This window comes from Rhodococcus sp. NPDC006774 (genome assembly GCF_040636045.1).
Lineage (GTDB): Bacteria > Actinomycetota > Actinomycetes > Mycobacteriales > Mycobacteriaceae > Rhodococcoides.
Genome location: NZ_JBEYIW010000023.1, coordinates 1 through 54733, shown reverse-complemented (window position 1 = coordinate 54733; position 54733 = coordinate 1). Strand labels below are relative to the sequence as shown.

Genomic DNA, 54733 nt, shown 5'->3' with positions numbered 1-54733 from the left:
GCGCGGGCGCGACGATGCTGGCCCCGCACAGCATCGGGACTCAATCCCAGAGCGGCTCCGATTTCCGGAAAAGTGTGCCCCTCGATTTCCCGTAACACCCATGATGCACGCTGACGCAGAGGAAGCTCGGCGAGTGCGGCTTCGAGTGCCTCGACGAACTGCGCGTTGGAGGCGAATTCGAACGGGTCGACCGCCCGGGGATCGGCGAGGGGCTGGAGCAGTTTGTCGTCGACAGGTTGGGCATGTTTGACGCGGGTGGAATCGATCACCTTGCGCGAGCAGATGGCGAACAACCAGGTCCGCACCGCGGAGTCGCCTCGGAAGCTGGACAGTTGTCGCCATGCCGCGACGAACGTGTCCTGTACGACCTCGTGGACCGCGCCCTCGTCGCGCAGCATGCGCCGCGCATATCGATGCAGCACAGGGCCGTGCCGCAGAACCAGGGTCTCGAACGCGGTGCGGTCGCCGGCCACCGCTGCGTCGACCAACACACGGTCACTGACCTCGGAGGAGAGAGATAGCGACGGCAGAGAAGAGCGTGGTGTCATCGCGGCACTCCTGTCCCATCGACGCCGTCGTGGGTATGAGGCAAGTGCGGCGCGCCGAGGTCGGCTGGCCCGTCCACAGAGATCTACACCCGCGACCCCGACCTCAAACGTGATATAGATCACATCAAGGCGGTGTCCGGTCCGGCAGGTTCGATCCGTCCTCCCTGATGTACGCCCACTTGCCTCCCCTCGGAAGGACCATTTTCGATGACCAGCACCACGCCCACCGCACCCGCAGTCACCACGGACGAAGCAGGCTCATCGCGTAGTTCGGCTCTGGTGAGCAGTCAGGGCAAGACATCGATTGCCGACACGGTGGTGTCCAAGATCGCCGGGCTTGCCACCCGCGAGGTACACGGGGTCTACGACCTCGGCGGGGGCGCATCCCGCGTCGTCGGTGTCCTGCGTGACCGCATTCCAGGTGCGTCGGTCAACCACTCGCAGGGTGTCTCGGTCGAGGTCGGAGAAAAGCAGGCCGCCGTCGACATCGACATCGTCGCCGAGTACGGAGTAGCCATTGCCGACCTCGCCGCCGGTATTCGTCGTAACGTCATCGCAGCACTCGAGCGGATGACCGGCCTCGAGGTCACCGAAGTCAACATCGCTGTCCACGACGTACACCTCGACAACGAGTCGGATGACAAGGACAGTGACGAGTCCACGATCACCCGGGTGCAGTGACTTCGGCGAAGCAACCCGCGGGCGCTGACGAGGTCGACCTGCTCGCTGCAGCGGTGCGCGCGGTCCCTGGCGTCGCAGCCCTGCATCCCGGAATGTTCGGGGAGGTCGGAACCTACCTACCCGGTCGCCGAGTGCCGGGGATCCGCACCGTCGGTGATGTCACCGAAGTGCACGTGAGCATCGTCTTCGACGCCTCGGTCCGCGACACCGCCGTCCGTGTCCGCAGCGTCGTGTCCGCTCTGACCGGCGGCACGGTCGACGTCACGGTCGAGGACGTCGTACCGGGGTCGACAGCCGAACCCGTCGACAGCGGACCTGCACGCGAGCGGCCGTGACGGAGCCGGCGTGCTCCCTACCGTCCCCGGACAGTGACGCCGGTGATGTGGGGAGATGGCTGACCCACGGCGACCGATGCACCGCCCGACGTAGTGCAGCGCAGGCACTGCACCCCGACGTCGGGGGATCGGCGACGGCGCTCGCTCGCGCGTTCGCCGAGATCGATGCCGCGTACGGAGGTGGTGTCTACTGCGCCGGTGTCGTCACCACCACCGCGGTGCACCGCACCAGTTGCGGCCCGATCCGCGCCATCGTCAGGGTGCGACAACTACGTATACGCCGCATCGACAGCCCCTGACACCAGCCCTTGACAAGGCGCTTGCTGCAGGCCTCCGGCTCGAATCATCACCTGCCCATCAGGCCCGAATGTCCATCCACGCTGCTTCACTCGACGAAGGATCACCATCATGACTACTTCCACAGTCGGCCTGCTCGCCGGCCTGCTTCTGGCGATCGCCGCTGCGGCCGGCGGATTCGTCGGGTTCGTCCTCGCCCTACTGCTCGGCGCAGCCGGTTATGCACTCGGTGCCCACCGCGACGGTGAACTGGACCTCGGTGCACTCCTACGAGGCCGCGGCCGTGGCTGACGTGGCCCATCCCTCGAGCCCTCTCGCGTCGGAGGGGTCGCGAGAGGGACAGGGGCGTCAGATGGCAGCGCCATCGAACCGCGGCACGTTGACCGTCAAGGACAAGGTCGCGCAGCATCTCGCCGTCCGCGCCGCCCTCGACACCGCAGGAGTGCGCACTCACGCCGGCGGACTCGACAAGCTCACCGGCCGCGAACTGCCGCGGGTCGACGTGAGCGTGTCCGGTGACCACGTGCGTGCCACCGTCGACATCGCGGTGCAGTGGCCGCAGCCGCTCACTACTGTGACCGCGGCAGTACGCGCGAACGTCACCCACGCGCTGTCGACCTGGGCAGGTCTGACCGTCGACGGCGTCGATGTCAGCGTCGCCGTCGTGGTCACCGAACCAACGGTGAACGGCGATATCAGAGTGGAAAGAGTGACATGAGCCCCCGGCACAACCTCATCGACCCTGACCCTGACCCCGACCCCGGCGCCGGCGCCGCGCGGCGCACCGCTGCTCTCCCCGCGTCGACCGACAGATCCGACAGCGAAGCCGACCCCCAAGCGGGCACGCACCTCGACAACGTCGCGGTGTTCGATCCGGCGCCGGGGCGCACCCCCCGCGCCGTACCCACTGCCGCCTACACCGGCGCCCTGATCGCAGTACTGCTGATCGGCGTCGGTGCCGTGGGAATCCATGACGGCGTAGTCGCCGCCGGCTGGATCTCCGGCCGGTCCTGGACCGGCGCGGCCATCGACTCGATCGATGGTCTGAGCCCCGCAGGCGCGATGATTCCCGCCGGCATCGTGGCCGCGCTGATCGGATTGTGGCTGGTGCTGACCTCACTGTCTCCCAGGCGCAAGAAGGCAGTCGACATCGATTCGGCCACAGCACTGTTCATCGAACCGTCCGATATTGCCCGGATTTCCTCGATCACCGCCGAATCGGTCTCCGGGGTGTTGTCCGCGCGCACGAGTGCAACCCGCACGAAAGTCACCATCCAGGTCGAGACCACCGGCGACGCAGCGACACCCGGCGCTGTCGCCGATGCGGTACGCACCGCACTGACATCGCTGACGCCGGTACCGAAAGTATCTGTCCGCACCCGCACCGGAGGAACCCGATGACGCGCACATCGATCGCACTGGACCGCCTCGCGACCTTTCTGCTCGGGCTGGTCTTGATCGCGGTGGGTGCCGGAGCAGCAGTGTGGGCAGCAGCGTCGGTATGGAACATCGAAACGCTGCGCGGGTTGCCGGAGCTGGTCACCGCGCCGCAGATGGTGAATGCATCGCAGGCCCCCTGGTGGCCCTGGGCGGCAACAGCGATCGGGGCTGTTCTGGTTCTGTCGGGTCTGCGTTGGCTCACCCTGCATACTGCCGCGCCGAAGGCGAAGACACTTCAGTTGGAGGGAAGCGGACCGGAGGGTCGACTCTGCGCCGACCTCGGTCAGGTTGCAGCCGGTGCGGCGCGTGTGCTCGCGCAACGCGCCGACATCCACTCTGCACAAGGTACAGCGATCATCGACCGCGGAGTCCGGACATTCGACTTCGAGGTCACCGCAGATTCTCCCGACGACTTGGCAGCCGTCGCGGCTGCAGTCGATGCGGTGTGCCGCGACGCAGTGTCGATGGTCGGGGACCCTTCGCTCGCCACGCGCACCCACATACGTATAGCCAAGACCGCACACAATGGTCGCCGCGTCAGCTGAGAGCGCGCTTCGCCCGCGATCGGAGCAGCTCAGGAATGATTTGCGGCAACCTACGTCGGCGGCGCGCCGTTGACTGTGGCAGTAACGGTGCCTGTCGGCAGGCAGACGTCGTGGTGGACGTCCATGGCCGCATGCGCGGCTTCAGGGTCCGTCGCAGACTGTTCTGTTTCCTCCCGACTTCTTGGCCCGGTACATCGCCTGGTCGGCGCGCGTGATCAAGTCGTCGATGTCGGACGCGCCCGGCACGGTCCTGCTGGGTGCGGCCGAGGCCAGCCCGACGCTGGCGGTGACCGTGCCCGACCGATCGATGCTCTGCCGTATCCGTTCGGCCAGATCGGTGGCCGTGGCTACCGGCAGGCTGGTGGCCACCACGAATTCTTCACCCCCCATCCTGGCGACCAGCTCCGAGTCCGAACATGCCTCGGTGACGATGCGAGCGATCCGGCGTAGCACTCGATCACCGTGATCGTGCCCGTGGGTGTCGTTGACAGATTTGAATCGATCGAGATCGATCATGAGCACCGCCTGAATACCTACTCTCGCTGCGGTCGGACAAGCCGGCCGCATGCGGTCGCCGACGGCTGCGCGGAAGCCGCGACGATTGAGCAATCCCGTCAATGGATCGTGATGGGAATTGTGCGCACCTCGGCGCAGCGCACCCTCCGCGATCTGGGTGAAGATCGGAGCTGCGCCGATCACACTGAGTTGCACCACCAGCCGGGAGATGTAGAACCAGAGGTCGATGTCGGTGGTCCACAGCGACAACGCGAACAGCACCACCGTGACAGCCGCAGCCCAGCACAGGTGCACGATCAACAACCGCGCGCCGTGAAAGAACGCGACGTAGACACCGATGAAGGCGAACCATCCCGTGCCCGGCGACGCTGCGGCAGGTTCGGTGAAAGTGAACAGTGATGCAGCGATGATCAGATCCGCCCCGGCGACGAAAACGATCGATACCCGCTCCGACGGCCATGGCCGGGCGATCCAGCATCCCGCCGCAACGAAAGTGCTCGACGCTGCCGCCGCGAGGACGAACACGGCGACCGGTGAGACCGGGCACAGGGAGCTGGCCATCATGAACACAGCCCACACGCCGAACGCGATGCAGCCACTTGCTGCGCCGAGCTGCGCCGGTCGTTGCTGTGATCGGGATCGTAGAAACAGTACGATCCAGGAATAATCCGAGGCCCTGAAGGGTCGCGCGGAAGGCGGCGACCCGGTCACCGCCGGATCCCTGCCATGGGGTTATCGCACGAACGAGCGCTCATCGCCCAAGATTCTTGCAGGTGATCCGGTCGTAGACAGCGCGAACGACGTCCCGACCAGGCACGGGAACTCGGAAAACGACACATCCGGGGCTGACTCGAGCCGCACGGGGCGAGACGCTGCGGGCGGTGTGGGTGCCTCAAGTCAGGGTGAGCGCAGAGGCAACGGCTTCCGGGTCGGCGACCACAGCGACGGATTCGGACATACTGGACAGGGCGACCTCGGGGTCTTTGAGCCCGTTACCGGTGACCGAGCACACGACCAGCGATCCCGGTTCGATCCACCCGTTCTGCACTGCTTGCACAAGCCCTGCGATCGACGCGGCCGAGGATGGCTCGACGAAGATGCCCTCGGCTCGGGCGACCAGACGATACGCGTCGAGAATCTCGGCATCGGTGGCAGCGCAGAACATTCCGTTCGATTCGCTCTGCACGCGACGCGCGGCCTGCCACGACGCCGGCGAACCGATCCGGATGGCGGTGGCGATGGTGTCCGGGTTCTCGACCACCGATCCTGTGACCAGGGGCGCGGCACCTGCGGCTTGGACCCCGAGCATGCGTGGCCGTGAGTCGATGATCCCTGCGGCGAGATAGTCGCTGTATCCGAGCCAGTGGGCGTGGATGTTGCCGGCGTTGCCGACAGGCAGAATGTGGACCTGCGGCGATTGCGAGAGGGTGTCGCAAATTTCGTAGGCGGCGCTTTTCTGGCCGGCGATGCGGTCCGGGTTGATCGAGTTGACCAGGCCCACGGTCGGAAATGTCTCCGCCAGTGACCGAGCAACGGTGAGGCAGTCGTCGAAGTTGCCGTCGATCTGCACGATGCGGGCACCGAGGATGTGCGCTTGGGCAAGCTTTCCCGACGCGATACGCCCTTGGGGGATCAGCACCGCACAGTCCAAGCCGGCCTGTGCGGCATACGCTGCCGCCGAGGCCGCCGTATTACCGGTCGAAGCGCACAGTAGCAGCCGGTCGCCGCGCGATCTGGCCGCGGTGACCGCTGTGGTCATCCCCCGATCCTTGAACGATCCGGTCGGATTGGCCCCTTCGACCTTGAGGTACACCGTGCATCCGGTGATATCCGACAGATACCGTGCATGCAGCAGCGGGGTCGAGCCCTCACCGAGGCTGACCACCTCCCCTGCATCGGCGTGGGAGACCAGATCACCGAACCGGGCGATCACCCCGCAAGGCCGGACAGGATGCGGCGGCGAACCCGAAGGCGATACGGCTGCGGCAGACTCACGATGATTGTTGGTCACGTCGATACCGACGAGCGGACCAGCCGAAACCGAACGGAGAACCACGAACTTTCCGCGACGCCGAGTACCGACCTGTATCGAACCGGCAAACCTCGGACATCGCGCAGGAAGCAGCCCGGCCAGGGCGCATCGGCGGACATCGTTCGCGGGCGAGGCGGGCCTCACCTCGACGAACTGTGTCCTATATCACTGCCTCGGGAGGTTCGGTCCTCGACGTCGCGGGCGTCCTACCGTGTACAGAAGAATTTCGAGGAAAGAGGACCCCGATGCCGGATCGAGAACGCGATGACGACCACGTCGCCCAGCGGGCAGCCGAGCAGTCGGCGGGACCGGCAACCGGCGACGGAGCACGCGCAGCGAGCGGTGTCCGGCGTCCCCGATCAGGGGAAGGCAGGCATGCTCTTGCCGACCCCACCGAACCTATCGAACCCACAGCTGATGGCCGCCGGACGATCAGCGGCACCGCCGGTGAGGCCGGATACGGAGTCGGTTCGACTGCACACCACGCGGCCCGGACCGGTGACGTTGTCGGTGATGCGCAGTCCACTGCCGAAGCGCAGCTCGACGATGTCAGCACCGATGACACCTCCGACGCCGCGCGGTCACAGCAGGTGAGGCTACTGATCGGGATCGTCGCCGCGGGCATGATCACCGGACTGGCACTACTGCACCGGAGTCGCCGACACCCACGTACACGTGTAGATGCACGCAGTCGGACGTTGTCAGGGTCATTCCTCATCGGACGATGACCAACTGTCGTCGGACGCGGCGACGCCCGTCCAGGGAAGAAAATTCGAACAGGCGAAGTAGTCGAGGAAGGGCCTCATAATCTGATGTATCCGGTATTGATCGGCATTGTTGCGGTGTCCCTGATCATGCTCTTCGGCGCGCTGTTCGTTCTCGTTGTCGGAGAAGCAATTCAGGTGACCCGGTCGGTACGGGCGTCCAGACGACAGGCCCGAGCGAGAACAGAAGCGAACCCATGACCAGCGCCGGAGCGTGGTGTGGGGTGCCCGATAAAAACGGGTGTCGGAGAGCGCGGCTGCACATCACACCACGGACCCGCAGCGCACCGACCCAGTCATCCGGGTCAGGAAACCCGGGCGTTGAATTGCTCTCGAGCACTGCACACACTTGCGCGCACCGGTTCCGGTGCGAATCCCACTGCGCCGCGGTCGTGCGGCTAATCCGCAGCTCACAGATCGGGTCCATGGATAGGATGTGCCCGGGTGCAGCTACTTCGGGGTGAGCCGGGTCGAAAGGTGTTGAGTGTGTCATGAAGAACGACGCGGTCGGTTCCGGCCCTCTCGGCATCGCAGTCGAACGAGTCGGAACTGCAACCGTTCTGTCCGTACGCGGTGACCTGGACCTGCGCACCACCCCAGACCTGATCGTGTCGATCGATGCCGCAGTCGCCGAGGCCACACCATCGGCCCTGATCATCGACCTCACGAAGGTGGCCTTCCTCGCCGCGGTTTCCATGACAGTTCTCATCGACGCGCACCGGCGAGTCCAGGGGGTCTCGAAGTTCGCTGTCGTGGCCAACGGTCCCACTACGAGTCGGCCGCTGATACTGATGGGGCTGAACGAGACCTTCGCTCTGCACGCCGACCTCGCGGACGCCCTGACATCGCTGACGCCGTGACGAAAAGTGCCAGGTCACCAGACGAAGTACGTGCCATGACCGCAGGACCATATCGATGATCATGACCGTTCACTCACACCACAGGTCCGACCCCGTGTGGCAAGACGGCCCGGTACGGTGACCGACGCGAACTCCGGTTGCAGCACAGACCGCACGCCCTCGCTACGAGGCCTGACCGCGCTGCTCGGTTCCCACCGACGATCCCAAATACTGGATGTCGGGCTCGTCCTCGGGAACATCGCGCCGGACCGGTTGCTCGGCGAGCACACTTCACTGTCGATCGCGGCACACGAATGTCCGAGCACCACCGCAACGCATCCGTCAGCTGTGATCGGTCGCGGCGAGGCTGCCCGACTACTGCTGGATCTGTTCGAAGACGTCGCGGATTATTTGCTCGAACATGTCGATCACCGCGGCCGCGAACACCGACCCGTCCGCGGTGACGATCGACTGCGATGTGATCTGTTCCTCGTCGCTGCGGACCGCACCCTGTTCGGGGACAACCTCACCGTGCGGTGCATCCTGACCGACGACATCGGCGCAATGGTCTCGACCACCGAAGAACGATTCGTCGGCCGACCGAATCATCGCGGTACGGCGACAGGCGCTCACGAGAAACCAGAACAGCCCCACCGCTGACCTTGCATGATGCGGTAGGGCTGTCTGTGTGCCCGGCAACCTCTTCCAGGCACCGGGCACAACGACTGCCGGGCCACCTCTCGGACCGGCAATCCACACGTGCTGCAGAACCTGCGAACAGTCGCAGGCAACAACGCACGTGTCCTGTACATCGCAGGGCAGGCCGGGCCGTGTTACTCCACTTCACCGCCTTTCCGTATCGGAACGAGCCCATCCCCGCTATTTGGAATCAATGGCTTCCACTCCTGGTTTGCGCACGCTTGCTCACTTGTCGATGTCTCGGGCCACGTTGGTTCGAAACCGAGAACTACGGGGCTTTGCCAACGCGGTGCCGGGTGCGCGGCCCCGTGGATCGCCGGGATCTACCTACCGCCGGGGTGGGCTGTCAGCGTCGGAAGCCGCGATCGGGCCTGCGGGACTCGATGTCGACGAACGGGGTGAACCATTCCGCGGGAACGAGATTGACTGCACCAGGATGCGGTTTGGTGTCATTGTCGAACAACGTCAGCACATCGTGGTCCTGGAACAGATAGTCCAGCGGACCTTCCCAGTCGTTGTCGTTGTCGTGCGCGGCGATGTCGCCGACCAAATCCATACGGCGATCGGACTCGTCGGTGGCCATTGCCCGTGCTCGACCGAGAATCAAGTGCAGCGCCATCTCCTCCCCGGTGCAGACCGGATCCGGGTCGATACCGGCCTGAGCCTCGAGTGCGAGATCGTCGAAGCAGCGGGCCTGCTCACGCCACCATGCCGCCGGCCGCGTCCACGTCACCGGTGGGAAGTCGCTCAGAATCGACGAGCTGTGCGATGCCGACCCGGGGCGTCGGTGTAGCTCCTCGATCGCATCGTAGACATCATCGGCCAACGTCCACGCTGCTACTTCGACGAACCGGCGTTGTCGCGCAGTCAGTTCGATCACCGAATCCTCGAACACCACGTCGTCGACAGATGACGACAGATCCGGTTCCACACTGGGGAAGCGGTCACCGCCGCGCCCGGAACTCCCGGCTCCGAAGTCCGCCGGAATGACCACACCGTCACCGCGGTCGTCGCCGCCGAAAGGAGCCTCTCCTGTAGCACCGCTGATGTTGTCAGGCTCGCTTGCGCGCTGCTGTTCGTCACCTGTATTCCGCGAGTCCATGGTCGAACTGTAAGGCGCTCGCCGGTGCCCTGCGGGGGCAGCCACGCCGGATCGATACACCGGGACAACACAGGGTGACGCACCGACGCGTTGAATCGTCCTTCGGCCGCTCAGCCGGTCTTGATAAAACTGATACCTGCTGCGTCGGCATCCGGGGTGAACCTCATTTCGCGTGTCGAGGTCGAACCGATCGCGGTGGGCGCGTGCGCGCAGACTCGCCCACCTCCATGCCCGGGCGGGTTGTTCGCTCATCCTGTTCTGCTGATGACGGCTACGAGTGCCAGGAATACGGCGGTCCCGGTGGCGCCGAGAATCGCGGCGCTGAGGAACCCGCGTTCGGGGTCGAGTGCCCACGCCGCGCAGGTGATCAGCACGAGCGCTACGCCGCTCCAGAACAGATAGGTGCGGCGGGGGACAGATCGAGGGTGTTTCGTCACGGCGTGCCGGCGGTGCTGTCAGCTGCGGGACTGTTGGCTGCGGTGTTGGTGGGTGGGGAAGCAGGTAGTGCGGTGACGTCCTGGTCGTCGGCGAAGACGAGGGCCCCGGCGTCCAGGGCGATCGCCCAGCGGTGTGGGGGCGCCCAGGTGCGACCGAGGGTGTCTGCGGGCAGGAGGTAGTCCCCGAAGTCCTCGACGAGTGTCCCTGCAGAGGTGGTCCCGTCGGGGCGGTGCACTTCGACGATGTCACCAACCGAGAGGGCTCCGGTGGTGGTTTGTTTGGGATCGGTCATAGTTCAGCATTGAAGCAGGCCGGTCAGCAGCCGATTCGCGGTGGTCTCGACGCCTCGCCTGCGGACAACGCCGATAACGTCGTGGGTATGGGGCCGTGTACAACAACGGAAGAGTGATGGTGATCTGTCACCGCCACCGGGCGAAAACCGTCCCCGTTCTATTTCCGATGAAACCCTGTTCGGTTGACGGGTTGTTCACTCATCGAGAGACAGACCGCGCCGGTGGTAGCGGTGCTCTGCGTACCAAGCTCGGTCCATTTTGCGGCGCAAGACCAGACTGTTACTGCGTTATCTGTGCCGACGATTCATCTGCTGCTGACTCTCGGGCAATGTTTTCATCGGTGTGCTGCGGGTACTAGCGTCAGGTGAGTGAGAACGATGATGTCCCGTCCGCACCGGTGGATGCCGACCCGGATGATCCGCGCAAGGCCGACTCGCCGACGGAGCTGACGAAAACGTCGTGGCTGTTCGTGCTTCGCAAGACTGCGCGTGAGTTCTCGCGTGATCAGTGCACCGATCTCGCGGCAGCGTTGACGTACTACGCAGTGTTGTCGCTGTTTCCCGCTGTGTTGGCGATCGTGTCGCTGCTCGGTGTGTTCGGGCAAGGACAAGCCACCGTCGATGGTGTGTTGCAGATCGTGTCCGATCTGGGACCCTCCTCGGCGGTGGAGACGCTGCGGGAGCCGATCACGCAGTTGGTGTCCGCTCCGGCCGCAGGGTTCGCTCTGGTTACTGGTGTTGCGGGTGCGTTGTGGTCGGCGTCGGGGTATGTGGGGGCGTTCGGGCGGGCGATGAACCGAATGTACGAGGTCGAGGAAGGGCGTCCGGTCTGGAAATTGCGGCCGGTGCTGTTGCTGGTGACGGTGGCGGCGCTGGTGCTGATTGCTCTCGCGGCGGTGATGCTCGCGGTCAGCGGACCGGTAGCAGCCGCGGTGGGGGATGCGGTCGGTCTCGGCGATACCGCGTTGACGGTGTGGAACATCGCACGGTGGCCGGTCGTGCTGGGCATCGTCGTTCTCGCGGTCGCGTTGTTGTATTACGCGACTCCGAATATTCAGCAGCCGAAGTTTCGGTGGATCAGCAGCGGAGCAGTGGTGGCGATCGTGGTGTGGGTCGCCGCGACGATCCTGTTCGGGTTCTACGTCGCCAATTTCGGCAGCTACAACAAGACCTACGGATCGTTGGCCGGGGCGATCGTGTTCCTGCTGTGGTTGTGGATCACCAACCTTGCGTTGCTGTTCGGTGCCGAACTCGATTCCGAACTCGAACGTGGCCGACAACTGCAGGCAGGGATGGTCGCCGAGGAACGTTTGCAGCTCCCACCCCGAGATACTCGGGTGTCGGAGAAGAACGAGGAGAAAGATGCCGCCGCCGTCGACGACGGACGACGGCTTCGGCTTCGCCACCAACATGCCACGGCACATTCCAGCGGTGCTGGGCAGCGCGATGACAGACACAATCGCACGACACACGGCGACGAAGAGCCGTTGCCTGTACCTGTTTCCGGCTCCAGCACTGGCGGAGACATCACTTCGAATCAACATATGCAGGGAGAAACAATGAACGCTCATTCCGGGCCACCGTCGGAGGAAGCCCGCACTTCGGCTGCGGATCTGTCGACAGTGCAGCTCGTCGAACGTTTGACCGATCAGGTGTCGACGCTGGTGCGCAGCGAGATCCGCTCAGGCCTCGAGGAAGTGAAAAGCAAAGGCACCCGGCTCGGCATCGGTATCGGTATCACCGGTGCGGGCGCACTGCTGCTGTTCTTCGGTCTCGCCACTCTGATAGCAACTGCAGTGCTGGGGTTGGCGACAGTGCTGTCGGCGTGGCTGGCAGCGCTGATCGTCGCCGCCGCAGTCCTGGTGGTGGGAGGGGTTTTGGCTGCGGTGGGGACCTCACGCGCGAAGAATGCGGTACCTCCGGTACCGGCAGAGACCGTCGCCAGTGTCAACGACGACATCACCGCCATCAAGAAGGGAATCCGATGACCGAGAACAAGCACGTTGCACGCGGTAACGAGACAGGCGAGGAGGCGCACGTGACAGACCCGCCAGTAGCGCCGGTGCCGGATATCGAACAGCAGCGCGCCGAACTCGCCGAGACGGTGGCGGCGCTCGCCGACAAAGTCGATGTGCCTGCGCGGGTGCGCAGTGAAGCAACCGTTCAGGCGGAGAAGGCCAAGACGTTGGCTCAGGACAATCCGCAGGTCGCCGCGGCCGCTGTCGGGACCCTGGTCGCGGCGGTAGTGCTGGTGGTGTTCTCGCGTCGTCGCCGTGCGCGGCGGTTGCTGCGATGAGTGCGGTGTCGAAAGCGGTGTACAAACCGCTGTCGCTGGCTACCCGCGTGCTCGGCGGGGTACTTGCCGGGGTGGTGTTCAAGCAGGTGTGGAAACGTATCGGCGACAACGACACCTCGACTCCCGACCCGAAAGACCTGAGCCGCACCGTCCAAGAGGTGCTGATCGCGGCCGCCATTCATGGCGCGGTGTTCGGGGTCGTCAAAGCCGCCGTCGACCGTGCCGGAGCGAAAGGCTACCGCGCTCTCGCCCACGAAGACCCCAGCTGATCACGAGAGCCTTACACAGGCGTCCGCACTCGATCGGCGGTCTGGTGCGGCTTCCCGTTCGACGATGCCGAAACGTCGATAGAAAACGACTACGAGTTGTCGGAACGGCGATGCACTCAGGGATGGGGCCAGGTCGGCCCGCTCGGCTCCGGTGTGATTCGGTAGCCACGGGAGAGGTTGACCGGCAAACGTGAAACGCTGCTGTCAGTTTCAGAAGTAGGCTGCACGATTTGCTGGGGTTTTACCCGTGATTGCAGTCGTCTTCTGACATTCTGAGTGCAGAAGTGAACTGCACAATCGGCACCACAGGTCGGGGTGTTCAAGGCTGTGGTGGGGGTGGGCGGCCGATGTGCGGACGGGTCGATACGTCGACCAGAATCATCGGTATGATGGAAGAGCGGTCGGCAGAGACTTTTGTGGGGTTCGCGGTGCGCTGGGAACCCTATGGAGGTGCCGATGACGAAGACATCTTCGTGGCGTTCGGGATTTCGGGTGCGGAGTATCGGCGCCGGTTGTGGTGGGCCTTGAATCTGCCCAGTGGCCCAGACCTGGACGACGATGTCCGTGATCGACTCCGTGAGTACGCCATGCGTACCACGCGCCTACGCCGTCGTCGGGGCGGTAGCGAAGTTCGCGATGCACTCAGTGGCGTGTGGAAATGGGGTGATTCCTACGGTGATCGCGACGTGAATCGACTTCCCACCAGCGAGGGCGATCAACGCGAGGATCAGTAGTGTCGATGACGTTTGTCAGTGTCAGAAGTTGGCTGCACTTCGTGCTGACGCCGGTGTTGGCCTGGGGAACCTTTGGTGCGGTTTCGCAGCGCCCGCGTGATGTCGATGATCGTCATGGCCAGCAGGACTGGTTTGGCAATGCTTAGTACGGCCGCGGACCCGATGACCGAGGCAACCAGAATTGAGTAGATGTCCACCGGTCAGGTCTTGTCGCTGATGTCGTTCGATGTTGTCGGTGCTGTCGTCGACGGTTCGGATTTGTGGTGCTCGATGATGTCGGCGTCGTCGGCGAAGATCAGCGTTCCGTCTTCCGACGCGATGGCCCATCGATGGGGCATGGCCCAGTCTCGGCCGGCGGCGGGGACGGTCAGCAAGTAGTCGGCGAAGTCCTCGACTACGGTCCCGGTAGCGGTGCCGCCCTCTAGGCGTCGCACTTGGAGTGTGTCACCAATGGTGGGTGGTGTCGTTGTGATCTCTACCGGTTCGGTCATGACGGAATTGAAGCAGACGAATTCTCGTGGCTGATCATGCGTCCATCGATTTTCAAAGTCGTCGATGTGCCCGAGACCCCCACGGTGGCAGCTTCGGAAGTTGACTCGCATCGGCCCGGCGGGCCATGTGCGAGAAACGGCGATTGGCGGTGGGCTATTTCAAGTGCCGGTACAGCGTCGATCGCGACACTCCGAGCACTTCTCGGATGTCGGTGAGTGACATTCCGCCGGTGCGCATTCGCTTCGCTTGTTTGATTTGCGTCCCGGACATCGCCGGTGGTCGGCCACCGAGTCGCCCTTGGGCGCGTGCCACTGCCAGTCCGAGGTTGGTGCGTTCGCGGATGAGGTTGCGTTCGAATTCCGCCAATGCTCCGAAGATGGAGTAGATCAGCTTTCCGCCGGAGGTGGTGGTGTCGATCGCTTCGGTCAGCGAGCGGAATCCGACGCCATCGACGTCGAGCTGCTCGACCGTTTCGAGGAGATGGGGGAGTGATCGCCCGAGACGGTCGAGTCGCCACACGACCAACGTGTCGCCGCGCCGCAGATGCGAGAACAGATCCGACAGCTGCGGCCGAGACGTCGTCGCACCCGACGCAGTTTCCGTCCACACTCTCGAACACCCGGCAGCGCTCAAGGCTTCGCTCTGCGCGTCGGCGCTCTGATCGGTCGTCGACACCCTCGCGTAGCTGTCAGTTTCAGAAGTGGGCTGCACTGCGTGCTGGCGTTTTACCGTCCAGTGCAGTCGTCTTGTGAAATTTCTGCGTCAGAAGTGTGGTGCACAAATATGTTGGTAGGTCAGCGGGCGCTTCCATCGGTATTTGGTCCGAACAGGGCGGCCTGTCCACTCTTCTGGAGCATTGCCTTAGTCGAGAAAGTAGGCGAGGACTTTCTCGTCGGAATCCAAGACCTCGTCAGCGGCCACACCGAGCTCGAGTGCGAGCTCGACGGATCCGAGGAGAGCGACCTCCACATCGGGGGAGAAGGCCCGTTCGAGCACCCCTAGGTAGTCGGACATGCTCGCATCGAGCTGGTTGATCAGCTCCTGGTACTCGGCGGCGAGTTGCTCATCGAGGATGCGCTGCTCGCCGAGATAGCGCTCGATCAGCGATGCCTCTCGCTTTGAGAGTGAAGACGACACAGCCTTATACATGACAACGCCGACAGTATTGCCGATCACGGCACCGAGAACTGGCACCGGAATGATGGCCTGGCCGACGAAGGATGACAGGGCGCTGACGGCAGTCTCGAGACAGACCAGCTCCGAGTTCTCGATGAACGCCAACTCATCGATCTCACCGCGACGAAGTTTGTTCGCCTGCTCCGCGACGCCGAAAGCAGCGGTGACGATCGAGCTGGCAACGGCGGCGGGGGTGGCGGAGAAGTTCGTGAGCCAGTAGATGCTGAGTCCTCGGACACCGCCTTGGGTGGCACCGAGACCTCCTTCGCCTGCGATGTCGGTCCAGTCCTCGCGTGTGAAGTCTTTGAGCTGCTTGCCTGCACGGCGTTTCGCGATCACGGCCAGCGCGAGTGCGGTCCCGCCTTCGATGGCGGCGGCCGCAAGTGTGGCCTTCGTGCCCTCCCGTAGCGTCGGCTTGCTTGCTTGGTAGGCGTCGTCACGCAGGGACTGATCGGTGGAGCGGAGGGAATCCGTCTCTGACTCGAGAGTTGCGCCGTAGGCACCCATTTGGACCTCGGAGTACTTCAGGTGCGAGGGCTCGAGTGACTCGACGCCGAGAGAACCCCCTTCGAAGAAGGACTGCACTCGCGTCCAGTCTCCGTAAGATGGGCCGTCGCCGGTGCGAGTCAAGAGTTTGCCGGCCTCCTCGCGTGGCATGGCGTGCAACTTCTGGATTACCTCGAAGTGATCGCGGGGAATCTGATACTTCCCGCCGTTCTCGACGAAGTCGGGATACTTCTGGAGGTGGTCCGCGATCGCGCCGAGGCCGAAGCGGTTGCCAGCCGCGAAGAACTTCTGCTGGATTGCTACGCCGCTGCGCATGAGGTCGACGGGGCCGTTGTCGTTCACCCACTGGTAAAGCGGGTTTTCGCCCGAGACCTGGCGTCGAGCGTTGCCGACGCCCACTTCTGCGACCTCGGCGATGAAGCCGTGCATGCCTTTCACTCCGCCGCGGTTGGTTGTGACCACCTCGAGGTCGATCTTGCGAACCGCCGCGGTAACGCTGGCGAGCGCATCCGCCAGATTCATGTCCTGCTGGTCGAGGGTGCTCAGGAGGCTATCGAGCCGGAGTTGATTGAGGTAGTTCACCCAGGCTGCGACAGCCTGTTCCTGGTTGCTCTTGCCGAGCTCAACTGCCTCACTCATCATCGGTGCCTTGCTCGATGCGCTTCGTCAGCAGGGCTGCGCATGCCTTCGTGTTGTTCACCAGCGCCACGAGCTGGAACTGCTGAGGTACGGGCAATGTGAGGAAATCAGCGCCGAAGCACGTGAGTGCTGCGCTGTAGCTTCGCAGGAGTTTGTCCCGGAGGGCCGCTGTACGCCGGAGGAGATCATCGATCTGGGCGTCTATGCCTTCTATCTGCGCGGTGTTCTTCTTCACCGAGGTCAGCGCTGCGTGCTTTGCCTCGCGGTTGTCGAACTTGTTCTTGGTGAACACGGCTATCGATGCGAGCAGTGTGGCACCGGCGACCGTCCAGCCGATGGGGCCGGCGAGGGCGAGCAAGGCTCCGCCGGCTGCGGTGCCTCCGCCGCCGGCTGCAACAGCTCCTCCGCCGAGCCATGCGAGTGCGGCGTTGCTTGCTGCCGCGCCGGAGAGTGCGGAGATCGCGGTGCCGGTCGATGCGGTGCCGAAGGTGGTGGCAACCCATAGTGCCGCAGTCGGTGCCATGCTCGCGACCGCAGCGCCTGCGGAGAACCCGGCGGTGGCACCTGCCGCCGACTGTCGTGCGGCTTCGAGATCCTTCCGCGCGAACTCCTCCGCTCCCAAGAACTGGGCTTTGTTGATGTCGATCTTGGCGATGTCGGTCTCGAAGGACTTCGGGGTGTTGACGACGCTGTTCACCAGCTGTTCGACGAGCTCGATCAGATCTGTCGAGCGTTCTCGCAGGAGTAAGAGAGAAAGGCCTTTGTCGCTCATCGAGGTGAACGCGCCGTTGTACTCGGCTATCCCCTCCTGATATGGGTCAGGCTTCTTCGCTGTCAGTTTCCCGAAGGTATCTGACGCGGCGACCTTGAGGTCGCTGGTCTGTTCACCCAGCTGTTTCGAGCTATCCCGCGCGAACTTGGTGAAGTCGCCGACCCTCTTCAGGTTGACCTTGTCCGCCCTCTTCAGGTTGACCTTGTCCACCCTGACCGGTTCAACCATCGAGATCTCCGAGCTCCGTGTGATGTGTGTTCTAGCGACCAAAGAGTATCGGCTACCAGTGACATCGTGTACACGTCCATTGGCGCGAACGCCGTGAACGATAATCAGCACCCGATCAAATGCTCTGATCACTTGCTCGACATTCACCAGAGGACATCACATGCACCGCATCACCAAACTCTCGCTCGCCAGCTTGACCGTCAGCATCGCGGCCATCGCGCTCGTCGGCTGCAATTCGGCAGAACCGACTGCCGAACCGACACCGGGATCGACAGTCGCCATCGACGCGCCCGCTGCGGCACCTCCCGAGGCGTCGTTCATGAACAACGTCCTTACGACGGAGGACGTCGTCATCAAAATCACCGACGTGCAGACAATTCAGGTCGGCGAGGAAGGCAACAAGTACGGCAAGAAGCCCGTCATTGCATTCTGGTATGACACGACGAATGTCTCCGGCAAGGAAACGGATCCGGGAACGGCGTGGATATTCCGATTCGAGGCATACCAGGACAACGATCCCAACGCGGAGAACAAGCTTGGTGTCGGTTCGCTGCCGGACGCTGCGTTCCTCGACTCACAGATGAACAAGATCAAGGAGGGCGGGACTGTCCCCAACGCGATCGCGTACGAGCTGTCCGACACGACAACCCCTGTGGAGCTGATCGCTTCGACGAATCTGGGCCAGAACGAGATTGGCTCGATGACCTTCGAGCTTACGTAGACGCCCAGAGGCCCGCATGACGAGAGCCGCCAGCATGGTTTGCCTGGCGGCTCTTCTGCGAGCTCCGGTGGGACGTCGTGCCGCGCAGCGGAAATCCCCTGGCGGGCACGCTGAGCATGCGCTCAACCCGAGGTTCAAGCCGCCGTTGGAGATCGTAGAGTGCAGTTCGTATGCATCAGCGACGGCGTATCATCCGCCTATCGCTTTGTAGAGCCCCGAAACGTCCGTCGCCGGCTTCATGGTCCAGAAAGACCCGTCTGCATGTCGAAGGCATCATGCAGACGGTCGCCAGGTACCCATTCCAGAGCTTGTGAACTGTCCGTCGCCGGATGCAATCGTGACGGTTACTTGCTGGGCAGACGAAACGAAATTGTTGTCGATGATGTCACCAGATGCGGAAGTGCGCTCCCAGTAGGCATCCTTGATCAGCGCGCCGTTCGGCTTCGCGGACACGTACGTGCCGGGTGGTATCTGGTTTGGGCCATTGCCGACAACGTATGTTCCGTTACCGAACCACTTCTCGATGTCCCCGGACAAAACGCGTTGATAAGTGTCCTTGATCTGTGCATCGCCGAGGGTTTTGATTCCTTCGGTCAACATGTGAACATTCCAATCGGTCATCCAGTCTGCGAAAATCTGCGTCGGAGAACTCGACGTTGCGCCCCGAATGCCCCAGCCGTTGACCTGGTCAATGAAGCTTTGCATTGCAATCGCAGGAAGCCGGACTGGATCGATTCCGGGTGACTTGAAACTTGAAGGAACAGGCCAACGTCGTTCGGATGCCAGCTTGTTGAACTGATCCGCAGGAGTCTCGTCGAACGTGGGCAGGGACCGCCGCACCAGTTCGGTCGGCTGGAAAGGGCTCGTGCTCGTCTCCATCTGAGACAGCGTAAAAGTGAAATCATCACCAGACCGGCTGTTCAGTTCGTCGCTGGAACCGTCGTACCGAGGTCCGGACGTCTGTGGGAGGAGACCGAAGGATTGAGACTCCACCCGGTCGCTGCTGCCCGTTACGACCTTCTCGTTCTTCGTAGAGCCAGAATCGTCATACGAAAAGTACACATCGATAGGCTCGCCATTCTGCGACACTTCAACGTGTGCTCGAAAATTTACGGATGGCCCAGGCGGATCCGGCACCAACTCGACATGCACGACAGGTCTGTTGCCCACCTTCGCAGAAGTTACCGAGTAGTAGAACGATGCCTTAACGCCATCAGCGAGGTCGACTTCCGCGGGGGCCTCCGCAGTGATCGCTGAATCGACCACTAGAACCACGTCCTTCGGATCGATCTTTTCGGGCGTACTCGAGCACCCCGCCACGACCACTCCGAAAACCGCCAGCGCAGCAACCGATCTGAAATGTTTGTTGAGCTGGCCGTCCGCGGGTCTAAATCGGTTCGTAATCCAAGAAGCTCGTTGCAACAGCCAGGTCATTTCGCCCTCAACATCCGGATCTTTGCTCAAGCTTTACTGTTGAGCGTCCAAGTATGAATACCAAAAGAACGGTTCGGTTTGTATGTCGGGGGCTAGTTCTGGCCCAGAAAACGCACAGGGAGTTGCTTTCAACAGCTGATGAACTCTTAACGCGTTCTGCCCTGGATCAGATACGCGCTGGGCGGCGTTCTCCGGGCTCGAGCGCGCGTTTTGGCCATCGACAAAGTGCACTGTCAAATTCGAAATTGGATGTAGTGACCGGCGTCTTTCCGGATCGCGTTGGGGAGTCGCCGGTCGTGCGTCTAAGCCCCGTGTGCGGTGCCGCCCACGGCCTCGGCAATCATCGGGGCGATCTCTGCTGAGTCAGCGATGCCCTCTGAACTGTTCAATGACAGCACGGCATACTCATCGGGCAGAACGACGTGAATCCCGCCGAAGGAATCGCTGGCCTCCTGCCACGTCGCGAGCGCCTCCTCGTCCTGAAAGATATTGATCCCGGCGTCATAGCCGTTCACTGACATATCGAACACCATCTGAGCCCCCGACAATCCGACCTCTGTACGTTCTGGCTCGCCATGCTCGATTCCCAGGTCAGCGAGAGCCGTGGTGAACTCCTGTACAACAGCATCGGACTTCGAGACCGGCTTGGCCGAGGTCTCTACCTGCTGCTCCTGGGAGGACGGCGAAACGACGTTGGTTTCAACCTTGGCGTCGTCGTCGTTGCCGCACGCGGCGAGGAACAGGCCTGCCGCCAGGACAGTTGCGGCAGCGAGGGGTGTACGTCTCATGTGGTGGTGGTCTTTCCGATGTGGTCGAGCTGAGTGCTCTCCGAAGCGTTGGTAAGAGGGACAGTACCTGGACGTCCACATTCCCCGGCCGGCTGAGTAATGCGATTCAGGTGAAGTCCCGGGAAATCGCCTGAGTCGCTTCCTGCGGGTTTGGGTGTGCGTTTTGACCATCGTCATACCGGACGAGTGCGGACGGGCTACTGAGAGTGATTGACCATGACGTTCTCTCAGCCGAACCGTCCGCTGGAAGTGTCCACTTGATTGGTCCAGCTTCCCGTAGTCTCTACTGGACAGATCGAGTCCAGCAGGCCGGAGGGGCATGAAAATCGGGTACGCGCGTTGCAGCACCGCTAGACAGGACACCTCCGTCCAAATTGGACTGCTCGCCAAGATCGGTGTCGAACGCGACCGGGTCTATATCGACCACGCTGTCAGCGGCCGTCAAGCAAAACGCCCCGGACTCGAAAACGCCATCAACGCCAGCCGCGAAGGCGACGAATTCTGCGTCACCAAACTCGACAGACTCTCCCGATCGGCCGGAGACCTCCACGAAACCGTGAACCGCCTCGCCGCCAGGGGAGTGGCACTGTTGATCGACGGCAAGGTCTACGACCCAGCCGATCCCATGGGCAAAATGTTCATCGGGATGCTGGGCCTCATGGCGGAATTCGAGTCCGACCTGATCCGAGCCCGCACCCGCGACGCGATCGCGGCCGCAGCAGCGGCTGGCAAGATGAAAGGCCGGCCGCACACCCTGACCCCTGAAGAGCGGGCATACCTACTCCAGGTATACGAAACACGGCAGTTCAAGATCGAAACACTCTGCAAGAACACCGGATTGAAACGATCCGCCCTCTACAGCAACCTCACCCTCGCGCGGGAAGAGCGAGACGCTCTAGCGGTCGCGAGAGGTGATTAGCGCAGTCCACTTTCTGAAACAGTGCAGTCGCCGTCAACCTCATCGAAACCAAAGGCGCATCACTCCGCAGCATCACCGAAGGAATCGACACCTCCACAATTGGAGGACGTATGACGTACAACATCTTTGGTTCCCACTCGCCGAATTCGAACGAGACCTCGTCAAAGAACGCACCATGGCAGGCCTCGCCGCCGCATGCTCGCCGACGGAATGCCGGAGACGGAATTCGCCTCCGTCCTCGGAATCGGCCGCGCCACGCTCTATCGTCACCTCACTTCCACAGCCTCTCGTCAGGAACAAGGATGAGTCGAGTCTCCGACCGGCTTCGTGACGAGTAGGGCTGGCCAGGTGGCTGGCGCGTCCAGGCCCCGTCGCCGTGCCGATCGACAGGCGAGGCCACATGCCGATACCAGTGGATTCGATGTCCCCGGCGGGGGGTTGAATGGGTCATCGATGCCCACCGCGCCGGGCAGCCGCCGCTACACGACCCCCGACGTCACAGCGTTTTACTAAGGGGTTGTCCCGCCGGCGGGACCTCGCTTCTTGATCGAGCGCATGCGATCGACTGTTTCGATGTCCGCGTTGATGGTTCGGCGAAGTTTTCTCAGCGTCAGTGCCGACAGCGGCAGGCTTGCTGCGAGTGCGATGAGAAGAACCAACACGAAGGAAATGTCGAGACTGGTCAGCGCGTCGACGGCCAAAAGCACTCCTGCGGCGACGCACACGAGGAGCAGGCGCACGACATTGTAAGCCAGCACATGTAGGGCAAGCCGTCCTCGAGCAGTTGAGGGTGTGCGGATCAGTGGCATCTGCTGTCCTGTCGTGCGTCGTGGCTCATCGTGCTTTCCATTCAGGCCGCTAAGAGTGTCTGGCGTCATCGTCCGGTGCGGGACCGGGTTTCGGTGCCGATCTGTTTGAGGAAGTCGTTGTAAGCGTTCAGTTCGCTGTATCCGTCCTCTTCGGCTTGGCGATCCGCGACGGCCGATTCCTCTTTTTCGTCCCGGTTCCATTGAATGCAGAAGATGAGCACGACCAGTAGGGCGACCGGTTCGCCGTAGGACCACGCCAACGCTCCGGCGAGCTTTTGATCGGATACCGGATCGATGCCCCATTCCGGGGGTGGGAAGGCGAAGGTCGCCAGCATGGGGGTGCTCGACATCATCAAGATGACACCGAAGAACACGTGCAGCGGCATCTCGACGAACAGGTCGAACAACCGGCCCAGATTGCTCTGCCGAACGGGGAGGGGGCCGACGGCGAGCACAGGGATGATGAACAGCAGCCCGCTGGCGAAGAAGAAGATCTCCATCGATACGTGCCCGATGACTGTGATGGCGAGAACATCGAAGATCGACGACAGATACAGCCCGTAATAGCTGAAAAGGAACAACGGGATCGTCAGCCCGGGATGGAGAGCGATGCGTCCGGCGCGGCTACGCAACCCCGTCAGCGCCGCGATCAGTACCCACCTACCGGCTCCGTGATGCGCGGTGGCTCGCAGGAGAAGTCGTCCGGGCGAACCCACCACCAACAACGGTGGGATGGTCATCGACAACGTCAGATGCTGGAACATGAAGACGCTGAACAGGCTGTAGCCGTAGCGTTCGATCTGCAGTCCGGTCACCAGGACCAGCGCCGCGCAACCGAGCAGAAAACTCGCACTCCGCCACCGCGACCATGCGATACCTCGACCGCGGACCCGGTAGAGCCCCCAGCAGTACAGCCCGGCCATGACGACACCGGCGATCGGCAGGATCGGTAGGGGAGGAAGATCCCAGCTCAACAACGCTGCCAGCGTCGGCGGCCCTTCCGGGGGAGCAACGGCAGCGATGATCATCGGCACCCTGTCATTGCTTGTTCTTGCCTCGGATCACCAGGGTCAGGGCGATGGCACCGAGACCGAGCACAGCCAGGCCCACGATCGAGAGCAGCATCATGGTGTTCTGTTTCGGTGGCCGGTCTTCGCTGGCGGACGGATTGTTGGGATCGTAGGGCTGCGTTGCCGTGGTAGCAGGAGTCGGCGAGGTCGAGGTCGCACCGCTCTGCGATTGCTGTGCAGCGGCGTCCTGAGGGGTGGCGGTCGCCGCAACGTCGACGGAGAAACCGTACGACCCGGTGATCGGGTGCCCGTCCGCGGAGGTGACACGGTAGCCGACGGTGTACTCCCCGTTGGGGAGTCCGTCCTGGAGCAGGACCGATACGTCGGGGCCCTCGACCGTGGCCGTTCCTTGTGCCCACTGAATGTCGCCAGGACCCACGACGCTGATGGTCGCGAACGATTCGTTGATGTCCTGGTTGAACACCAGACCGACACCGATCGGCGCGAACTCCAGGGTGGCATCGGCGGGCGGGTCGGAGCTGACCAGCTCACTGTGCGCCGACGCCGGTGCTGCAGCGAACAATGCTGTCCCGCAGATCATCACAGCGATCAGCATCAGACGTTTCACGTGGGGTACTCCTCTGTATCGAGCCCGACCCAACAACTACGGGACATAGTAGTAGGGAGGGCGGTTTAGCGGTGGGTCACTTCTGCGGCGATAGTTATTTCACCGGGTCCGGCGGATCGGATCGTTCACGGCCGGCGATGGCTTCGGTGATCACTTCCGAGGGCGCGATCGAATCCGAGTGCGGGCCACCGACGTGCTGCTCGGCGCGGATGCGTTCGACCATGTGCGGATAGTGAAGCTCGAATGCCGGCCGCTCGGAGCGGATTCGGGGCATCTCGGTGAAGTTGTGCCGCGGTGGTGGGCAACTGGTCGCCCACTCGAGGGAGTTACCGAACCCCCAGGGGTCGTCGACGGTGACCACTTCGCCGTAGCGGTAGCTCTTGAAGACGTTCCAGATGAACGGCAGCGTCGAGGCTCCGAGAACGAACGATCCCACGGTCGAGACCTGGTTGAGGGTGGTGAACCCGTCGGACGGGAGATAGTCGGCGTAGCGGCGCGGCATTCCTTGCGCTCCGAGCCAGTGCTGAACGAGGAAGGTGGCGTGGAATCCGAGGAACGTCATCCAGAAGTGCCACTTGCCCAGTCGTTCGTCGAGCATGCGGCCGGTCATCTTCGGGAACCAGAAGTAGATGCCCGCATAGGTCGCGAACACGACCGTTCCGAACACGACGTAGTGGAAGTGCGCGACGACGAAATAGGTGTCGGTGACGTTGAAGTCGATGGGCGGGCTCGCCAGGAGCACTCCGGACAGCCCGCCGAAGACGAACGTGACGAGGAATCCGATGGAGAAGAGCATGGGGGACTCGAGGGTGACCTGGCCGCGCCACATGGTGCCGATCCAGTTGAAGATCTTCACTCCGGTCGGCACGGCGATGAGGAAGGTCATGAACGAGAAGAACGGCAGCAGCACGGCGCCGGTGGCATACATGTGGTGCGCCCACACCGCGATGGACAGAGCTGCGATGCCGACGGTGGCGTAGATCAGACCCTTGTACCCGAAGATGGGTTTGCGGGAGAAGACCGGGAAGATCTCCGAGACGATTCCGAAGAACGGTAGCGCGATGATGTAGACCTCGGGGTGACCGAAGAACCAGAACAGGTGCTGCCAGAGCAACGCCCCGCCGTTGGCGGGATCGAAGATGTGGGTGCCGAGTTTACGGTCGGCGAGCAGGCCCATCAGCGCCGCGGTCAGCAGTGGGAACGCCAGCAGGATCAGGATCGAGGTCACCAGGATGTTCCAGGTGAAGATCGGCATGCGGAACATCGTCATTCCCGGTGCGCGCAGGCACACCACGGTGGTGACCATGTTGACCCCGCCCAGGATGGTGCCCAGGCCTGCGATGAGCAGGCCCACGATCCACAGGTCGGATCCGATACCGGGGGAGTAGACGGCGCTGCTCAACGGGGTGTACGCGGTCCAGCCGAAGTCGGCGGCACCGCCGGGGCTGATGAACCCGGCGGTGGTGACCAGTGCGCCGAACAGGTAAAGCCAGTAGGAGAAGGCATTGAGCCTGGGGAAGGCGACATCGGGTGCGCCGATCTGCAGCGGCAGGATGTAGTTGCCGAAGCCGAAGACGATCGGGGTGGCGTAGAGCAGCAGCATGATCGTGCCGTGCATGGTGAAGAGCTGGTTGTACTGCTCGTTGGAGAGGAACTGCATTCCCGGGACGGCGAGTTCGGAGCGCATGATCAAGGCCATGAGGCCGCCGACGAGGAAGAATCCGAACGAGGTCACCAGGTACATCAGTCCGATGACCTTCGGATCGGTGGTGGTGACCATCGTGTGCAGGAACGACCCCTTGCGTGCCCCGCGGGGTGGATAGGGGCGAACCACCGGCGCAGCCGGAGGAGATGTCAGCGCCGTCATGGAACCACCTTCGAATCGCACGCGAATTACAGGACGCGTCCGACAGCCTAGCTCAAATACTATGTTGCATAGTATTTGGGTGGGTCAGGTCAGGACGGCCGCACATGCCGCGGCGGAGATCGCACTGAGGGTGAGGATTGCCATGGCGGCCGGCACCACGAGCGGCAGTACGGCGGCGGCAGCGTATGCGCCGGGCACTGTCCGGGTCGGCATCTGCGTGCTCGTATCGAGGTGATGGAGTCGTTCGGTGGTCGATTCGCCGATCAGGCCCAGTGCCCACAGTGGACGTGCAGAATGCGCCTGCGAGACCGTCGACAGTGCCGAACGTACAGCGTCGGCGCTGGTGACCGCGGCCGCGGACCGGTCCGCGGCGACCTCGACCAGAACCCGTACCGCTGCAGGTGCTGCGGCGAACAGGGGAACGCGAGGGAACGCCGCGGCCAGGATCTCGCAGATGTTGACGATGCGGTGGTGGCGCCCGCGCAGGTGGGCGCGTTCGTGTGCGATCACAGCTCGCTGTTGATCGGGATCGAGATGGGCGAGCAGGCCTTCGGTGGCCACGACGTAGCCGGGGCGACCGTCGATGCTGTAGGCCAGCGGGAGCGGGTGGTCGAGCCACATGATCGGTTCGGGTCCGGGGTCCGTACGCGCGACGACGGCGATGACATCGCGGTGATAGTCGCGGACTTTGGACCGGGCTCGAAGCTGACGGCGAGTCGAGCGCAGGACGCGCGCCGACGCCGACGCCGCGAGGACGACCGATGCTCCGGCGACCGCTTCGCCGATCCACGGCTGGGCCGCGTGTTGCAGTGAGCCCAGACAGCGGACGGCGAGTTCGACCATGCCCTCGGCGGGCGCATGGCCGGGCCAGAGCAACACGGTCACCGCGGATCCCACGAGAAACAGCACCCCGGCGATGCTGCCGATCCATGCGGTCAAGGCGAGAGTGGGGTTCACGGTGCGGGTGAGAGAGGTCAGCGGCCGCGGCAGGGCGACGGCCGCGATGATCGCCGCGAGGAGCAACACCAGCGCGACGATCACCGGTTCACGTCCGGCAGGTTCCCCCGCAGAGCGTCGAGCTCGTCGTCGGTGACGGTTTTCGCGAAATGCATCAGGACGGCGGCCGAGTCGGTACTGGTGTCGAGGATTTCGCGCAGCGCTTGCGAGGTGGCCTCCGCGCGCGACTGCACCGGGGAGTACAGGTACGCGCGTGACTGCTTGGTCCGCTCGACCCACCCCTTCTCGTGGAGATGGGTCACGACGGTCAGGATCGTGGTGTAGGCGGGGTTTCTGTCGGCCATGAGTTCACGCAGGTCGTGGACCGACTGCGGTCGATCGCATTCCCAGAGCACGTTCATCACCTCCGCTTCGAGATCACCGAGCCTTTTCATCGCCAGTTCTTCTTTCCTCGTCGTGTCAGGTGATATCGACTCCGCGTGCCGACAGCCACGCCGTCGGGTCGGACTTGGCACCGTCGGGTTGCCACACTTCGTAATGCAGGTGGGGTCCGGTGGATTGGCCTCGGTTGCCTACCGTAGCAATGAGCTCGCCGGCTTTCACACGTTGACCGGCGGTGACGAGCGCCTGGTCTATGTGGCCGTACACCCCGATCGTGCCGTCGTCCTGACGAATACGCACCCACAGGCCGAACCCTTGCGCCGGCCCTGCTTCGATGACCTCACCGTCGGTCACCGATACGATCGGCGTCCCGATCGTATTGGCGATGTCGAGTCCGTAATGCGTTGTCCCCCAACGTGGCCCAGAACTGGAGGTCAATGTGCCCGACACCGGCACCACCGAGAGCGGGCGCCGCGCCTCGGCATCGCGTGCAGCGCGCTCCGCCGCCCGAACTCCCCCCTCGGCGAGTTGCTCGGTCATGCGCTGCGCGACCCGGCCGACATCGAGATCGGGCAACTGCAACACCTGCGGGGGTGAGGCAACGACCGGGCTCGGCGGCAGGACGCCGGCGGGAGGTCGATCGATACTCGCAGCGCTGAGCGCCACACTGTCCTGCGACCCCGTGTTCGGAGCCGTCGCTGCCGCGGAAAGAAAGGCACCGACCGCGACCGACGCAGCGATGGCGCGGCCACCCGGCTTCGGCACCCGGCGGCGATGAAGTCCGCGGCGAGCACTTCGCGACACGGCCTGGACTACATCGCGGTCACCCTCGCCGTGCGTCGGCTCGTCCGGACCGGCCACGTGCGCCGCCCACATCGACGCGGTAGCGCCCGCGCCCGCGGTGTCCCAGGCGTCGCTGACCGCGTGAGCGGGTCCATCCGGTGCGGGCGTCTGCGCCGAGGGCGTGCGCTCGTCCTCCGACAGAGTCTCGGAGTACCCGGCATCGGCGGGCGACTCGGTCACGAAACGCGAGGGTGCGAACTCGGCCCGCCGATGACGGGGGCGATCGGTGAGCGCCAGCGGCCTGGTGCCGACGGGCATCGACATCACGCCGCCGCGCGCCGGCGCCGGCGCTGCGCAGTCGTCGTCGATCGGATCGGGTGTGCGGTGTCGGGCCAAGATCACAATCCTTGGTGGCTACGAGGCCGAGGCCTCGCTCGAGATAACGAAATGGTGACGGTCAGGCCACAGGTTACTACTATCGAGCATAGTTTTTCCATCCCGCTCGACCCGGATTCGCCCATACCGCTGGTCACGGTCCTCGGCAGGACATCCCGCGGGCTGCGGCGACCCTGACCGAGAACGGATTCTTCGGGTATCAGGGGTGATCCCGCCGAGAGGACAGGCCACCGAGCATGGTGTTGTACGCCTCGAGTTCGGTATCACCTTGATCGTCGACTCGGCGATCTCGTTGCCGTGCAGCGCTCTCGTCGGCCGCCGACCACCGGACCGCGGCGAGAACCGCGGCAGCGAGCAACGGCAACTCGCCGATGCCCCACGCCAGAGTGCCGCCGCGCCGCTGATCGGCCAGCAGGTCTGCGTTCCAATCCAGACGCAGTCCGCTGTAGAAGCTCGCTCCGAGCGCGGTCTCGAGATCGATCGTCACGACGAGGAAGAATGCGAACCCGGCCAGCGCGGTGATACTCGCGAGCAACTTCGTCAGTCCCGCGATCGGTCTCGGTACCGGGTCTTCGCCGACCGTGCCCCAGAACATCACCATCCCGACGGTCAGGAACCAGCCCTTCATCACCATGTGTGCCACATGAGAGTCGGCGACGGTGTCGAACACTGCGCCGGGGTAGAGCAGGTAGAAGCTGCTCAGAAACACCGTGGTGCTGACCCACGGGTGGATCGCGATCCGGGCTGCTCGGCTGTGCCATGCAGCCCGGAGCCATTCGCGCGAGCCCGGTGCCTCGGCTGCCGGCGCGGTCGGCAGGACCGAGGCGACCAAGGTGGCCGGTCGGCCGAGGACCAACAGCAACGGCACGGCGATGGCGACCGCGGTCAGTCCCGCCATGTGCACGCTGAACATCGCCGGGCTGTAGAGCCCGACCCCGGACGAGGTCGCCACGAGCAGCACCGCAGTGCCCGTCAACCAGCTCGCTGTCCACCGCCTCCGCCATGGCAGGCCTGCCCGCCGGCGGCGCCGCACGGCCAGCAGGTACAGGACGGCCGCGATCACCGCCGCGGAGCCGAACACCAGGTCGAAACGCCACTCGAACGCCAACCGCGCAGCGGTGGGAGGGCCGTCCAACACGTAGCCCAAGGCCTCTTCGTGCGCCTGAGGTAGCGAAGCGTCCTGCGGCGGGGGCGGGGGAGTGCGACCGAGTGCGACCGCCAGGCCCACTGTGGTGACGAGAACGAGGGTCTCGATCATCGACAACGTGATCAGGGATCTGCGGTTCTCGGGATCGTGAGCCAGAGCGCCGACCGTTCGTCGTCGCTGCATCCACCCGAGGGTCCCCACGATCGCCAGAGCTGCGATCTTCGCCAGTATCAGAGCGCCGTACGTCGAATCCCACAGCGACGTCACGGGTACTCGCACGGCAGCGTTGACCACTCCGGAGACCGCCATGATCACGAACGCAACCAGAGCGAGCGTCGAATAGCGGCGGGTCGCGACGGCGAGGTGTCCACCCCCGCGCAGCGCATGAGCGAGAAGTGCGAGGAGTCCGCCCACCCACAGTGCGGCAGCGAGGATGTGCAGAATCAACGAGTTCGTCGCGATGTCGTGATTGCCGCCGGTCGAGGAATGGCCGGTGACCGCGCGCGGGATCAACGCGAGCATCGACAGGGCGAACAAGGCGGGGGTCCACCGATGCCGCAACACCGCCGCGCATGCTGCGGCGGTGATCGCCGCGACCGCAGAGGTGATGGCCCATGCAGTGGAGGAATCGACATCGCCGATCGCACCGAGGAACTGCACCGGTTGCGCCGCAACGGATCCGACAGGTTGACCCGACGCATCCGAGAGCGTCAGCGGCACCAACGCCGCCGCGCACACCGCCCACACTGCGGAGGCCTTCGCCGCGGTGCGGACGGCTACGTACCCGTCGATGTCGAGCACACCCGACCTCTGAGGCGGAACGAGAAATGCTGCGAGGAGCAGCGAACCCGCCGCCACGACCGCGGCCACCTCGCCGATCGCGGTCAGCGCCGGAATCCCGAACGTGGTGACCGGGCCGGGATCGGGCAGACCCAACAGGACGAGCGCTTGGGACGTCGACATCGCGGCGAGCAGTGCAGCGACCACCGCGGCAATCACCGCGCACAGCACCATCACCTGCGATCCGGAGCGTCGATCCACTGCGCCGCGGGTCGAGCGGGCCGCTTCGGTGGCCATGGTGTCCGCCTCTTCCCGGTGGATCGTGTTTTCGTCATAGGCGCGAGGCAGTCCGACCTGCGCCGACAATGAACTACTACGAATGATAGTTGTACGAGTCCGGGCCGCCGGACGATCCTTCAACACTTGCATATATGCGCATATCGCAATATGTTGTCGTTCTGCGGACCGGACACGACGAAGGAGCAGCGATGGGGCACGGACACGGCCACGGGATCGAGCCGGGTTCACCGGCCAGCGCTTCCGGAAAACACCTCGGCCGACTGTGGATCGCCGTCGGCCTGGGGGCGGTCACCCTCGTGACGCAGGTCGTGGTCGGCCTGTCCACCTCGTCGCTGGCCCTGCTCTCCGATTCCGCACACGTGTTCACCGACGTGTTCGGGATACTGATGGCGATCGTGGCGATCACACTCGCGCAGCGACAATCGACCAAGGCTGCCCGCACGTTCGGGCTCTACCGAGCCGAGGTGTTCGCCGCATTGTTCAATGCACTTCTGCTGTTCGGTGTGGCCGGTTGGATTCTTTACGAAGCAGCGCAACGCATCTCGAATCCGCCCGAGGTCCCCGGCGTCCCGGTGATGGCGGTGGCCACACTCGGGCTCGTGATGAACCTCATCGCGTTCGCCTTGCTGCGCAGCGGCGCCAAGGACAGCCTCAACGTTCGGGGTGCGTATCTCGAGGTGATGGCGGACATGCTCGGCTCGATCGGCGTACTCGTCAGCGGGCTGGTCACCGTCCTGTTCGGATGGCGGTACGCAGATCCGGTCATCGCGGTCGCCATCGGAGTGTTCGTCCTGCCGCGCGCGTTCAACCTGGGCCGTCACGCCGTGCGGATACTGCTGCAGCACGCCCCGTCGGGCATCGACGTGGCAGCGGTCGAGAAGTCGTTGGCCGCCGTCGAGGGTGTCGAGGACGTGCACGACCTGCACATCTGGACCCTGACGTCCGGGATGGAGGTCGCGTCGGCGCATTTGACCGTGACCCCGGGTACCGCCTCACCGCCGGTGCTCGCTGCCGCTCAACAGGTCCTTCTCGATCAGTACAGTCTCGAACACGCCACGCTGCAGGTCGAACCTCCACGCGGTGAGGGGCGATGTCGGGAAGTGGCGTGGTGACAGGGAGCAGTCGAGGTCTTCGAAGTGGGTGAGGCGGGGTCGTGCGAACCCGCCGGCTCGGGTCACGCGGGGTCGTGAGACGGATCTGCGCGGCGCGGTCGGTGGTCCACAGGGACGTCCGTAGCGAGCACTGCACCGGCGACACGGCGAAGGAGCCGCAGACAGTGAGGTCCACGGTCAGGTGTGTGCGGCCGCCGAATCGGAACCGGGCTGCCTCTCGGCTGTATCCCGCACGAACACCGACGCACCGATCAGCACCACGACACCGCTGGTGATGTAGACATCGGCGAGGTTGAACGTCGGCCACCATCCAGTGTGGAAGTAGTCCGTGACCGCACCATCGACAAGCCGGTCGAGAACATTGGACAGGGCACCGGCGAGGATCAGTGCCAGCGCTGCCGTTGTCCACTGCTCCCCGTGCCGAGCGCTGTGCCATCCGTAGGCCGCGACCCCGGCGGTGATCGTCGCCGTGACCGACACGATCACCCATAGAGGCAGCGAATCGCCCAGGCTGAAGGCCATTCCGCGGTTGAAGGCGAGTCGCAGTTCGAGGACCGGTAGTGCGATCGGAGAGCCGGGCAACGCTTGTTGCGCCCAGTAGTCGACGGTCAGCGCGGTAGCGACCAATGTCAGCACGAGAGTCACTGTGTAAGCACGCACTCGCGTGGGAGACGTGGTGGGGGAGCGGTTCACGGATCCTCGTTCTCGGGTGTACCTCGGACGGGTGTTGCGCGTCGACGGCATGGGATCGGTCTCCACCGCAGAGTTGCCATAACTTCAAATACTATGCAACATAGTAATTGATGAACGGCAGAGACTTCTCCGGTACCGGCTGCACGCGAGTGCCGTCATGAGGGCCGCTCCTGACATCGAACCCGGACCTCGACCTCTCGGCTACGGCCCGAGCCGGGCGCGGTGGGTGACCGGCAGCAACGGAGTCCGCGCGTGGATCCGGCTCCTCGCCGTCGCGTCGTCCGGGCTGATGTTGTACGCCACGTTCCCTCCCGTCGATCTGTGGTTTCTCGCTCCCGCGGCGATTGCCGTGCTGGTGCTGGCGGTCCGCGGGCAGGGAGCGCTCGCGGGAGCCGGCTACGGCTTCGTCGCCGGCTCGGCGTTCTTCGTGCCTCTGCTGCCGTGGGTGGGGGAGTACGTCGGATCGGTGCCGTGGCTGGCGCTGGCCGTCGTTCAAGCCCTCTTCGTGGCGATGTTCGGCGCAGTAGCGGATCGGATGTCCCGACTGCCGTGGGGGCCGGTCTGGGTGGCGAGCGCCTGGGTGGCGATGGAAGCGGCACGATCTCGGATCCCGTTCGGCGGATTCCCCTGGGGCCGCATCGCATTCGGTCAATCCGACGGGCCGCTGCTGCCTCTGGCTGCGTTGATCGGCGCGCCGGGGTTGTCGTTCGTCGTGGTGCTGATCGGGTCCGCTCTGGCCGGTGCCATCGCTTCCGATCGCATCACCCGCAGAACTGCAGCAGCGTCGTGCATCGGTGCGGCCACTGCTGTAGGGGCGCTCGCGGTGGTAGCTCCACTGTTCGCTCCACCGCAGCAGGACACGGTCACCGTCGCCTTGGTGCAAGGCAACGTCCCGCGGCTCGGTCTCGACTTCAACGCCCAACGACGAGCAGTGCTCGACAACCACGTTCAGCGCACCATCGAGCTCGCCGACGACATCGACTCCGGCCGCGTACGCGCACCCGATCTGGTCATCTGGCCGGAGAACTCCTCCGACATCGACCCTCTGCGCAACCCCGATGCCGCCGCACGTATCGACGCCGCAGCCCGCGCCGTCGGAGTGCCCATTCTCGTCGGCACGGTGCTACGCCAGGGCGACGGCACCACCACGAACACCTCGATCGTGTGGGATCCCGCCAGCGGGCCCGGACAGATGCACGACAAGCGACAACTGGTGCCGTTCGGCGAATACTTGCCGATGCGCGCGATCGTCACGGCACTCTCTCCCTATGCCGCCCAAGCGGGAAACTTCACCCCGGGCCAGGGCAACGGTGTCGTCGACCTCGCCGGAGTGCCCGTCGCGGTGGCCACCTGCTACGAGGTCGCCTTCGACGCATTGCTCACCGACTCCGTTCGCGCCGGTGCCCAGCTGATCGCAGTGCCGACCAACAACGCCACCTTCGGTCGGACGAACATGACCTATCAACAACTCGCCATGTCGCGGGTGCGAGCGGTCGAACACGGGCGCAGCGTCGTCGTTTCGGCCACCAGCGGCGTCAGCGCCGTCATCGATGCACGCGGGGAGGTCGTCGAGCGCACGGAGCTGTTCACCCCCGCAGCTGTCGTCACCGAGGTGTCCCTGAGCGCCACGCTCACCCCGGCGACGATCACCGGCAGCGTTCCGGAATGGATTTCCGCCACCGGCGCTGTTGCGGCACTGGCGTTCTCGCTGCTGCGCCGACCACGCTCCACCACACCGAACACGCAAACTACTATGTCGCGTAGTATTTAGATGGTGGTCGGTGACGGGCGTGCGGAGATGACGATCGACGAACACCCCGGTGCGCACTCGCCGAGACTGGTGCGCAGAACAGTGGCGATGCTGCGCAACCGGTGGCGACAACTGACGTCGATGCGTACAGCGCTGGTGCTGCTGTTCCTCCTCGCCGCCGCAGCAATCCCCGGCGCACTGCTGCCGCAGCGCAATCTCAATACCCAGGCCGTCGATGCCTACATCGCCGCGCGCCCGGCTCTCGGGCCGGTGATGGACACACTGGAATTGTTCGACGTGTTCGCAAGTTCCTGGTTCACCGCGATCTACGTCCTGCTGTTCGTGTCCCTGATCGGCTGTCTGACTCCCCGGTTGATCGAGCACGGCAAAGCTCTGCGCGCACAACCTGTTCGAGTACCTCGAAACCTCACTCGACTACCGTTGCAGCATTCGGGCACCCTCGCCGGTGACCCCGAGAAGGTGATTGCCGACATCGCGCCGCACTTGAAAGGGTGGCGTACCGTCGTTCGGCCCGAGCCCGATGGGGCACTGACTCTCTCGGCCGAGAAGGGCTACACCCGCGAGGCCGGGAACTTGCTCTTCCACTTCTCTCTGATCGGTCTGCTCGCCGCTATCGCCATCGGCAAACTGTTCGGCTACGAAGGCTCGGTCATCGTCATCGCCGACAACGGACCCGGTTTCTGCAACACCTCTCCCGCCGTCTACGACTCCTTCCGCGCCGGCAACAGCACCGACGGCACCGGACTCGAGCCGTTCTGTATCCGGGTCAAGGACTTCACCGCCGACTACCTCGACAATGGTCAGGCCGAGATGTTCACCTCGAACATCTCCTACCAGAGCGCCGACGACATCGCCGCCGACACCTGGCGCGACTATCAACTCAAAGTCAACGAACCCCTCCGGCTCGGCGACGAACGCATCTACCTCACCGGACACGGCTACGCCCCCGAATTCACCGTCACCTTCCCCGACGGCCAGACCCGCACCGAAGCCCTGCAGTTCCGCCCCGACGACGCCACGACGTTCCTCAGCAGCGGCGCGCTGCGATTCGACCCACCCGGGGGGACCTACGCCACCGCCGACGAACGCCGCCGAGGCCAGATCGCCATCGAAGGACTCTTCGCGCCCACCGCGCAATTCAACGGAAACCTGCTCTCCTCCCGCTTCCCGGAATTGGTCGATCCCGCTGTGGCAGTAGACATCTACAAGGGCGACACCGGTCTCGACACCGGCATCCCGCAGTCGATCTTCTCCCTGGACCAGGAGATGATCAACCAGGGTCGGCTGGTCAAGCAGGACCGGGTCAACCTGCGGCCCGGAGAATCGACAACCCTCTCCGACGGCACCCTCGTCCGGTTCGACGGTGCCAAGGAATTCGCGAATCTCCAGGTCGGATACGACCCCGCGCAGCGGTGGGTCCTCGTGTTCGCGGTCACGATGATGACCGGACTACTGGTGTCCCTGGTCATCACACGCCGTCGTGTCTGGTTCCGGGCCCACCTTGGCGAACACGGTCTCTCGCGAGTGGACATGGGCGGCCTGGCTCGCACCGATCACGCCGGCTGGGGACCCGAATTCCAGACCCTCCGGTCACAGATCTGGCCGCAGACAACTTCGAGCGTCTCCGAGACCCACGACAGAGAAACGGTGTAACACCATGCCGATCGACGACACCCTCGCCCGTTGGAGCGACATCAGCTTCGAGACAGCCTTCGTGGTCTATCTCCTCGCAGCGATCGCATTCCTCGGCCAGCTCGCATCGACCCGTAGCGCGGCGCTGCACAATATGGAGCGACTGCGCACGCGGGTGATCGCAGTGACATCGACGACGCCAGGACGCATTCCCGATGCACCCCGGCGGGTTCCGTCCGAACGCATGGGCCGTACCGGACTCGGGCTGGTGATGGTGGCGCTGACGTTGCATGTCGGGTCGATCGTTCTTCGCGGGATCGCCGCCAGCAGGCCGCCGTGGGGCAACATGTACGAATTCGTCTCGGTCACCTGCGCGGCCGGTGTACTGGCTGCACTGGTGGTGCTGCGCTCCAAGCAGCTGCGCACCCTGTGGTTGTTCGTCCTGGTGCCGACGTTGATCCTCCTGTTCGTCGCTGGCACCGTGCTGTACGCCAACGCAGCACCGGTGGTACCGGCACTGCAGTCGTACTGGCTGCCGGTGCACGTCTCGATCGTCTCGCTCGGCAGCGGGGTGTTCTTGATCTCCGGGGTTGCGAGCGCGCTGTTCCTGATCCGCATGAAGCATCCCGAGGCCTCGGGGAGCAGAATGAGCCGAATCGTCGCCCGTCTGCCTTCCGCGCAGACACTGGACATCCTGGCGTACAAGACCACGATCTTCGCATTTCCACTCTTCGGCGTCGGCGTCATCCTCGGTGCCATTTGGGCCGAAGCCGCATGGGGCCGATTCTGGGGCTGGGACCCGAAAGAAACGGTCTCCTTCATCACCTGGATCGTGTACGCCTCCTACCTGCACGCCCGAGCCACCAGCGGATGGCGCAACACCCGCGCAGCATGGATCAACATCGCCGGATTCGTGGCGATGCTGTTCAACCTGTTCATCATCAACATGGTCGTCTCAGGCCTACACTCCTACGCAGGCCTGAACTGATGACTCCCGCTACGTGCCCCCCAGCGCGTCCGCAAGGTCCTGCGGAATGGGCATCGGCGACATCAGTCCCGCCTCGACCCGGCCGGTGTTACCGGCCGGGTATCGCCCCGACCACGATCCTGGAGCAGCGACCACGATCCGAATCAACTGGCCCCAGGATTCGCGCCGATCATGTTCTGTCACCGCAGCTTTCAACATCGCGGCGTGGTTGCGAGTATGCAACCACGGATAGGGCTGCGAGAGGATGTGTGCTCGTTCGAGGTGGTACCAGCGCACCTCTGTTGTCGATGCCCCTGCTGCTGCGGTCATTTCGATCTCGTAGAGCCTGCGTGCAGTTCGATCACCGCTCACAGGTCTCTACCTCTTTCCGCGGAAGAGTTCGCCGTGCGCGGGGGTCGATGTGCAGCAGGTACATCCATCCGAGCACCCGGAGCTGTCATCGTATGCTCCGATCGCCGATGGTGACGTTGTGGTGTTGGAGGCCAGTAGGTTCCCAGATGCGAGAGGTGCGGTGTTCCTCGGCGTCGGAGCCGGAGCACAGCAGGCATCCTCGAAGGCCGCTGCGGGTGCGATCGTGACGTTGAGGGCACCGGACGCCGCGGGCGGGGGCACGAACCCGTCCAAGGGAGTGGTGCGGGCGGCGCGAATCGCATTGGCTATGACCAGGACTTCGGCGAGTTCGTGGACGAGCACCACGGTGGCCAAGCCCAGGACACCGGTAGCAGCCAGTGGGACGAGCACGCCGATGATGGCAATCGACAAGGCGATGTTCTCGATCATGATGCGCCGGGCGCGTCGAGCGTGGGCCAGCACCTGCGGTAGATGCCGGAGGTCTTCCCCCATGAGGGCAACATCGGCGGTCTCGATGGCAACGTCGGTTCCCATCGCGCCCATGGCGATACCGACATCTGCGGTCGCCAAGGCGGGAGCGTCGTTGATGCCGTCGCCGACCATGGCAATCTTGCGTCCGGCCGCGATGTCGGTCAGCAGGGCCGCTTTGTCCTCGGGCAGTAGTTCGGCGTGGACGGCGGTGATGCCCGCCTGGGTCGCCAGAGCCTGCGCAGTGAGCGCGTTGTCGCCGGTGAGCATCGCAGTGTCGATACCGAGCGCGGTGAGTTGGCGGACAGCCTCGGCGGCCTCGGGCCGCAGTTCGTCGCGGACGGCGATCGCAGCGATCAGAACTCCGGCGCGTTCGACGAGAACGACTGTGGCACCGCTGCTCTGGAGACGAGCGACGTCGGCGCGGAACTCCTCGGAGCTGGGGTGTGTGTCGAACCAGCTCGGTTTCCCGAGCCTGATCGGGGCTCCGTCGAGGGTGCCGGTCAGGCCGTGCCCGGCGATGGCAGTGACATCATCGGCTGCCGCGACGGTCGATACGGAGGCCAGTACGGCGCGGGCGAGTGGATGCTCGCTGCGCGCTTCGAGCGCAGCAGCAACGGCCAGCGCGGCGTCGCGGCTGATTCCCGCAGCGGTGACGACGTCGACGACCTCCGGTCGTCCTGCGGTGAGGGTGCCGGTCTTGTCCAAGGCGACGACGCGAATGCGGCCCAGCTCTTCCACTGCTGCACCGCCTTTGATCAATGCCCCGTTGCGACTTGCTGCGCCGATTGCTGCAACCACCGACAAGGGAACGGAGATCGCCAGCGCGCACGGTGATGCCGCGACCAGGACCACCAGTGCGCGTTCGAGCCACAGCATCGGGTCACCGAGCACCGCGCCCACGCCGGCGACGAGTACGGCGAGAACCATGATCGAGGGCACGAGGGGGTGTGCAATCCGGTCTGCGAGCCGCTGGCCGGCCCCTTTGCGGTCCTGGGCTTGCTCGACGATGTGCACGATGCGAGCGAGTGAGCTCTCCGACGCCTTCGTGGTGACGGTGACCTCGATGGCCCCGCCGCCGTTGATGGCACCGGCATGCACCTCGTCACCGACACCGGCTTCGATGGGCACGGATTCACCGGTGATCGCAGACACGTCCAGGTTGGTCGAACCGCGAGCGATGGTGCCGTCCGTGGCAGCTCGCTCACCCGGCCGCAGCACCATGATGTCCCCGATCACGACATCGTCGGGGGACAGGGCCTGCTCGGTTCCACCGCGCAGGACAGATACCGTCGGCGGCACCAAGGACAGGAGTGCGCGCAGTCCGCGGCGGGTCTTGGAGACCGCGTATTCCTCGAGTCCCTCGGCGACGGAGAACAAGATGCCGAGCATCGCGGCCTCGGGGATCTGGCCCAATGCGATGGCACCGAGGAGCGCGATCGTCATCAGCGTGCCGACACCGATGCGTCCGTGTCGCAGATTTCTCACCGTCGCGGGAACGAAGGTGACGGCGGCGATCGCGGCAGCGATCAGAGCGCCGACGGTCGCAACCGCATCGGCACCCGTTCGACCGAGCACCCACGATGCGCCCAGGATGATCGCGGCGGCCGAGGCGAGTTGCAGCTCGCGGACCTGCCACAACCCCGGGAGTGCATCGGTCGGAGCCGGACCTCCCGTGCCCGCACCGTCAGCAGTGGATTCGGTGGTCGGCGCTGCCGGGGTAGGTCCGCAGCACGCGTCAGCCATGATCGACCCCGGTGACTTCGGCGGTGGCCGAGGCGGTGGGCAGTACCTCGGTCAGTGTCGCGAGCAGTCGGGTGCCGCGGTCGGTGAGCGAATACATGACCAACTTTCCCTCTCTGTTCGATGTGACGGCGTCCGCGGCTTTGAGTTTGCGGAGATGGTGGGAGACCAGCTTCTGGCTCTGTCCCACGATCCACGCGATGTCGCAGCCACACATCTGCCCGCCGGCGTTCAACGCGAGCGCGATGGTCAGTCGGGTGGGGTCGCCGAATGCTCGGGCAGCGTCGGCGACCGGTTCGATATCGCCGAGCGCGGGCAGAGTAGCGCGAACCCTCTCGGCGTGAGGGAGGTCCATACACAACAAATCGCACGAGTCCAGAGGTTCCAAGGCCATGGGCACAATCTAACAATCATGCGATCGTTAGGGAAGGTCCTTTAGTCAACGTTCGTACGATTGTTAGTGTCATAACGAGTCGAAACGCCCATATCGGGCCCATTGATCAATCCGAACGAATCGAGAAGGTAGTTGTATGAGCCGAGCGTTGAAGATTTCCTTGTCCCTGGTGATCGTGTTCGCCGCCGCGTTGGCTGTATTTCTGGTGGTGGATCGATCGGGGTCTCCGGATGCTGCCGCCGCCGAGCAGGCCGCGACCGACCCTGCCTCGATTGCGGTGCGCGAGAACAGTCATCGGTTGAACTCGGTGCCCGACGGCCGGGTCACGTTCGTGGAGTTCCTCGACTTCGAGTGCGAGGCCTGCCGATCGGCCTACCCGGCGATCGAGCAATTGCGTGAAGAGTACGGCGACCGGGTGAGCTTCGTGGCCCGCTACTTTCCGATCGCCTCCCACTTCAATGCCGAACGAGCCGCACGCGCAGTCGAGGCCGCGGCCCAGCAGGGCGGATTCGAGGCGATGTATCAGCGCATGTACGAAACGCAGGCGCAGTGGGGCGAACAGCAGGTTCCGCAGGACGAGTTGTTCCGCAGCTTCGCCGTCGAGCAAGGGCTCGACATGAGCGCCTTCGATGCCGCTTACACCGACCCTGCGACGCTCGCGCGCATCGAGGCCGACGTCGCGGACGGGATCGCGCTCGGCGTGCAGGGCACCCCGACGTTCTTCCTCAACGGCACCAAGATCGAACCGACCACGTACGGAGACCTCGCCGATGCCCTCGACGCTGCACTCGGCTGACCTCCCAGCGAACGAGACCCGACAAGGTGGATCGTTCGGCCGGAGCCTGCCCTGGCTGCTGCTGGTGGGCGGCCTGATCGGCCTGACCGCCGCGTTCGTGCTCACGGTAGAAAAGTTCGCTCTTGCGCTCGACCCCGCCTACGCCCCGACCTGCAGCATCAACCCGGTGCTCAACTGCGGATCGGTGATGGACACCCCGCAGGCGTCTGCGTTCGGATTTCCCAATTCCCTCCTCGGGATCGCAGGCTTCGCCGTCGTGGCAGCAGTGGGTGCCGCCCTTCTCGCCGGTGCGATGTTCGCGCAGTGGTTCTGGGGCGCAGTGCAGGTCGGTGTCACTGCTGCCGCAGTCTTCGTGCACTGGCTGATCGTGCAGAGCCTGTACGAGATCGGCGCCCTGTGCCCCTACTGCATGGCGGTGTGGGCGGTCACCGTACCGATCTTCTGGTACGTCACGCTGCGCAACCTCGACCGCGCCAGGTCGAAATCCGCTCTTCGGCAATGGTTTCGGGTATGGCTTGACTCGGTGATTCGCAATCACTCGATTCCGCTGACCGTGTGGTTTCTCGTCCTCATCGCCCTGATCGCGCAGCGTTTCTGGTCGTACTGGTCCACGCTCCTATGATCCGCGACGTACCGTTCGCCCCTCTGCCGCCCTCTCGAGAAAGAAGGTCACGGCGATGACGCGCGGCTGGTCGATCGTCATGCTCGTCGTTGTCGTTGCATCGATCGTCGCACTGTGGCCCCGCTCCGGTGGCGTCGAGGGCGGCCCGTCCGACGTCATCGCCAACAATGTCGCTCCGGTCGGACCCGAACCCACATTGTCCCGCCCGCCGGATGACGCGGCACGAGCAACAGCGCTACCGCTGTGTCCGCCGCCGGTACCGCGCGAAGGCGGTCCGCTGGCGGGAGTGATAGCGCGCTGCATCGGCAGCGACAGCTATGTCGATCTCGCCGATGTTCTCGGCAGCGAGGCGACGCTGATCAACCTGTGGGCATCCTGGTGCGGCCCGTGCCGCACCGAGATGCCCGTACTCGATGCCTACGCCGCAGAACCCGACGCGATCCCAGTCATCGGAATCGACGTCGAGGACCGACCCGAGGACGCGGCCGCGCTGCTCACGCAACTGGGCGTCCGCTATCCGAACTACATCGACGGCGGCAGCGTCCTGGACGCGCTCTCGGCACCGCCGGTCCTTCCCCTGAGCTTTTTCCTCCACCCGGACGGAACGATCGAGCGCGTCACCGACCCGACAGTGTTCGAGACGACAGACCAGATCCGCACTGCAGTAAAGGATTTCACCTCATGACACGTTTTTTCCCTGCGTGGGTCGGTGCGCGCCGTCAAGGCTCCACGCCCACCGCGGCAATTGGATCGATTCTTGCCGTCGTACTACTGATCTCCGGATGCTCCGACGGCGCACAGGCTGCATCCACGGGAGGTAGCTTCGACTTCGTCGCCCCCGGCGGTCGAACCGACATCGTCTACGATCCCCCCGAAACACGCGGTACCATAGGCGAACTCGCCGGCCCCGATCTGATGGAGGAAGGCAAGACGACCGCTCTGTCGGACTACGACGGCAAGGTGGTGGTGATCAATCTCTGGGGTCAGTGGTGTGGCCCCTGCCGCGGCGAAGCCGACGACCTCGAAGAGGTCTACGAGACCACCCGCGAGCGCGGCGTGCAGTTCCTCGGCCTCAACGTCAGAGATCCACAGAAGGACAAAGCGCAGGACTTCGTGGTCGACAACGACGTCTCCTACCCCTCGATCTACGACCCTTCGATGCGGACCCTGATCGCTCTCGGCGGGAACTACCCGACCAGCGTGATCCCTTCGACGCTGGTACTCGACCGTCAGCACCGCGTGGCCGCGGTCTTCATGCGCGCCTTGCTCACCGACGATCTCCTTCCCGTCGTCGAACGGGTAGCCGCAGAATGACGACTCTTCTCGCCCAGGACATCGGGTCGGCCTTCCAGAACGCGGCATCGAGCGGGCCCCTTCTGCTCGCGATCGCGGCATGCATGCTCGCCGGGTTGGTCTCGTTCGCCTCCCCGTGCGTGGTGCCGCTGGTGCCGGGATACCTGTCCTACCTGGCGGGAATCGCCGGTGCCGACGCCCAATCAGCCGAGACCCGATCGCCCGGCACCTCGACCACCGGCACGTCGTCGACGGAGCTGGCGAATCGCTGGCGTGTGGCCGGCGCAGCGTCGTTGTTCGTCGCCGGATTCACGATCGTCTTCGTCCTCGCCACAGCCTCGATCTTCGGAGTCATCGGCACCTTGCGCATCAACGAGCAAGTGCTCCAACGAGTCGGCGGCGTCATCACGATCATCATGGGTGCGGCGTTCATCGGATTGATACCCGTTCTGCAACGCGACACCCGATTCGCACCTCAGCAGATCTCGTCCCTCGCTGGAGCGCCGCTGCTCGGCGGTGTGTTCGCGCTCGGCTGGACACCGTGTCTGGGCCCCACCCTCGCCGGCGTTCTGTCTGTTGCAGCAGGAACCGAAGGTGCAACCGCAGCTCGCGGGGTCACTCTCATCGTCGCGTACTGCATGGGGCTCGGCCTACCGTTCGTCGTCCTCGCGTTCGGTTCGAGTTCGGCGATGCGCGGGGTGGGGTGGCTTCGGAGGAACTCGCAGAAGATCAAGGTCGCGGGCGGTGTCATCATGATCGCCGTCGGCATCGCGCTGCTGACCGGAGTGTGGGGATTGTTCATCGCCTGGATCCGCAACGAATTCGTCAGTGCAGTGGTCCTGCCCATCTGATCGAGATGTCGCCGAACCACCGCGCCGCGTTGCATTGTTCGGGTAGCCGAACTATATTTTCAGGGTCCTGACATACTGTTGGTGCCGGAGGGTGTGGTCATGTCTGTGCTGCAGCGCCGATCGTCTCGGCCGCCCTCGAGGTTGCGGTCGGGCCTCGTTCTGCTCGGACCCGCTTTCGTCGCAGCGATCGCCTACGTCGACCCCGGCAATGTCGCCTCCAATGTCAGTGCCGGTGCGCAGTTCGGATACCTGCTGGTCTGGGTGATCGTTGCCGCGAATGTGATGGCCGGTCTCGTGCAGTTCCTCTCCGCCAAACTCGGCATCGTCACCGGAATGACACTGCCCGAAGTCGTTCGCGAGAAGTCGAGCAGGACTGTGCGACTGGCATATTGGGGGCAAGCAGAGGTGGTCGCCATGGCGACCGACCTCGCCGAAATCGTCGGCGGTGCGATCGCCCTCTACTTGCTCTTCGACCTGCCGCTCCTGATCGGCGGCCTCATCACCGGGGCCGTATCGATGATCTTGTTGATGGTCCAGGATCGGCGGGGCCAACGGCCCTTCGAGTTCGTGATTCTCGGGCTACTCGGTGTCATCGCGGTCGGATTTCTTGCCAGCGTCGTCGTGGAACCGCCATCGTTCACCGAGGCCGCGGCCGGTCTGATTCCGCGGTTCGACGGCGCGGAAAGCGTGTTGATCGCCGCCGCGATGCTCGGTGCGACGATCATGCCGCACGCGGTGTACCTGCACTCCGGTCTAGCACGTGACCGGCACGGACACCCCGAGGCAGGGCCTGTCCGGCAGCGGTTGTTGCGGATCACCCGGATCGATGTCGGGTTGGCGATGCTGCTGGCCGGTGCAGTGAACATGTCGATGCTGCTGCTGGCGGCATCGACGCTCGGGGGCCGCGAGGGCGTCAATTCCATCGAAGGAGCCCACGCCGCAGTAGGTGACACTCTGGGGCCGGTGGTAGCACTGCTGTTCGCGGTGGGCCTGCTGGCCTCGGGCCTTGCATCGACATCGGTCGGGGCGTACGCGGGGGCGATGATCATGGATGGGCTACTACGTAAGCGCATTCCGATTCTGGTGCGACGACTGGTGACACTTGTTCCCGCACTGGCAATTCTGGCAGCAGGAGTCGACCCCAGTCGGGCACTGGTCGTCTCGCAGGTCGTGCTGTCGTTCGGTATCCCATTCGCGTTGATTCCCTTGGTGCGGTTCACCTCGGACCGCATCTTGATGGGCGGCGATGTCAATCACCGGATCACGGCATACGCGGCATGGCTCATCGCGGGAATCGTCGTCGCACTGAACATTGCACTGATCTATCTGACCGTGGTCTGACTGCACCCAAAACCGGGATCGCATCATTCCTCGGTATCGGCAGAGTCACCCTCTACCGACACCTCGCCGCCCTTTAGTAGTCAGCGGGGGAGAGGCCGCGTACCTTTCTTCCACACCAACGGGCCACAGTGCCACTGCGGCAGCGAGAGTCGAGCACTCCTGCCTCAAACGCCATGACGAGGAGTGGTTCATTTCTTTGTCTTTCTGGCTTCCCGATCCGAGCTACTCAGCCCCACTCGGCAGTGTCCGGGTCCCAAAACCCGCGAACAACCCGATTCGACAAAATTGGATCAAGGCACCGCCCTGCGGCCACCAACGCCGAGTCGAGAGTCAACGCCGAATCAGGCAATCCCGACACCGTTCGAGCAAGCGCCTCATAACCGGCAGTCCACGCAGAGGAAGGCGCGGACATGGCCGGCGGCAAGTCCAATCCCCGACGTTCGGACTCCTGAGACAGGCCACGCGCCAACACATCCGCTGCGAAATGCCAAGCAGAAATTATCAGTACCAGATCAACCAGATCGTGATACCGCGACGACGGACCACCATTCGACCCGTACTTCCCATACATCGCACACACCTTGTCGGCGATCTGCGCCGGCAACGGGTACAACGCAAACTCCGGCATCTCAGCCAGATCTTCCATGACCACGATCGGTGTCGGGGACTGATAATCGACGTCACCTACTGCAACAAGCTCAGTCGCAAGGTCTATCGGAAAAGTGAAGAGTTGCACTGCGTCGTAATAGACGTCGACCTTGAGTTTCGCGCCGTCGACACCACCAGTCATCGCAGTAGGTGCATCGCGTATAGCGAAGCGAAGTGGATCGAGTTCGCTCAGATCTGCTGCCGCCCGAAGATCTTCGACTGCCCCTTCAAGGCCCGCTGTGGTGTGCAGAAGGTCGATATCCTGGCTGTAGCGCGCATCTGGGAGCCGCACCAACAGTGATGCGCCACCTTTGAGCAACCACCGCCCCTCCTGTTGCGAGAAGATCCGCGCCAAGAACCGCTGGAGATAGAACTCCCGCCGCAAATACTCGAATGGACGCCCTCGAAGATTGGACTCTGTCTTCAGTCGGTCCGTCAGCGACCGTTGGAACGCTTTAGCTCCTCGAATTCTCGTCACTGCGTGCGCCGCTGGCGGTTGGCGGTCTTCTGGGCCTCAGCGACCACAGGCGGATCCACAGCAGCTGCCGCATCCCGAAGGTTTTGTATCGCCGGAGAAGCGGCCAGTGCCATCGATTCTCGAATACTCTGCATCGCCGGAGCATTGGCCAGTGTCACCGATTCCCCAAGACTTCGCACCGCCGGAGAGTCGACCAGTGTCATCGATTCTCGAATACTCTGCATCGCCGGAAGGACGGTCTGTGCCATTGAATTCAGAAGATTTTGCACCGCCGGAGAACTGACCACTGCCATCGAATCTCGAAGACTCTGCATCGCCGGAGAATTCAGGAAGTCGGTGTTCACCAGCCCGAGTTCCCCTTGTACGGCCAGACGCTGGCCTAGCGCACGCGTGGACTGAGGAATCCCAGCCTCGTCGAGGAAGCGACTCAGAAGACCTTCCCCATCGCCCAGCTGAACCCCGTACCTATGGGCATACGGCCGCAGCGCCTCACTCGCACTCTCCGAATCCACACGATTGGTGACAACAGCGTCGCGAACGATGCCCGCCAGGTGCCCACCATCGAGATGCCCCGCGGCGAGATCGACGATCGTCCTCAGCACCGTTGTAACCGGCAGCCCATCCGCGAGTGTCCACGCACCCCTCTCGTAGGAAGCAATGCGGTACCGAACATCGGGCAGACGAGACTGCCGCCGCTTCGCAGTCGCGAACTCCATCACATCAGCATCAACGTCGCCGAGCCCGTGAAGCCACGCAGCAGACCTGTGCGTCACCACAGCCGGAGACTCATCCCGCAGACGCTCACCCACGGTCACACTTGGTTCGATCATCATCCACGCAGCCCGGAGCTGCTCCGACGGAACGCTCGGCGCTCCACCGACCCGATAGGCGCCATGGCGGATCCGCTCCACAGTTCCAGACTTGGCCATGCGGGCAATCTGCTGTGCGGAGAACCCCAGGCCCTTTGCCTGCGCCATGGTGAACAGACCCCACTGCTCCGACGACAGATCAGCGAGGTCGAGGATTCTAAGATCGCTAGACATACGGACCACAATACCCGCCTAAGTAGCGCTTCTCCTGCAAAAGTTACCTCTTCGGTGTAACTTTTGCAGGATGATCGGGATGTAAGTCACACGTGCGAGTCAGCGCTGGACCCTCGTTCACTTCCATGTAGATAGCTAGACGTGCACCACCATATGCGCATAAATAGCACATGGTCTGCAAAAGTTACCTCAGGGTTGTAAGTTTGGCAGGATGATGTGGATCTAAGTCGCACGCTTTGAGCCCAATGGCGTCCTCGACAGCCTCGAGCGCTTCGACGGCACCGCACCACCACACCTGCTTCATCTCTAAGGCCAGGACTAAGTACGGGGCGACCCGAAACCGTTGCAACAGAACAGCTCTGTCAGTGCCCACCGCCATACTTACCGTCATGCGGATACGAACCATCGACGGACCACCACTACCCGCCGAAATCGCCGAACAGGCGGCCCGTGCGATCGCCCTCACCGCCCTGCAAACAATCGACCAAGCTCACAGTGAGCCAGCCGATAGGGGTCGATCAGGAACTACCTGTAGGCCTGTCTACTGACTCCAATGCGTCCGCGAGCCTCAGAACGTCCCTATCGCGATCGTCGAGAGCCGCGACCGCCCTCGCCGTCAAATCGTTGAAAGCGGTGCCGAATTCCTCGATCGACGAGTCTACATAGTCACGTAGTTCCGCATCCTGCAGCCTGGCTCGAACTGCGTACTCAAGATGGTCACGGGCCTGCCTCATCGCCCGGTGAACGGGGTTGAGCGGAATACGCGTCGAGTCGTATCCAGCAAGACGCAACTCAGAAGTGAAGTCATTCTTACTGTTGGCCGCAGCTACGACGTCGGCGAGATAAGAGTCGACTAAGGCCCAACTACTGTCCGGATCGGCAACAGGAAGTCGCGGTATCGCATTCTTCGTCCGCCCCACGGCACGGGCGAACTCCGCATAGAACGCCAGCATCCGGGCAAACAGTGCACCGTCCCGATCGCGCACGTTCCGAGCGTTCACCAGACGCTGCTCCGCAAGCCACTGATCACGCTTGAGCTGCAACTCATCCCGAGCCTGATCCTTCTGTAACTGGATCTGCTCGTCAAACTTCTCCCGCTCGGTCTTCATATTCTCCCGCTGACCATGAAACGCGATATAGGCCGCAGTGATCAGAAACGGCCCAGCCACGAACCCCGCGATCAACGTCGCCTGCGGCTGAGTCAAATCCCAGTCCATCAACGGACCCCACACAATTCCTCCCACGATCAACACAACAGGGACACCGAAGGCCAGCGACACACCAAGAACCCACTTCATGCCTCGGCATCATGCCTTGCTCCAACATCACCCATGTTGGTCTGTCAACATTCCACGCCACCCCGACCACCGAATTCGTCCCATTGCTGCCGCGACACCGAGCGTGGCCGGTCTCCGTTGCTCCCGCACAGTCACCGGGCGAGCTCCTCAGGTGGGAGGTGGCCCGCTGGCCGGCGGCGACGCGCGTGATGCATTCCGCCTGGCGGTGGTGCCGGCCACCTTGCGGGCGTCCCTCCGAACCGAGCTCCGCTGCGCTCCGCACCGCGAATAGACATCGATTTCTTGTCGCACATCTGGCTCCCGGCGATACTGCATCACCCGGGCCCGCCGCCTCAACCCCTCGCTCCGCTGCGCTTCGACCGAAGGCTCCGAACACTTTTCGTCCCGTGCTCGCTGCGCTCCCACGAAAACTGTCCTGCCGCGGGGTTGCCCCGTCGTTCCCGTGCGCTGCTGTCTCTCCTCACGCCAGAGGACGGCGACAAGAAATTGGCAGAGCAGGCCGGGGGACCGGTCACGAGGGAGAGGGGCCAGTCATGGCATCACGGACCAAGACCAGTGCAGCGGACAAGGCCGAAGCACGCCGCGAGCTGGCGGCATCACTGCACGCCTCGATCACGGACAAGGTAGCCGAGCTGACCAGCTCCGATACCTGGCGCGCGTACCTCGATCACGTGGCCTCGTTCCACTCCTACAGCACTGGCAGGGTTGCCGTATTCGACCCTGCGAATAGCGAGACTCAGGAGTGGCGGTCGGCGGCGTAGTTCGCCCATTGGCCGCTGGCTCGGAGCGTGTGCTGCGCGACGGTGTGTGCGTTCAGACCCAGCATCGCGGCGAGTGCGCTCGGTGGGAGCTCTCGGGTGAGGTGGGCGATGGCGGACAGTCTCAGGGCCTGCGGACTGATACCGATGCGACGCAACCGGTTACCGAGCGCCGTCGCCGTGAGTGGTATGTCAGCACGGTGACCGGGGAAGAGCCATGTCTGAGGTATCTGCTCGGCGGTTCCTGCGCGTCGTGGTCGGGGTAGTTGCAGTGCGATCTGGGCGAACGGATCCGGTAGCAGAAGCGTGTCGGCGCTGCCGAGCCGCAGTTCCACCCCGGCGTCGGTTTCGGTGACGTGGGCAGTGGTGAGTCCGGCGATACGGGTCAGTGGTTGGGCGAACAGCGCGATCAAGGCGCCGGCGAGCCGGTCGGCGGGGTCCAGAGACTCGTCGTGGACGAGGCGTCGGCAGATCTGCCACCTCTCGTCGTCGTCGGTGGGGACTTCCGCTCGGCCTCGGTAGCTCGAGGGGAGGGTGAGTGTGCGGGGTAGGTGCCGGTTGCGTCGTGCCCACGTCAGGAAGGACCGCACGCGCCAGTGGGCGGCTCCAGGCGCGCTGAACCAGGTGTCGATGTCGTGTTGTGTGCACTCGCCGAGCTCTGTCGAGCGCTGCTGCAGCAAGTCGAGGAACAGTGCCGATTGGCGAATCTGTGAGCGAGCGTTCTGGGCGCCGACATGGCCTTCCCGCTTCTCGGTCGCCGCGCGCAATCTGGGGAGTACGGCCCACTGTGTCCACCGGGTCAGGAGTGCGCGGTGGTTCGGGGTCAGGCTGCTCAGTAGTTGGGGGAGTTGGGCTTCGAGGCGGCGCAGGCTGCGGTCGAGGTCCGGGCCGAGGATGCCGGTGGCGACGAGGAGTGAGCGCAGGTGCTCGACCGACTTCGGGTGCGGGAGGGTGTCGAACGAGGTGTGTGTGAGGGCTGTGCTGCCGTCCTGGATGGAGAGCAGCAGGGGTGTGGTGCGGATCAGCCACCGGCGGGTGGTGACGGGTTCGGCGTGCAGGAGCGGCTGCCGCAGCGGTGCGAGGGGGCCGTCGGCATGAGGAGGGATTATCGCGTCGAGGCGGCGGGTCAGTGTGCACCGGTGACAGAGGGTGTCGCCTTCGGCGCCGGTGAGAGCTGATCCTGTTGCATCGCAACAGGTGCAGGTGCGACGCGCCTTCTGGCGGCACCACCGGCAGGTGTCGGCGTCGTCCAACAGTTTGTCCGGCTTTCTGCAGCCGGCGCACGTACCGCGGTGCTGCGTGGCTCGTTTTCTGCAGCGGTCGCACACCGTCATGCCGCGAACCTCGGCGGTGGTGCAGATGCGACACCGTCCTGCGATCACTGTCGCCGGATGTCGGCGCGTCGTGGTGTGCGGGTCTTGGCGCGGGTGGTCGCGGCAGCGGTGTCGGGGCGGTGTGTCGATGTTCCGGTCGCGGTCCCTGTGGCGGGTTCGGCGATCGGTTCGATGAGGTCGTTGGGTGTGCAGGTGAGGATGTCGCACAGTGCCATCAGCGTGCGCAGGCTCAGACGTTCGGGTGTCCCGGTGACCAGGCGATACACCTGTGCTTCGGAGAGTGTGATGCCCCGTTCGGCGAGGAGGGGTCCGAGTCCGGTGGTCGCGAAGATGCCCTGGTCGGCCAGGAGGCGGCGCAGATGCCACTGGTAGTTCAGCTGCGGGTGCGGCATCAGTTCTCCTCGTCGGTGCTCGCGGTGGTGAACGCCCGACTCAGTGCTCGTCGGAGGGCGTTGTTCTTGTAATCGGTGCCGACGCTGGTGTAGATCGCGGTGGTCGATCCCCAGGAGTGTCCGAGTTGTTGTTGGACGAAGAGGTGATCGAACCCGTCCTCGAGCAGATGTGTCGCATACGAGTGGCGCAGACAGTGCGGGCCGAGGTGCTTCTCGAGCCCGACGGCGTCGCGGTACTCGGCGAACCGTTGGGAGATCGACACCGCTCCCACCCGTGCGCTGCGCTCGGTGGGCCAGAGGGCGAGTTGGTCGGAGTCGTAGAGGGGCCGGATCTCGGTGACCCACTCGTCGACGGCCTCGGCGGCCCATTCCATGGTGGTCAGGACCGTGCGGCGCCGCGGCGGTCCGCCGGAGAGGGCTTTGCCGTGGCGCACCGACAGCGCCCCGTAGCGGCCGAACTCGGTGGCCGCGGGGTTGGCGGTCCAGTCGACGGTGTCGAGCATCGAGGCCTCCCGGCGGCGTAGGCCCCAGGCGTAGATCACCTTGAACAGCGTGGCGTCGCGATAGCTCGCCAGCCATCCTTTGCGGCCGGAGGCGCCGACCCGGTTCACCCGGGTGTCGCAGTAGTCGAAGAACGCCTGCAGCTCGTCGCGGGTCAGCGGCCGATTGCCGGGTCGCCCTTCATAGTCGCTGCGGTGCACGACCATGTTCCACTCGTGGAAGATCTGCACCGGGTGCACCCCGAAGTGCCGCTCACAGACCTCGTGCCACCGGTAGCGGACGTCGGAGATGTAGCTGCAGAAAAGCGATGCCGCCATCTGATACAGCCGCACCGTCGAATGCGCGGCTCCCGACTCCACCAGATGCGTCGTCCACTCCTCGACGTCCGCCGACGACCACTGCCACGGGTAGTCGTTGGTGAAGACCACCAACCGGCGCACGATCTGTGTCCGCCGCTCGATGGTCAGGTTCGCGAGCATCCGCGAGCGCTGCTGTTGCTCCCACCCTTCGATCATCGCCGCGAGCACGGTCTCCTCGGGCGCGAGCAGCGACAGACCGTCTCGCATCAGGTGATCTGCCGACCCCCCGGCGCGAGAAGCGCCGGACCCGACGGTATCCATGGCCGACATCGCATGAACGTATCATGCATCCAATGCAAGTTTCGTGATGACGCCGATGGATGCGTGGTGATCAACGGCTCCGCCGGTCAGGAAGTGGTGACAGCGTCACCGTCACCGTCGACGACCGGGCTTTCGGTCCGAATAGTGTTCGTGGAGAACGTGAGCAGGTTCCCATCGCCGTCGACGGTCGCGAATTCCGTCGTCCCCCAGTCCGTCGCGACGGGGTGGCCGGCGTCTGCCGGGTGCAGAACGCCCGCGCGCGAGAGTTCGTCGTACAGTTCCGTGATCTCGTCGACGGTGATGCGGCAACTGGCCGTTCCGGCGAGGAAGGTCTCCGCTCCGCTGCACACCGGCCACGGCGCAGGGTCGGTGCGGGTGGTCCAGCTGTCGTCGTCGGAGGCCCACAGGTGGATCTCGACGTCGTCTCGAGTGAGCTTGGCGAAGGTGGGATCGGAGTACTGCGCCGTGAAGCCGAAGGCGCGGGTGTAGACGGCGATCGCGGTCTCGATGTGCCGTACCGGCAGCGCGGGGACCGCTCTGGACATAGCCATGGGCAACACTAACGCCGGCGAACGCCACGAGGGAGTGAACGCTGCCGTGCCTTAGGGGAGTGCGTGCAGGTCGAGGTTCACTGGTCGCCGCGCGGGCGCTACCGCTCAGTGTTCGACCGGGGCGGCGGGACGCGACCCTTCGCTGCGTTCATCGTTGCAGCGCTTCGCCTTTCGATTGCAGCGACGCGGCGAGTTGGTCGACGGTCGGCAGACCCGCCAGGCCGCGGTCGGTCGAGTAGACGCGGCAGGCGAGTTCGGTCAGTTGCACGGCATCGTCGAAGGCATCGACGCCGTCGACAAGGATGGTCGGTGAGCCGGCGAAGGCCGACGCCGCTGCCTCGGCGTCGGACGAGATCAGCCGGTGACCGATCTCGATGTCCGACTGTCCGATCAGGCTGGCCGCAGCGCGAACCCGGTCCGCAGCTTCCTGCCAGTTCGGGCACCCGTCGAAGTACAAGATTTCCACCTTCATACGAGCGAGTCTGCCCTCGAATCGGATGGCGTGCCGGTGCGGCCACAACGGGCGTCGGTTCATGGTGAGATCGTGTCGGCTGCAACGGGCGGGGCGGCGATCGTGCATCTGATGCTATTCCGCATCCTTCTTCAATAACGTCCTGTTGATCCTCAGTCAGAAACCGGAGGCAACGCAGGTCGCCGGATTCCGTGCCTGGCAACAGCGCGGACGGCAGGTCCGCAAGGGCGAGAAAGCGATCCGGATCTACGGCTACAGCTCCCGCACCGTCACCGAGACCGACCCCGACACCGGCGACGAAGAAACCCGCAAGGTGCCCACGTTCCCGATTCTGTCGGTATTCGACCACTCCCAAACCGACCCGATCGAGGGACACCCCCAACCAGAAGAGATCACCCAGCTCCTCACCGGCGCCGATCCAGACGCGATCTACGACCGCGTAGCGGCGATCATGACCGGTCGCGGATGGACCGTCACCCGCGAGGCGATCACCAGCAACGCGAACGGCTACACCACCACCGACGGCTCACACCGGATCGTCGTCGATGCCGCCCTCGAACCCGCAGCGGCCGCGAAAACGATGATCCACGAGGCAGCGCACGCAATCATGCACGCACCCGAACTCATCGGCCCCGAAGCCCGCAAAGACCTGCACCGGGGCCGCATGGAAGTCGAAGCCGAATCCGTCGCCTACGTCCTGGCCGGGATGCTCGGACTCGACACCAGCGCCTACAGCGTCGGCTACATCGCCGGATGGGCAGCAGGAGACCTCGAGCAGGTCACCGCCACCGCGAAAGCAGTACTGACCGCAGTCCACGAGCTGGCCGACGCCCTCGACCCTGCCGCCGCCGAGCCAGACGACGCCGAGGACACCGGGACCGGGGAGGCCGCGTAGCCGGCCGGGGGAAGGTCCGCCGGCCGGAAAGCTCCGGCCGGCGGACAGGCCACCTGCGGTGTCCACCGAATCGAGCTCCGCTGCGCTCCGCACTCGAAAGAGCACAGACGTTTTTCACAGCGGTTCTGGCTCCCGGCGAGCATTCATCACCCGTGCCCGCCGCCTCAACCCCTCGCTCCGCTGCGCTACGACCGAAGGCTCCGAACACTTTTCGTCCCGTACTCGCTGCGCTCCCACGAAAACTGTCCGGCCGAGGGGTTGCCCCGTCGTCCCCGTGCGCTGCCTTCTCTCCTCACGCCAGAAACGGCGAAAAAACGTAGGGGAGGACGCAAGACCGACCCGGCACCAGTTCCGAAGGGCAGCAACAGTTATGACCGAGACCACGAACACCGAGACCGCTACCTGCATCGCGGACGGACCCGACTGCACCGGCGACGTCGAATACCGGGACGCACTGTCCGGAACCGGAGTAGCGCACCCGAGATGCGACAAGCACTGGCAAGACCGGCTCGGCCTCGAGGACGACCTCCGACGCCGCTACCCGGCCCACGCACCCGCCGACTTCGACCCCACCTACGCAGGCGAGCACTGGGACGAGGACTACTGACCCGGCCCGCTCACCACCCCAACCGATCGACCAGACCGAGGAGCAAGTCATGACCGCCAACGACAACGACGACTACTGGACCATCTACGACAAGGCCCTCGACGCGGCCGCCGAATGTCGGAGCGTCGAATCGCTGATCGACACCCTGGGCCGCTACTACCCGCCCTCGTCCGGCGTCGCGTTCTTCCCCAACGGAGCCGACCGCGACCTACTCGGCACCCTCACCGGCGCCGGACACTTCGATACCGTCTGGGTCCAAGCGGACTACCACTTCGCGCTCCGTGACGGCCGCGGAGACGGATTCACCTACATCGAAGGCGACATCGTCCGCGGAACCTCACGACTGTGACCACCCGCCCCGGTGCCTGACGGCACCGGGGCAACCAACCTCGCACCACCTGGAAGGAACGCCCCTGATGCCCGCTCAAGCAGTGAACACTGGACACAGGGTCGCTAGGCACCACGATTGACCTACCGCACAAGTGACCGGTGTGTCTTTCCCAAGACGCGTCGTCGCGGT

64 protein-coding genes (1 of these 64 cut by a window edge) are annotated in these 54733 nt (G+C 64.1%); 32 read left to right on the top strand and 32 right to left on the bottom strand.

Going from position 1 to position 54733, the window contains the following annotated elements; all coding sequences use genetic code 11:
- Window positions 1-548, bottom strand: the 5' portion of a protein-coding gene (locus tag ABZ677_RS24040) for an RNA polymerase sigma factor (protein WP_358373963.1). 34 nt of this gene lie to the left of the window's left edge; 548 of the gene's 582 nt are visible here — the first part of the coding sequence; it begins with the start codon at window positions 546-548; the stop codon falls past the left edge of the window.
- Between the two features lie 207 nt (window positions 549-755).
- On the opposite strand from ABZ677_RS24040, the gene ABZ677_RS24035 reads away from it, so the two are divergent.
- From ABZ677_RS24035 to ABZ677_RS24005, 7 genes are all read left to right on the top strand, one after another.
- Window positions 756-1229 (top strand): Asp23/Gls24 family envelope stress response protein, encoded by a 474-nt coding sequence (locus ABZ677_RS24035; RefSeq protein ID WP_008720708.1) that lies wholly within the window; start codon window positions 756-758, stop codon window positions 1227-1229.
- Entirely contained in the window at window positions 1226-1564 is a 339-nt protein-coding gene (locus tag ABZ677_RS24030) for a hypothetical protein (RefSeq protein WP_008720706.1), read from the top strand. Before ABZ677_RS24035 ends, ABZ677_RS24030 begins: the two co-directional genes overlap by 4 nt.
- Complete coding sequence (locus ABZ677_RS24025; RefSeq protein WP_008720704.1) at window positions 1561-1863, top strand: hypothetical protein; 303 nt, start codon at window positions 1561-1563, stop codon at window positions 1861-1863. The genes ABZ677_RS24030 and ABZ677_RS24025 overlap by 4 nt, the downstream gene beginning before the upstream one ends.
- Before the next feature lie 109 nt (window positions 1864-1972).
- Window positions 1973-2152, top strand: coding sequence for a hypothetical protein (locus ABZ677_RS24020; protein ID WP_032375671.1), 180 nt, complete (start codon window positions 1973-1975; stop codon window positions 2150-2152).
- Between the two features lie 61 nt (window positions 2153-2213).
- Window positions 2214-2579, top strand: coding sequence for an Asp23/Gls24 family envelope stress response protein (locus ABZ677_RS24015; RefSeq protein ID WP_052063198.1), 366 nt, complete (start codon window positions 2214-2216; stop codon window positions 2577-2579).
- Window positions 2576-3262, top strand: coding sequence for a DUF6286 domain-containing protein (locus ABZ677_RS24010; protein ID WP_121873805.1), 687 nt, complete (start codon window positions 2576-2578; stop codon window positions 3260-3262). The genes ABZ677_RS24015 and ABZ677_RS24010 overlap by 4 nt, the downstream gene beginning before the upstream one ends.
- Entirely contained in the window at window positions 3259-3846 is a 588-nt protein-coding gene (locus ABZ677_RS24005; RefSeq protein WP_358373957.1) for an alkaline shock response membrane anchor protein AmaP, read from the top strand. Before ABZ677_RS24010 ends, ABZ677_RS24005 begins: the two co-directional genes overlap by 4 nt.
- Window positions 3847-3987: 141 nt before the next feature.
- Here ABZ677_RS24005 and ABZ677_RS24000 read toward each other — a convergent pair whose 3' ends face one another.
- Both ABZ677_RS24000 and thrC read right to left on the bottom strand, forming a co-directional pair.
- Window positions 3988-4926: a GGDEF domain-containing protein gene (locus ABZ677_RS24000; protein WP_358373954.1), complete on the bottom strand. Its 939-nt coding sequence runs from the start codon at window positions 4924-4926 to the stop codon at window positions 3988-3990.
- Between the two features lie 328 nt (window positions 4927-5254).
- On the bottom strand, window positions 5255-6295 hold the full coding sequence (gene thrC / locus ABZ677_RS23995; protein WP_358373951.1) for a threonine synthase: 1041 nt from the start codon (window positions 6293-6295) through the stop codon (window positions 5255-5257).
- Between the two features lie 344 nt (window positions 6296-6639).
- Here thrC and ABZ677_RS23990 point away from each other — a divergent pair, with 344 nt between their 5' ends.
- The 3 genes from ABZ677_RS23990 to ABZ677_RS23980 all read left to right on the top strand — a co-directional run bounded on the left by ABZ677_RS23990 (window position 6640) and on the right by ABZ677_RS23980 (window position 8657).
- On the top strand, window positions 6640-7122 hold the full coding sequence (locus tag ABZ677_RS23990) for a hypothetical protein (protein ID WP_358373948.1): 483 nt from the start codon (window positions 6640-6642) through the stop codon (window positions 7120-7122).
- Between the two features lie 527 nt (window positions 7123-7649).
- The gene (locus ABZ677_RS23985; protein ID WP_358373945.1) at window positions 7650-8018 is read left to right on the top strand and encodes an STAS domain-containing protein; all 369 of its coding nucleotides are present in this window, start codon (window positions 7650-7652) and stop codon (window positions 8016-8018) included.
- 117 nt (window positions 8019-8135) lie between these two features.
- On the top strand, window positions 8136-8657 hold the full coding sequence (locus ABZ677_RS23980; RefSeq protein WP_358373942.1) for a hypothetical protein: 522 nt from the start codon (window positions 8136-8138) through the stop codon (window positions 8655-8657).
- Window positions 8658-9042: 385 nt separating this feature from the next.
- Here ABZ677_RS23980 and ABZ677_RS23975 read toward each other — a convergent pair whose 3' ends face one another.
- The 3 genes from ABZ677_RS23975 to ABZ677_RS23965 form a co-directional block, all read right to left on the bottom strand.
- The gene (locus ABZ677_RS23975; RefSeq protein WP_358373939.1) at window positions 9043-9798 is read right to left on the bottom strand and encodes a hypothetical protein; all 756 of its coding nucleotides are present in this window, start codon (window positions 9796-9798) and stop codon (window positions 9043-9045) included.
- Between the two features lie 248 nt (window positions 9799-10046).
- Window positions 10047-10235, bottom strand: coding sequence for a hypothetical protein (locus ABZ677_RS23970; RefSeq protein ID WP_032375675.1), 189 nt, complete (start codon window positions 10233-10235; stop codon window positions 10047-10049).
- Window positions 10232-10528, bottom strand: a complete 297-nt coding sequence (locus tag ABZ677_RS23965; protein ID WP_068051217.1) for a hypothetical protein — start codon at window positions 10526-10528, stop codon at window positions 10232-10234. Before ABZ677_RS23965 ends, ABZ677_RS23970 begins: the two co-directional genes overlap by 4 nt.
- A 365-nt stretch (window positions 10529-10893) precedes the next feature.
- On the opposite strand from ABZ677_RS23965, the gene ABZ677_RS23960 reads away from it, so the two are divergent.
- From ABZ677_RS23960 to ABZ677_RS23940, 5 genes are all read left to right on the top strand, one after another.
- Window positions 10894-12516: a YhjD/YihY/BrkB family envelope integrity protein gene (locus ABZ677_RS23960; protein ID WP_358373934.1), complete on the top strand. Its 1623-nt coding sequence runs from the start codon at window positions 10894-10896 to the stop codon at window positions 12514-12516.
- Between the two features lie 50 nt (window positions 12517-12566).
- Window positions 12567-12824 (top strand): DUF3618 domain-containing protein, encoded by a 258-nt coding sequence (locus ABZ677_RS23955; RefSeq protein ID WP_032375695.1) that lies wholly within the window; start codon window positions 12567-12569, stop codon window positions 12822-12824.
- Window positions 12821-13093: a DUF4235 domain-containing protein gene (locus tag ABZ677_RS23950; protein WP_358373931.1), complete on the top strand. Its 273-nt coding sequence runs from the start codon at window positions 12821-12823 to the stop codon at window positions 13091-13093. Before ABZ677_RS23955 ends, ABZ677_RS23950 begins: the two co-directional genes overlap by 4 nt.
- A 386-nt stretch (window positions 13094-13479) precedes the next feature.
- Entirely contained in the window at window positions 13480-13827 is a 348-nt protein-coding gene (locus ABZ677_RS23945; RefSeq protein WP_358373928.1) for a hypothetical protein, read from the top strand.
- Between the two features lie 5 nt (window positions 13828-13832).
- Complete coding sequence (locus ABZ677_RS23940; protein ID WP_358373925.1) at window positions 13833-13973, top strand: hypothetical protein; 141 nt, start codon at window positions 13833-13835, stop codon at window positions 13971-13973.
- 54 nt (window positions 13974-14027) lie between these two features.
- On the opposite strand, the gene ABZ677_RS23935 is transcribed toward ABZ677_RS23940, so the two are convergent.
- From ABZ677_RS23935 to ABZ677_RS23920, 4 genes are all read right to left on the bottom strand, one after another.
- Entirely contained in the window at window positions 14028-14318 is a 291-nt protein-coding gene (locus tag ABZ677_RS23935; RefSeq protein WP_358373922.1) for a hypothetical protein, read from the bottom strand.
- Between the two features lie 154 nt (window positions 14319-14472).
- On the bottom strand, window positions 14473-14994 hold the full coding sequence (locus ABZ677_RS23930) for a recombinase family protein (RefSeq protein ID WP_358373919.1): 522 nt from the start codon (window positions 14992-14994) through the stop codon (window positions 14473-14475).
- A 186-nt stretch (window positions 14995-15180) separates the two neighbouring features.
- Window positions 15181-16641, bottom strand: coding sequence for a hypothetical protein (locus tag ABZ677_RS23925; RefSeq protein ID WP_358373916.1), 1461 nt, complete (start codon window positions 16639-16641; stop codon window positions 15181-15183).
- Window positions 16634-17788 carry a hypothetical protein gene (locus tag ABZ677_RS23920; RefSeq protein WP_358373914.1) on the bottom strand — a complete coding sequence of 385 codons (1155 nt, stop codon included), beginning with the start codon at window positions 17786-17788 and terminating at the stop codon, window positions 16634-16636. The genes ABZ677_RS23925 and ABZ677_RS23920 overlap by 8 nt, the downstream gene beginning before the upstream one ends.
- A 13-nt stretch (window positions 17789-17801) precedes the next feature.
- Between ABZ677_RS23920 and ABZ677_RS23915 the strand changes: the two genes are divergently transcribed.
- The gene (locus ABZ677_RS23915) at window positions 17802-18362 is read left to right on the top strand and encodes a DUF5067 domain-containing protein (protein ID WP_080734330.1); all 561 of its coding nucleotides are present in this window, start codon (window positions 17802-17804) and stop codon (window positions 18360-18362) included.
- Between the two features lie 273 nt (window positions 18363-18635).
- On the opposite strand, the gene ABZ677_RS23910 is transcribed toward ABZ677_RS23915, so the two are convergent.
- Complete coding sequence (locus tag ABZ677_RS23910; RefSeq protein ID WP_358373911.1) at window positions 18636-19826, bottom strand: hypothetical protein; 1191 nt, start codon at window positions 19824-19826, stop codon at window positions 18636-18638.
- A gap of 272 nt (window positions 19827-20098) precedes the next feature.
- Entirely contained in the window at window positions 20099-20584 is a 486-nt protein-coding gene (locus ABZ677_RS23905) for a hypothetical protein (RefSeq protein WP_037149393.1), read from the bottom strand.
- Between the two features lie 319 nt (window positions 20585-20903).
- Between ABZ677_RS23905 and ABZ677_RS23900 the strand changes: the two genes are divergently transcribed.
- Window positions 20904-21503 (top strand): recombinase family protein, encoded by a 600-nt coding sequence (locus tag ABZ677_RS23900; RefSeq protein WP_094742445.1) that lies wholly within the window; start codon window positions 20904-20906, stop codon window positions 21501-21503.
- 509 nt (window positions 21504-22012) lie between these two features.
- On the opposite strand, the gene ABZ677_RS23895 is transcribed toward ABZ677_RS23900, so the two are convergent.
- From ABZ677_RS23895 to ABZ677_RS23865, 7 genes are all read right to left on the bottom strand, one after another.
- Window positions 22013-22312, bottom strand: coding sequence for a DUF4229 domain-containing protein (locus ABZ677_RS23895; RefSeq protein WP_206498362.1), 300 nt, complete (start codon window positions 22310-22312; stop codon window positions 22013-22015).
- 65 nt (window positions 22313-22377) lie between these two features.
- Window positions 22378-23340 carry a cytochrome c oxidase assembly protein gene (locus ABZ677_RS23890; RefSeq protein ID WP_094650931.1) on the bottom strand — a complete coding sequence of 321 codons (963 nt, stop codon included), beginning with the start codon at window positions 23338-23340 and terminating at the stop codon, window positions 22378-22380.
- Between the two features lie 10 nt (window positions 23341-23350).
- The gene (locus ABZ677_RS23885; protein WP_206498361.1) at window positions 23351-23950 is read right to left on the bottom strand and encodes a copper resistance CopC family protein; all 600 of its coding nucleotides are present in this window, start codon (window positions 23948-23950) and stop codon (window positions 23351-23353) included.
- A gap of 94 nt (window positions 23951-24044) precedes the next feature.
- Window positions 24045-25817 carry a cytochrome c oxidase subunit I gene (gene ctaD, locus ABZ677_RS23880; RefSeq protein ID WP_206498360.1) on the bottom strand — a complete coding sequence of 591 codons (1773 nt, stop codon included), beginning with the start codon at window positions 25815-25817 and terminating at the stop codon, window positions 24045-24047.
- 84 nt (window positions 25818-25901) lie between these two features.
- On the bottom strand, window positions 25902-26858 hold the full coding sequence (locus ABZ677_RS23875; protein ID WP_206498359.1) for a M56 family metallopeptidase: 957 nt from the start codon (window positions 26856-26858) through the stop codon (window positions 25902-25904).
- Window positions 26855-27208, bottom strand: a complete 354-nt coding sequence (locus tag ABZ677_RS23870) for a BlaI/MecI/CopY family transcriptional regulator (RefSeq protein WP_032382574.1) — start codon at window positions 27206-27208, stop codon at window positions 26855-26857. The genes ABZ677_RS23875 and ABZ677_RS23870 overlap by 4 nt, the downstream gene beginning before the upstream one ends.
- Before the next feature lie 25 nt (window positions 27209-27233).
- Entirely contained in the window at window positions 27234-27896 is a 663-nt protein-coding gene (locus ABZ677_RS23865) for a M23 family metallopeptidase (RefSeq protein WP_358373992.1), read from the bottom strand.
- A gap of 328 nt (window positions 27897-28224) precedes the next feature.
- On the opposite strand from ABZ677_RS23865, the gene ABZ677_RS23860 reads away from it, so the two are divergent.
- The gene (locus ABZ677_RS23860; RefSeq protein WP_358373902.1) at window positions 28225-28392 is read left to right on the top strand and encodes a hypothetical protein; all 168 of its coding nucleotides are present in this window, start codon (window positions 28225-28227) and stop codon (window positions 28390-28392) included.
- Between the two features lie 141 nt (window positions 28393-28533).
- Here ABZ677_RS23860 and ABZ677_RS23855 read toward each other — a convergent pair whose 3' ends face one another.
- Window positions 28534-30558, bottom strand: coding sequence for a cytochrome c oxidase assembly protein (locus tag ABZ677_RS23855; RefSeq protein WP_121872701.1), 2025 nt, complete (start codon window positions 30556-30558; stop codon window positions 28534-28536).
- 191 nt (window positions 30559-30749) lie between these two features.
- Here ABZ677_RS23855 and ABZ677_RS23850 point away from each other — a divergent pair, with 191 nt between their 5' ends.
- On the top strand, window positions 30750-31673 hold the full coding sequence (locus tag ABZ677_RS23850; RefSeq protein ID WP_121872700.1) for a cation diffusion facilitator family transporter: 924 nt from the start codon (window positions 30750-30752) through the stop codon (window positions 31671-31673).
- A gap of 177 nt (window positions 31674-31850) precedes the next feature.
- Here the strand turns inward: ABZ677_RS23850 and lspA are convergent, their stop codons facing one another.
- The gene (gene lspA / locus ABZ677_RS23845) at window positions 31851-32417 is read right to left on the bottom strand and encodes a signal peptidase II (RefSeq protein WP_259468030.1); all 567 of its coding nucleotides are present in this window, start codon (window positions 32415-32417) and stop codon (window positions 31851-31853) included.
- A 238-nt stretch (window positions 32418-32655) separates the two neighbouring features.
- Between lspA and lnt the strand changes: the two genes are divergently transcribed.
- From lnt to ccsB, 3 genes are read left to right on the top strand one after another with little or no spacing between them, the layout of a single operon-like run.
- Complete coding sequence (gene lnt, locus ABZ677_RS23840) at window positions 32656-34137, top strand: apolipoprotein N-acyltransferase (protein WP_259468181.1); 1482 nt, start codon at window positions 32656-32658, stop codon at window positions 34135-34137.
- A gap of 27 nt (window positions 34138-34164) precedes the next feature.
- Window positions 34165-35790, top strand: coding sequence for a cytochrome c biogenesis protein ResB (locus tag ABZ677_RS23835; protein ID WP_183130250.1), 1626 nt, complete (start codon window positions 34165-34167; stop codon window positions 35788-35790).
- A 4-nt stretch (window positions 35791-35794) separates the two neighbouring features.
- Complete coding sequence (gene ccsB / locus ABZ677_RS23830; RefSeq protein ID WP_121870985.1) at window positions 35795-36757, top strand: c-type cytochrome biogenesis protein CcsB; 963 nt, start codon at window positions 35795-35797, stop codon at window positions 36755-36757.
- Window positions 36758-36766: 9 nt separating this feature from the next.
- Here ccsB and ABZ677_RS23825 read toward each other — a convergent pair whose 3' ends face one another.
- The 3 genes from ABZ677_RS23825 to ABZ677_RS23815 are packed head-to-tail and all read right to left on the bottom strand — an operon-like array spanning window position 36767 to window position 39713.
- Window positions 36767-37108 (bottom strand): DUF3703 domain-containing protein, encoded by a 342-nt coding sequence (locus ABZ677_RS23825; RefSeq protein WP_259468029.1) that lies wholly within the window; start codon window positions 37106-37108, stop codon window positions 36767-36769.
- Between the two features lie 6 nt (window positions 37109-37114).
- On the bottom strand, window positions 37115-39322 hold the full coding sequence (locus ABZ677_RS23820; RefSeq protein WP_121870984.1) for a cation-translocating P-type ATPase: 2208 nt from the start codon (window positions 39320-39322) through the stop codon (window positions 37115-37117).
- Window positions 39315-39713: a metalloregulator ArsR/SmtB family transcription factor gene (locus tag ABZ677_RS23815; RefSeq protein WP_121870983.1), complete on the bottom strand. Its 399-nt coding sequence runs from the start codon at window positions 39711-39713 to the stop codon at window positions 39315-39317. The genes ABZ677_RS23820 and ABZ677_RS23815 overlap by 8 nt, the downstream gene beginning before the upstream one ends.
- A gap of 136 nt (window positions 39714-39849) precedes the next feature.
- On the opposite strand from ABZ677_RS23815, the gene ABZ677_RS23810 reads away from it, so the two are divergent.
- The 6 genes from ABZ677_RS23810 (at window position 39850) to ABZ677_RS23785 (ending at window position 44616) form a co-directional block, all read left to right on the top strand.
- Window positions 39850-40509, top strand: coding sequence for a thioredoxin domain-containing protein (locus tag ABZ677_RS23810; protein ID WP_032370897.1), 660 nt, complete (start codon window positions 39850-39852; stop codon window positions 40507-40509).
- Window positions 40484-41131, top strand: a complete 648-nt coding sequence (locus tag ABZ677_RS23805) for a vitamin K epoxide reductase family protein (protein ID WP_121870982.1) — start codon at window positions 40484-40486, stop codon at window positions 41129-41131. Before ABZ677_RS23810 ends, ABZ677_RS23805 begins: the two co-directional genes overlap by 26 nt.
- 55 nt (window positions 41132-41186) lie before the next feature.
- The gene (locus ABZ677_RS23800) at window positions 41187-41816 is read left to right on the top strand and encodes a TlpA disulfide reductase family protein (RefSeq protein WP_121870981.1); all 630 of its coding nucleotides are present in this window, start codon (window positions 41187-41189) and stop codon (window positions 41814-41816) included.
- A complete protein-coding gene (locus tag ABZ677_RS23795; RefSeq protein WP_121870980.1) occupies window positions 41813-42445 on the top strand; it encodes a TlpA disulfide reductase family protein in 633 nt (210 codons plus the stop codon). Before ABZ677_RS23800 ends, ABZ677_RS23795 begins: the two co-directional genes overlap by 4 nt.
- Window positions 42442-43275, top strand: a complete 834-nt coding sequence (locus tag ABZ677_RS23790; protein ID WP_135047279.1) for a cytochrome c biogenesis CcdA family protein — start codon at window positions 42442-42444, stop codon at window positions 43273-43275. Before ABZ677_RS23795 ends, ABZ677_RS23790 begins: the two co-directional genes overlap by 4 nt.
- A gap of 99 nt (window positions 43276-43374) precedes the next feature.
- A complete protein-coding gene (locus ABZ677_RS23785; RefSeq protein WP_206498352.1) occupies window positions 43375-44616 on the top strand; it encodes an Nramp family divalent metal transporter in 1242 nt (413 codons plus the stop codon).
- A 226-nt stretch (window positions 44617-44842) separates the two neighbouring features.
- On the opposite strand, the gene ABZ677_RS23780 is transcribed toward ABZ677_RS23785, so the two are convergent.
- The 3 genes from ABZ677_RS23780 to ABZ677_RS23770 form a co-directional block, all read right to left on the bottom strand.
- Window positions 44843-45742: a nucleotidyl transferase AbiEii/AbiGii toxin family protein gene (locus ABZ677_RS23780; protein WP_206498351.1), complete on the bottom strand. Its 900-nt coding sequence runs from the start codon at window positions 45740-45742 to the stop codon at window positions 44843-44845.
- A complete protein-coding gene (locus ABZ677_RS23775) occupies window positions 45739-46785 on the bottom strand; it encodes a type IV toxin-antitoxin system AbiEi family antitoxin domain-containing protein (protein WP_219520307.1) in 1047 nt (348 codons plus the stop codon). The genes ABZ677_RS23780 and ABZ677_RS23775 overlap by 4 nt, the downstream gene beginning before the upstream one ends.
- Window positions 46786-47303: 518 nt before the next feature.
- Window positions 47304-48083 (bottom strand): hypothetical protein, encoded by a 780-nt coding sequence (locus ABZ677_RS23770; RefSeq protein ID WP_219520308.1) that lies wholly within the window; start codon window positions 48081-48083, stop codon window positions 47304-47306.
- A gap of 533 nt (window positions 48084-48616) precedes the next feature.
- Here ABZ677_RS23770 and ABZ677_RS23765 point away from each other — a divergent pair.
- Window positions 48617-48844: a hypothetical protein gene (locus ABZ677_RS23765; protein WP_206498896.1), complete on the top strand. Its 228-nt coding sequence runs from the start codon at window positions 48617-48619 to the stop codon at window positions 48842-48844.
- On the opposite strand, the gene ABZ677_RS23760 is transcribed toward ABZ677_RS23765, so the two are convergent.
- The 5 genes from ABZ677_RS23760 to ABZ677_RS23740 form a co-directional block, all read right to left on the bottom strand.
- Window positions 48820-50094, bottom strand: a complete 1275-nt coding sequence (locus ABZ677_RS23760; RefSeq protein WP_141215153.1) for a hypothetical protein — start codon at window positions 50092-50094, stop codon at window positions 48820-48822. The two genes, ABZ677_RS23765 and ABZ677_RS23760, sit on opposite strands and share 25 nt — an antisense overlap.
- Window positions 50095-50219: 125 nt before the next feature.
- A complete protein-coding gene (locus ABZ677_RS23755; RefSeq protein WP_032400201.1) occupies window positions 50220-50567 on the bottom strand; it encodes a helix-turn-helix transcriptional regulator in 348 nt (115 codons plus the stop codon).
- A complete protein-coding gene (locus ABZ677_RS23750) occupies window positions 50567-51697 on the bottom strand; it encodes a tyrosine-type recombinase/integrase (protein WP_241258386.1) in 1131 nt (376 codons plus the stop codon). The genes ABZ677_RS23755 and ABZ677_RS23750 overlap by 1 nt, the downstream gene beginning before the upstream one ends.
- A 77-nt stretch (window positions 51698-51774) precedes the next feature.
- Window positions 51775-52239, bottom strand: a complete 465-nt coding sequence (locus tag ABZ677_RS23745) for a VOC family protein (protein WP_052047650.1) — start codon at window positions 52237-52239, stop codon at window positions 51775-51777.
- 148 nt (window positions 52240-52387) lie between these two features.
- Window positions 52388-52711 carry a hypothetical protein gene (locus ABZ677_RS23740; RefSeq protein ID WP_037190622.1) on the bottom strand — a complete coding sequence of 108 codons (324 nt, stop codon included), beginning with the start codon at window positions 52709-52711 and terminating at the stop codon, window positions 52388-52390.
- Between the two features lie 145 nt (window positions 52712-52856).
- On the opposite strand from ABZ677_RS23740, the gene ABZ677_RS23735 reads away from it, so the two are divergent.
- From ABZ677_RS23735 to ABZ677_RS23725, 3 genes are all read left to right on the top strand, one after another.
- On the top strand, window positions 52857-53606 hold the full coding sequence (locus ABZ677_RS23735; protein WP_358373886.1) for an ArdC-like ssDNA-binding domain-containing protein: 750 nt from the start codon (window positions 52857-52859) through the stop codon (window positions 53604-53606).
- 370 nt (window positions 53607-53976) lie between these two features.
- Entirely contained in the window at window positions 53977-54213 is a 237-nt protein-coding gene (locus tag ABZ677_RS23730) for a hypothetical protein (RefSeq protein WP_358373883.1), read from the top strand.
- A gap of 49 nt (window positions 54214-54262) precedes the next feature.
- On the top strand, window positions 54263-54562 hold the full coding sequence (locus tag ABZ677_RS23725; protein WP_358373880.1) for a hypothetical protein: 300 nt from the start codon (window positions 54263-54265) through the stop codon (window positions 54560-54562).
- The last annotated feature ends 171 nt before the right edge of the window (window positions 54563-54733 follow it).

Coding starts and splice junctions, on each gene's coding strand:
- ABZ677_RS23750 (WP_241258386.1), bottom strand. CDS start 51,697: ATGTCGGCCATGGATACCGTCGGGTCCGGCGCTTCTCGCGCCGGGGGG.
- ABZ677_RS23990 (WP_358373948.1), top strand. CDS start 6,640: ATGCCGGATCGAGAACGCGATGACGACCACGTCGCCCAGCGGGCAGCC.
- ABZ677_RS23785 (WP_206498352.1), top strand. CDS start 43,375: ATGTCTGTGCTGCAGCGCCGATCGTCTCGGCCGCCCTCGAGGTTGCGG.
- ABZ677_RS23975 (WP_358373939.1), bottom strand. CDS start 9,798: ATGGACTCGCGGAATACAGGTGACGAACAGCAGCGCGCAAGCGAGCCT.
- ABZ677_RS23725 (WP_358373880.1), top strand. CDS start 54,263: ATGACCGCCAACGACAACGACGACTACTGGACCATCTACGACAAGGCC.
- ABZ677_RS23900 (WP_094742445.1), top strand. CDS start 20,904: ATGAAAATCGGGTACGCGCGTTGCAGCACCGCTAGACAGGACACCTCC.
- ABZ677_RS24015 (WP_052063198.1), top strand. CDS start 2,214: ATGGCAGCGCCATCGAACCGCGGCACGTTGACCGTCAAGGACAAGGTC.
- ABZ677_RS23940 (WP_358373925.1), top strand. CDS start 13,833: ATGACGTTTGTCAGTGTCAGAAGTTGGCTGCACTTCGTGCTGACGCCG.
- ABZ677_RS23770 (WP_219520308.1), bottom strand. CDS start 48,083: ATGAAGTGGGTTCTTGGTGTGTCGCTGGCCTTCGGTGTCCCTGTTGTG.
- ABZ677_RS23895 (WP_206498362.1), bottom strand. CDS start 22,312: ATGCCACTGATCCGCACACCCTCAACTGCTCGAGGACGGCTTGCCCTA.
- ABZ677_RS23790 (WP_135047279.1), top strand. CDS start 42,442: ATGACGACTCTTCTCGCCCAGGACATCGGGTCGGCCTTCCAGAACGCG.
- ABZ677_RS23755 (WP_032400201.1), bottom strand. CDS start 50,567: ATGCCGCACCCGCAGCTGAACTACCAGTGGCATCTGCGCCGCCTCCTG.
- ABZ677_RS23965 (WP_068051217.1), bottom strand. CDS start 10,528: ATGACCGATCCCAAACAAACCACCACCGGAGCCCTCTCGGTTGGTGAC.
- ctaD (WP_206498360.1), bottom strand. CDS start 25,817: ATGACGGCGCTGACATCTCCTCCGGCTGCGCCGGTGGTTCGCCCCTAT.
- ABZ677_RS23935 (WP_358373922.1), bottom strand. CDS start 14,318: ATGACCGAACCGGTAGAGATCACAACGACACCACCCACCATTGGTGAC.
- ABZ677_RS23985 (WP_358373945.1), top strand. CDS start 7,650: ATGAAGAACGACGCGGTCGGTTCCGGCCCTCTCGGCATCGCAGTCGAA.
- ABZ677_RS23740 (WP_037190622.1), bottom strand. CDS start 52,711: ATGAAGGTGGAAATCTTGTACTTCGACGGGTGCCCGAACTGGCAGGAA.
- ABZ677_RS24010 (WP_121873805.1), top strand. CDS start 2,576: ATGAGCCCCCGGCACAACCTCATCGACCCTGACCCTGACCCCGACCCC.
- ABZ677_RS24035 (WP_008720708.1), top strand. CDS start 756: ATGACCAGCACCACGCCCACCGCACCCGCAGTCACCACGGACGAAGCA.
- ABZ677_RS23805 (WP_121870982.1), top strand. CDS start 40,484: ATGCCCTCGACGCTGCACTCGGCTGACCTCCCAGCGAACGAGACCCGA.
- ccsB (WP_121870985.1), top strand. CDS start 35,795: ATGCCGATCGACGACACCCTCGCCCGTTGGAGCGACATCAGCTTCGAG.
- ABZ677_RS23820 (WP_121870984.1), bottom strand. CDS start 39,322: ATGGCTGACGCGTGCTGCGGACCTACCCCGGCAGCGCCGACCACCGAA.
- ABZ677_RS23915 (WP_080734330.1), top strand. CDS start 17,802: ATGCACCGCATCACCAAACTCTCGCTCGCCAGCTTGACCGTCAGCATC.
- ABZ677_RS23855 (WP_121872701.1), bottom strand. CDS start 30,558: ATGGCCACCGAAGCGGCCCGCTCGACCCGCGGCGCAGTGGATCGACGC.
- ABZ677_RS24020 (WP_032375671.1), top strand. CDS start 1,973: ATGACTACTTCCACAGTCGGCCTGCTCGCCGGCCTGCTTCTGGCGATC.
- ABZ677_RS24005 (WP_358373957.1), top strand. CDS start 3,259: ATGACGCGCACATCGATCGCACTGGACCGCCTCGCGACCTTTCTGCTC.
- ABZ677_RS24000 (WP_358373954.1), bottom strand. CDS start 4,926: ATGATGGCCAGCTCCCTGTGCCCGGTCTCACCGGTCGCCGTGTTCGTC.
- ABZ677_RS23950 (WP_358373931.1), top strand. CDS start 12,821: ATGAGTGCGGTGTCGAAAGCGGTGTACAAACCGCTGTCGCTGGCTACC.
- ABZ677_RS23870 (WP_032382574.1), bottom strand. CDS start 27,208: ATGAAAAGGCTCGGTGATCTCGAAGCGGAGGTGATGAACGTGCTCTGG.
- ABZ677_RS23890 (WP_094650931.1), bottom strand. CDS start 23,340: ATGATCATCGCTGCCGTTGCTCCCCCGGAAGGGCCGCCGACGCTGGCA.
- ABZ677_RS23945 (WP_358373928.1), top strand. CDS start 13,480: ATGATGGAAGAGCGGTCGGCAGAGACTTTTGTGGGGTTCGCGGTGCGC.
- ABZ677_RS23745 (WP_052047650.1), bottom strand. CDS start 52,239: ATGGCTATGTCCAGAGCGGTCCCCGCGCTGCCGGTACGGCACATCGAG.
- ABZ677_RS23905 (WP_037149393.1), bottom strand. CDS start 20,584: ATGAGACGTACACCCCTCGCTGCCGCAACTGTCCTGGCGGCAGGCCTG.
- ABZ677_RS23850 (WP_121872700.1), top strand. CDS start 30,750: ATGGGGCACGGACACGGCCACGGGATCGAGCCGGGTTCACCGGCCAGC.
- lspA (WP_259468030.1), bottom strand. CDS start 32,417: ATGCCGTCGACGCGCAACACCCGTCCGAGGTACACCCGAGAACGAGGA.
- ABZ677_RS23925 (WP_358373916.1), bottom strand. CDS start 16,641: ATGAGTGAGGCAGTTGAGCTCGGCAAGAGCAACCAGGAACAGGCTGTC.
- ABZ677_RS23835 (WP_183130250.1), top strand. CDS start 34,165: ATGACGATCGACGAACACCCCGGTGCGCACTCGCCGAGACTGGTGCGC.
- ABZ677_RS23730 (WP_358373883.1), top strand. CDS start 53,977: ATGACCGAGACCACGAACACCGAGACCGCTACCTGCATCGCGGACGGA.
- ABZ677_RS23815 (WP_121870983.1), bottom strand. CDS start 39,713: ATGGCCTTGGAACCTCTGGACTCGTGCGATTTGTTGTGTATGGACCTC.
- ABZ677_RS23765 (WP_206498896.1), top strand. CDS start 48,617: ATGGCATCACGGACCAAGACCAGTGCAGCGGACAAGGCCGAAGCACGC.
- ABZ677_RS23775 (WP_219520307.1), bottom strand. CDS start 46,785: ATGTCTAGCGATCTTAGAATCCTCGACCTCGCTGATCTGTCGTCGGAG.
- ABZ677_RS23795 (WP_121870980.1), top strand. CDS start 41,813: ATGACACGTTTTTTCCCTGCGTGGGTCGGTGCGCGCCGTCAAGGCTCC.
- ABZ677_RS23800 (WP_121870981.1), top strand. CDS start 41,187: ATGACGCGCGGCTGGTCGATCGTCATGCTCGTCGTTGTCGTTGCATCG.
- ABZ677_RS23810 (WP_032370897.1), top strand. CDS start 39,850: ATGAGCCGAGCGTTGAAGATTTCCTTGTCCCTGGTGATCGTGTTCGCC.
- lnt (WP_259468181.1), top strand. CDS start 32,656: ATGTTGTACGCCACGTTCCCTCCCGTCGATCTGTGGTTTCTCGCTCCC.